This window comes from Streptomyces sp. PTY087I2 (genome assembly GCF_001687325.1).
Lineage (GTDB): Bacteria > Actinomycetota > Actinomycetes > Streptomycetales > Streptomycetaceae > Streptomyces.
In genome coordinates, this window is the sequence record NZ_LZRD01000009.1 from 170787 (window position 1) to 226626 (window position 55840).

Here is a 55840-nt window from a genome sequence, read left to right on the forward strand (position 1 = left end):
GGACAGTGCCGAAACCCCGCTCACCGACCGCGAGATGGAGGTGCTGCGTCTCACCGCCGAGGGCGACGAGGTCCCGGAGATCGCCTCCCGGCTGCACCTGTCCACCGGGACCGTGCGGAACTACCTGACCTCGGTCGTCACCAAGCTGAACGCCCGCAACCGCGTGGACGCGGTGCGCATCGCCCACGAATCCGGCTGGTTGGTCTGAGCCTCAGGAGCCGGTGCGCAGCAGATGACGCCCGGCGTCGCGAGGCTCCAGCTCCGGCTCTCCGGACAGCACCGCCCGGTGCAGCCGCTGAAGGCGCTGCGACGGCTCCACACCGAGCTCCTCGATGAGTGTCCGGCGCAGCTGCTGGAAAACCTCCAGCGCCCGCCACACGTCGCCCGACCGGTACAGCGCCGTCATGAGCTGGGCGGCCAGGTTCTCGTTCATCGGGTGGCGTGCGACCAGCATCCTCAGCTCGGCGAGGAGCGAGGCGTGCCGGCCGAGCAGCAGATCCGCCTCGATGCGCTGTTCGAGCACGCGGGTGCGTTGCTCGTCCAGGCCGAGTACCTCCACGCCGAGCACGAGTCCGACCGGCACGTCCACCAGAGCCGGTCCACGCCACAGCCCCAGCGCCCGCTCCAGCATCACGGACGCGGCGTGCGCGTCGCCCGTCTCCAGCGCGACCGAGCCGCGAGCCGCGAGCGACTGGAACTCACGCATGTCACTCTCCTCCGGGCGGACCGAGAGCCGGTAGCCGCCGAAGCAGGTGGTCAGGAGGTCCTTGGCGTCACCGGTCTGCTCGGATCCACCGCCCGCGGGCCCGGTGCGCAGCGCGGACGTCACCTTCCTGCGCAGGTGGAGGATGTACGTCTGCAACGTGGTGGCGGCGCTCTTGGGAATCGCGTCTCCCCAGATCTCCTCCATCAGCGTCGGTACGGTCACGACCCGCTCCGCTCTGATGGCCAGCAGCGCCAGCAGCTGGCGCGGCTTTCCCGCACTCGGCACGATCGACTGCCCGTTCAGCCGGACGGTGAGCGGCCCAAGAATCCCGATGTCCATGACACTCCCCCAGTGATTCGGCGTGTAAGGAACTGACCCGCGGTGTCTCCGTCGACCATGACACGCCTCCTCAACGGCACCTAGTGTCACGCTCATCGATCGAAATGTGACCAGCTCACTCGAGCAGGACACGAGGAGGGGCCGAGGTCGGTACGCCTGGGAATCCAAGCCTCCGGCAGCCTCGGCCCGCTGGAACGGGTCGTCCGCACCTGCCCCGTCGCATCGCCGAACCCATGGAACGTCTCGGCGCCAAGAGTCGTTTTTCAGGCGGGCTGCCCGATGAGCGCGGTGGTCCCGGACCCCGATTCCGTACGATCCGGAGCTGTTTCGCCACCTCCGGGGGTCGCGTCCCGGGGTCACCAGGCACACTCCATACGTAAACAGTCGAGCCACGAAGGACTCAGGCATGATCACGTTGACGAAGGAAGACGGCCCGGCGGACCTGGGCGGGGTGACCCACCTGTCCATCGGGGTGTCCTGGGACCCGACCGTCGGCAGCAGCGGCGGTCTGATGGGGAAGATCAAGCAGAAGGCCGGCACGGACCTCGACCTGATCGCCATCGCGCTCCAGGGCGGGGACCCGGTGCGGCTGGCCGGTCTTGACTCCCTGGACCCGATGGGCAACGGCTCGCTGGTGCACAGCGGCGACAATCAGACGGGGCACGGGGACGGTGACGACGAGACGGTGACCGTCGAGTTCGCCAGGATTCCTTCGAACATCACGTCGATCGTCTTCATCGCCGCCGCGTACAAGAAGCGCAGCGCGTTCAAGAACGCGCGCAACATCAGCTTCAAGGTGTACGACGCGACGGGCGGCAGCTCGCAGCAGGTCGCCGACATCTGGCCGAGCATGCTCACCCAGGACAACGGCGTCGCCGTGGCCAAGGCGATCCGCGAGGGCGCGGGCTGGAAGCTTCAGGTGATCAACGAGACCGGGAAGATCAAGCAGGGCGACGAGCAGGCCCTGATGCGCTTCGCCGTGAGCCGATAGTTGTCGGCGGGTACGCGCGAACGCGGCCGGGGAAACCGCTCAGGCGGTCTCCCCGGCCGCGTTCGTTCTGTCGGCCTGCCGGCCGGTCAGGGCCGGTCGTCGCGGCCCGGGGTGCCCCCCTCGCCGGACTCGGCCTCGGCCTGCTTGGCCTTGACCTCCGGGTCGAGGTCGGCGCGCGGGCTGCCGTCGACCGAGCTGAGCGGCGAGCGCTCGTCGCCCACCTCGGTGGCGACGGGCGGCTCGACCAGCCAGTCCGGGTTGGCCTGCTTGTCCCACCAGCGCCAGGCGGCATAGGCGCCGCCCGCCAGGACGCCCAGCACCAGGAACCCCTTCGCGGCCCGGCCGGCCTTGGCCCGCCGCCGGTGCTTACGGGCCAGCTTCTGGATCTCCTTGGCCGTCACCTGGGTACGCAGCGCCGCCAGGGCGGCCGCGCTGCGGGCCGACGCCTGCTCGGCGACCGGCAGGGCCACCGCCCGGGCCTGCTCGACGCGGGGCGCGGTGTAGTCGGCGGCGCTCCGGGCGGCCTTCCGGGTGGAGACCGCGGCGCGGTGCGCGGCCTCGTCGACCCGGGGCGGCACGTGCGTACGGGCCTGTTCGATGCGCGGTGCGAGATGGGACGCGTACTGGACGCGGGCCTGCCGGGCCGCCTTCGTCACCTTGGGCGCGAGCCGTACGCGCGCCTCGTGTGCGTAGTGGGCCGCCTGCTCCTTGGCCGTGTCGGCGTAGGGCGCCACCACTTCCGCGGCGTGCTGCGCGCTGTCCTTCGCCGAGTCGGTTGCGGCGCGCACGCTGTCGATGCGGGTCACGAGATCCTCCTCCTTGGTGGCGGGTAGGTACTCCGCCTGTCCGCCCAGTCCAGAATCATGCCTGTTGGGTCCATCCCCGGCATGCGGGACGGGCATCCGGGTCATGATCGCCATTTGCGGTCAAAACGGTCCATGTGAAGTGTGCCGACGACAATGCCATGGTTCGGCGGTGAACGCGCCGGTTCGCCCGGCATCCGGCCGTACGTTTCCCGGTCCGTGGGAGGATCTCCGGACGTCAGCGAAGGATTTGACGGCAGACGAGGGAAGAAGAGGAAGGCAGACCGTGGCCGAGCAGCTTTACGCCACCTTGAAGACCAATCGGGGCGACATCGAGATCCGGCTGCTGCCGTTCCACGCGCCCAAGACGGTGAAGAACTTTGTGGAACTGGCCACGGGGCAGCGTGAGTGGGTCAACCCGGAGACCGGCGAGACCACCACGGACCCGCTGTACGACGGCACCGTCTTCCACCGCGTCATCAGCGGTTTCATGATCCAGGGCGGCGATCCGCTGGGCAACGGCACGGGCGGCCCCGGCTACAAGTTCGCCGACGAGTTCCACCCGGAGCTGGCCTTCACCAAGCCGTATCTGCTGGCCATGGCGAACGCGGGGCCGGGCACGAACGGCTCGCAGTTCTTCCTGACGGTCTCGCCGACCGCCTGGCTGACCGGCAAGCACACGATCTTCGGCGAGGTGGCGGACGACGCGGGGCGCAAGGTCGTCGACGCCATCGCGGCCACGCAGACCAACCCGCGCACCGACCGTCCGCTCCAGGACGTGGTCATCGAGTCCGTGGTCGTCGAGACCCGCTGACGGACCGCGGACAACCCAAAGGCAATCCCTCCGGGAACCAACCGCCCCGCCCGTCCGTAGTCATACAGAGCGGACGAGCGGGGCGGCCCTGTCCGTGCCGCCGCCCGAGCGACGACGGACGAGGACCGAGAGGCAGGCCAGGACCGATGCACCAGCAGCCGCCGGGAGACCGTGCCGCCGCGGGAAGCGGTGTGCCGACGCCGACCTGCTACCGCCATCCCGACCGCGAGACCGGCATCAGCTGTACGCGCTGCGAGCGGCCGGTCTGCCCCGAGTGCATGGTCAGCGCCTCGGTCGGCTTCCAGTGCCCCGACTGCGTACGCCAGGGTTCGGGCACCGGGCACCACCCGGCGGCCAGCCGGCCGCGGACGCTGGCGGGCGGCACGGTGGCCGCCGATCCGCGCCTGGTCACCAAGATCCTGCTCGGTATCAATCTGGCCGTCTTCCTCCTGGTCACCGTCCGCCCCGGGCTGGTGGGCGATCTGACGCTGCTCGGCCGGGCGTGGGACCCGAGCCCGCCGCCGGGGTCCATCGAAGGGGTCGCCGAGGGGCAGTGGTACCGCCTGGTGACCTCGATGTTCCTGCACCAGGAAGTGGTGCACATCGGGTTCAACATGCTGGGGCTCTGGTGGCTCGGCGGACAGCTGGAGGCGGCGCTCGGCCGGTCCCGCTATCTCGCCCTCTATCTGCTGTCCGGGTTCGCCGGCAGCGCGCTGACCTATCTGATCGCCGCGCAGAACCAGCCCTCGCTGGGTGCCTCCGGCGCGGTTTACGGCCTCTTCGGCGCGACCGCCGTCCTGATGCGCCGCATGAACTACGACATGCGCCCGGTGCTCGTGCTGCTGGCGCTGAACCTGGTCTTCACCTTCACCTGGGGCGGTATCGCCTGGGAGGCGCACGTCGGCGGTCTGATCGCGGGCGTCGCCATCGCCGTCGGCATGGTCCACGCCCCGCGCGAGCGGCGTACGGCGGTGCAGACCGGCACCTGTGCGCTCGTCCTGCTGGTGTCCCTCGGGATCGTCGTCGCCCGGACGATCGCGCTCACCTGATCGCGCTCACCTGAGCGGAATGGTCGGCGAGGAGGGATCTCCACCCCCAGGCTGACCGAAGTTGTCCACAGTGTGCGCGGATTCTTGTGCATGGCAAGAGGAACATGTGTGCCCCTCGTCGCTGAGCTGGGTTTTTCCGCCCGGACAACGGGGTGCAGCCCCCCTCGACGAGGGAGGCTGCGGTCACACCGGCGTCAACTTGAGTGGAGGTTATCCACAGATCGTCTGACCTTTTCCCCCGACTGTGGATAACGCTGTGGGTAACTCAGGGCAAGGCTTGCGCGGGAGAAGCGGGAGATGCGGGAGAAGGGGTCCGCTACTTCCACTGGGTCGACACGGCGAAGCCGCCGGCGATGAAGCCGAAGCCGACCACGATGTTCCAGTTGCCCAGGGCGTCGACCGGCAGATCGCCTTCGGTCACGTAGAACACCACGATCCAGGCCAGCCCGATGAGGAACAGGGCCAGCATCACCGGAGCGACCCAGCTGCGGTTGGTCAGCTTGATGGCCGTTGTCTGCTTCGCCGGGGGCGGCGTGAAGTCGGCCTTCTTGCGGATACGTGACTTCGGCACGAGGGACTCTCCTGTCGATGCGCTGCGTGACCGCGCAGGGATCTGTGGCGGGCGCCGGGGGCGGGTGCCAGGGGCTGCCAGGGGGAAATGCTGCCTCCCCCGAGCGTCCGTTAGCGTAGTGCTTCCCTGGCGCCTGATGAGATAAGGGTACGTTGAGCAATTCTGCCGACTCCCCCGAAGGCCCGGCCCGGCGCACCTCCGTGTGGGCGGTCCGGGGGCTCACCGCTGCGGTTTTCGCCCTGGCCGGACTCATCTTCGTCACCAGCGCCAACACCGCCAAGGGCACCAATCTGCGCAGTGACTCCTCCCTGCTCAAGCTCTCCGACCTGATCAGGGAGCGCAGCGAGAAGAACGCCGAGCTGAACGACTCGGTCGCCTCCGTACGCTCGGAGATCGACGCCCTCGCCCAGCGCGACGACGGCTCCACCCGGGCCGAGGACGCCCGGCTGAAGGCCCTGGAGAAGGCGGCCGGCACGACGAAGATCACCGGCGACTCCGTCAGCGTGACCCTCGACGACGCGCCCCCCGACGCCACCGCCAACCCCGGCTACCCCGACCCCCAGCCCAACGACCTGGTCATCCACCAGCAGGACCTTCAGGCCGTGGTGAACGCGCTGTGGCAGGGCGGGGCGCGCGGAATCCAGGTGATGGACCAGCGGCTGATCTCCACCAGCGCGGTCCGCTGCGTCGGCAACACCCTGATCCTCCAGGGCCGCGTCTACTCCCCGCCGTACAAGGTCACCGCGGTCGGCGACCCCGGAAAGCTCAAGGCGGCGCTCAACAAGTCCACCGCGATCCAGAACTACCTGCTCTACGTGAAGGCGTACGGGCTGGGCTGGAAAGTCGACGAGGACGAGGCGGTGACTCTTCCCGGGTACTCGGGCACAGTGGACCTCCACTACGCACAGCCTGTGGAGTGAGCCCTGGCCCGAGCGCCAGCTGAGCCCCGGGGAGGCCGGTTCGGTGTCGGTGCGACTCGTCGTCAGAACCTTCAGCGAACTCTGCATCACCGTGGGCGCACTGATCGTCCTCTTCGTCGTCCACCTCCTGTTCTGGACGGGGGTGAGAGCGGCCGACGCGGCCGGGGGCGAGATCGACACCCTGCACAGCCAGTGGGCCCGCGAACCCGTGGCACCGGCCCCCTCTTCCGAGCCCTCCGCCCCGGTCCCGTACCGCGACGGAAAGCCCTTCGCGACGATGCACATCCCCCGCTTCGGCTCCGGCTGGGAGTGGCCCGTCCTGGAGAACACCGAGGTCAGGACCTTGCAGAAAGGCCTGGGGCACTACAGCGGAACCGCCCGCCCCGGCGCCACGGGCAACTTCGCGGTGGCCGGGCACCGGCGGACGTACGGCGACCCCTTCAAGGACTTCCCGAAGCTGCGTCCCGGGGACGCGGTCGTCGTCAACGACGGCACGACCTGGTTCACGTACCGCATCGTGAAGAAGCCCCACCGGACCGTGCCCACCGACACCGCCGTCGTCGACCCGGTGCCCCGCGGCTCCGGCTTCGAGGGCGCCGGCCGCTATCTGACCCTCACCACCTGCGAACCGGAATGGGGCAGCAGCCACCGGCTGATCGCCTGGGCCCACCTGGACGCGACGCGGCCCGTGGGCGAGGGGAAGCCGCCGGAGCTCGCCGACTGACCGCGCCCGGCCCCCGGTTGTCCACGATGCGTACGTTTTCCCCAGCGGACCCACGCTTCTGCCACGGCCCTCTAGTCTGGTGCGGGTACCGAATGGAGGGGTCAGCATGTACGGCTGGATCTGGCGGCATCTGCCGGGCAACGCATGGGTGCGGAGCATCATCGCGCTCGTGCTGATTCTGGCCGTCGTCTACGCGCTGTTCCAGTACGTGTTCCCGTGGGCGGAACCGCTGCTCCCGTTCGGCGATGTGACCGTCGACGGCGCGAGCGCCGGTGGAGCAGGAGTCAGCCAGTGAGCGCACGCATCCTCGTCGTGGACAACTACGACAGCTTCGTCTTCAACCTCGTCCAGTACCTGTACCAGCTCGGCGCCGAGTGCGAGGTGCTGCGCAACGACGAGGTGACCCCCGCCCACGCCCAGGACGGCTTCGACGGCGTCCTGCTCTCGCCGGGCCCCGGCACGCCCGAGCAGGCCGGGGTCTGCGTCGAGATGGTGCGGCACTGCGCGGACACCGGCGTTCCGGTCTTCGGCGTCTGCCTGGGGATGCAGTCGATGGCGGTGGCGTACGGCGGTGTCGTCGACCGGGCCCCCGAGCTGCTGCACGGCAAGACCTCCCCCGTGACCCACGAGGGCAAGGGCGTCTTCGCCGGGCTGCCGTCCCCCTTCACCGCGACGCGCTACCACTCGCTCGCCGCCGAACCCGGCGACCTGCCCCCCGAGCTGGAGGTCACCGCCCGCACGGAGGACGGCATCATCATGGGGCTGCGCCACCGCGACCGGGCGGTGGAAGGTGTGCAGTTCCACCCCGAGTCGGTGCTCACCGAACACGGCCACCTGATGCTCGCCAACTGGCTGGAGCAGTGCGGAGACCAGGGGGCCGTCGCGCGTTCGGCGGGGCTCGCGCCGGTGGTGGGCAAGGCCGCCGCGTGACCGAAGGCCGCCCCGGGCACGCCGCCGGACCGGAGGGCCCCGACGCGTACGGGGCGTACGGGATGGACGGCGCGTTCGTGGCGGCGGTGGACGGCCTCACGGATCCGCTCAACGATCCGCTGCCCGGCGGGCACGCGTCGCCGTGGTTCCGGTCGGAGACCCTGTCGGCGGCGCAGTCCGCGGAGCACGTCTCGGCGCAGTCCGCGGCGCAACCCGCGGCGCACTCTGCGTACGAGGACGGGTACGCGCCCCACCAAGGCCTGCACCACCAGGAACTCCACCAGGAGCTTCACCAAGCGCCTCCTCAAGGGCCTCAGCAGCCCCAGGGAGCCCCGAACGAGTGGTACGACCCCGCTGGGTACCAACGCGACTGGTACGGGCCTCAGGAGCCGTCTGCGGGACCGGCCGTGGCGCCCCCGGTTGCTCCGGTGGCTCCGGCCGAGGAGCCGGTCCCGGTCCCGGTTCCGGTCTCCTTCCCGGATGCACCGGACCCCCACGCCGAACCGCGTACCGAAGTCATCGCCCGCATCCCGGCGGAGCCGGAGCCCGAGCCGGAGGCGGAGCGTGACCCCGTCCCCGCGCCCGCCCCGGCTCCCGGCGGGCGGGCCGAGCGGCGGCGGGCGGCCAAGGGCCGGGGGCGCCGGCGCCCGGGGACGCCTCCGGAGCAGAGGACCGCCCCGGCCGCAGCGCCGATGTCCCGGGTGGAGGCCCGGCGCGCTGCGCGGGCGGCGAAGGACAGTCCGGCGGTCATCGCCAGCCGGGCGGTCGGCGAGGTGTTCATCACGCTGGGCGTCCTGATGCTGCTGTTCGTCACCTACCAGCTGTGGTGGACCAACGTCCGGGCCGACCAGATCGCCGGCAAGGAGACGAACCGGATCCAGGACTCATGGGCCAAGGGTGACCGCGAACCGGGGGCGTTCGCGCCCGGCGAGGGCTTCGCGATCATGCACATCCCGAAGCTGGACGTCGTCGCCCCGATCGCTGAGGGCGTCGACAAGAAGAAGGTCCTCGACCGGGGCATGATCGGCCACTATGGCGAGGGCAAACTCAAGACGGCGATGCCCTCCGACAAGCTGGGCAACTTCTCCGTGGCCGGTCACCGCAACACCCATGGCGAACCGTTCCGCTACATCAACAAGCTGAAGCCCGGCGACCCGATCGTGGTCGAGACCCGGGACGCGTACTACACGTACGAGATGGCCAGCATCCTTCCGCAGACCTCGCCGTCCAACATCTCGGTGATCGAGCCGATCCCGGTCGGTTCCGGGTTCGACAAGCCGGGCAGGTACCTCACGCTGACGACCTGTACGCCGGAATTCACGAGTACCTACCGGCTGATCGTCTGGGGCAAGATGGTCGACGAACGGCCACGCAGCGAGGGGAAGCCCGACGCGCTCGTCGGCTGAACATCCTCACGACAGGGACGGTGCGGTGGCAGCGAGGACCGAGCACGACGAGCGGACCGGCACGTCCGCGTCCCCGGACCCGGCCCCGGCACGGCGTCGCGGCCGCCACCCCGTGGCGACCGCCGTCAGCGTCTTCGGCGAACTGCTCATCACCGCGGGCCTGGTGCTCGCGCTGTTCGTCGTCTACTCCCTGTGGTGGACCAACGTGCTCGCCGACCGCGAGGCCGACCGGCAGGGCGACACCGTACGCAACAAGTGGGCGGACGCCGGGCCCGGTGCCCTGGACACCAAGGACGGCATCGGCTTCCTGCACGTACCCGCCATGAACAACGGCGAGGTGCTGGTCAAGAAGGGCACCGACCCCAAGACCCTCAACAACGGCATCGCGGGCTACTACACCGATCCCGTGAAGTCGGCCCTCCCCTGGGACGACGAGGGCAACTTCACGCTGGCCGCGCACCGCGACGGGCACGGCGCGAAGTTCCACAACATCCACAAGCTGAGGAACGGCGATCCGGTCGTCTTCGAGACCAAGGACACCTGGTACGTCTACAAGGTCTACAAGACGCTCCCCGAGACCTCGAAGTTCAACGTCGACGTCATCCAGCCGGTCCCGGAGGAGTCGGGCGTCAAGAAGCCCGGCCGCTACATCACGCTGACGACCTGCACCCCGGTCTACACCTCGAAGTACCGGTACATCGTGTGGGGCGAGCTGGAGCGTACGGAGAAGGTCGACAAGGACCGCACGAAGCCGGTGGAACTGCTGGGCTGAGCCCACGCCCGGGCCCCGCACACGGGAAGGGCCCCGGTCACCATCGTGGTGACCGGGGCCCTTCGCCGTACGCCGTGGGTGCGCGGCGGCTCAGCCGCCCGGGCCTCCGAAGAGGCCGCCCCCGCCTCCCTCGATGGTGATGAGGGTGACGGTACTGCCCTTGTCCGCCTCGGTGTTCGGCCCCGGGTTGCTGGTGATCACCCGGGCGTCCGGCTTGTCGACCGAACCCTGGGCCAGCTGGACCACGAAGCCGAGCCCTTCGAGCTGGCCCTTCGCGTCCTGGTACGACTTGCCCGCGATGTCACCGGGGATCTGGACCTTTTCCGGCTCGGCCGGCCCCTTGGAGACCTTCAGGACGATCTGCACGTCCTTGGCCTGGTTGCTCGGGCCCGCCGGGGTCTGTTCGATCACCTCTCCGGCCGGCTTGTCCGAGTCGACGTCGGCCCGCGAGACGTTGGTGAACCCGAGCTTGTTGAGCTGGGCGACGGCGTCGTCGTACTGCCGGGTGAGCACGTTGGGCATCGGTTCGGTCGTCTTCTTGGCCACGGTGATGGTGACCTCGGACTCCTCGTCGGCCTTCGCGCCGCCCTTGGGGTCCTGGTTGATCACCGTGCCCTCGGCCTTGTCGGACTCCGCCGTGGTGACGTTGACCGAGAAGCCCTTCTTCTCCAGCTCCTCGCGGGCGCCGTCCTCGGACTTCTCCAGGACGTTCGGGACCTCGACCTTCGGCGCTCCGGAGGAGACGACGACCGTGACGGTGCCGTCCTTGTCCATCATCGCGTCGGGCTTCGGGTCCTGGGAGCAGATCTGGCCCTTCTCCTGCTGCTCGCACGGCTCTTCGGCGCCCTTTTGCACGGTGACGCCGGTTCTGGACGCGAGCGTCTGCGCTTCCTCAAGGGTGGAGCCGACCAGGTTCGGGGCCTTGACCTGGTTGGCGCCGTCGTTGTCGGAGAAGATCACCCGGCCGATCAGGATCGCGCCGATGAGCACCAGAATGCCCGCGACGACCAGCAGGATCGTCGAGGTGTTGCTCTTCTTCTGCCGGCCCCGGCGGCCCTGGCGGTCGTCGTAGCCGTAGCCGCCGTCGTCCGGGTTGACCGGCGGCAGCATCGAGGTCTGCGCGTTGTTCGGGTCGGCCGGGCGCAGGGCGGTGGTGGGCTGGTCGGGGTTGTAGCCGTCGTAGCCCCCGTACCCCGCGGCGCCCATCGCCGCCGTGGCCGCGACCGGCTGGCCGTCGAGGCAGGCCTCGATGTCGGCGCGCATCTCGTCGGCGGACTGGTAACGGTAGTCCGGGTCCTTGGTGAGCGCCTTCAGCACGATCGCGTCCATCTCGGGCGTGATCTCGGGGTCGAAGTTGCTCGGCGGCTGCGGCTCCTCGCGGACGTGCTGATAGGCCACCGCGACGGGCGAGTCCCCGACGAACGGGGGCCGCACGGCGAGCAGCTCGTAGAGCAGACAGCCGGTGGAGTACAGGTCGGAGCGGGCGTCGACCTGCTCCCCCTTGGCCTGCTCCGGGGAGAGGTACTGGGCGGTGCCGATGACCGCGGCGGTCTGCGTCATCGTCATGCCGGAGTCGCCCATGGCGCGGGCGATGCCGAAGTCCATGACCTTGACCTGGCCGGTGCGCGTCAGCATGACGTTCGCCGGCTTGATGTCGCGGTGGACGATCTGGGCGCGGTGCGAGTACTCCAGGGCCTGGAGGATGCCGACCGTCATCTCCAGCGTGCGCTCGGGGAGCAGTCTGCGGCCGGAGTGCAGCAGTTCCCGCAGGGTCGACCCGTCGACGTACTCCATCACGATGTACGGGATGGAGACCCCGTCGACGTAGTCCTCGCCGGTGTCGTACACGGCGACGATCGCGGGGTGGTTGAGCGAGGCGGCCGACTGGGCCTCTCGGCGGAACCGGGCCTGGAACGACGGGTCACGGGCCAGATCGGCGCGGAGCGTCTTCACCGCTACGGTGCGGCCGAGCCGGGTGTCGTGGGCGAGGTAGACCTCGGCCATGCCACCACGGCCGAGCACCGAGCCCAGCTCGTACCGGCCGCCGAGGCGACGCGGCTCTTCCATAACTGTTCCAGCCCTCTCCGTCAGTCCCGACCGCACCCGTGTGTGGTCCGCGGCGGTGCGCTGTTCGCGCATACGCTACCGGGCACGGGTGACGTGATCAGCCCGCACCCGTCAGCCGATATCCGACCGGTATGCGATGTCCGGTATGACGGGCGGCGGCCGTGACAGGTCTCACTTCTTGCTGTCGATGACCGCCTTCATCACGTCGCGCGCGATGGGGGCGGCCAGGCCACCGCCGGAGATGTCGTCCCGGTTGGCGTTGCCGTCCTCGACCACGACGGCGACGGCGACCGGGGAACCGTTGTCGGTCTTCGCGTACGAGATGAACCAGGCGTACGGCTTCTCGCTGTTGTTCAGACCGTGCTGTGCGGTACCGGTCTTGCCGCCCACTGTGACGCCGGGGATCTGGGCGTTGGTTCCCGTGCCGTCCTTGACGACGGTCTCCATCATCTGCTGGAGCTTCTGCGCGTTCTCCCCGGAGACCGCGCGGCTGAGCTCCTTGGGCTCGTGCGTGTAGACGGGGTCGAGGTCGGGAGCCTGGCGCTGGGCGACCATGTACGGCTCCATCAGCTTCCCGTCGTTGGCGATGGCGGAGGCCACCATGGCCATCTGGAGCGGGGTGGCCCGGTTGGACGCCTGGCCGATGCCGGCCATCGCGTTCTGCGGCTTGTTGTCCTCGGGGTAGATGCTCGCGTCGGCGCGGACGGGCGTGAAGACTTCTTTGTTGAAACCGAACTTGTCCGTCTGCTCGATCATCTTCTGGTTGCCGAGGTCGTCGCTCATCTTCCCGAAGACGGTGTTGCACGACCAGCGCAGGGCCTCCCGCAGCGAGGCGTCCTCGCAGGGGATGTTGCCCTCGTTCTTGAGCTCCGTGGTGGACTGCGGAAGCGTCCAGGGAAGCGGCGATTCCGTCTTGGCGTCGATGTCGTCGTACAGCCCGTTCTCCAGGGCGGCGGCGGCGGTGACGACCTTGAAGGTGGAGCCCGGGGGGTAGGTCTCGCGCAATGCCCGGTTGAGCATCGGCTTGTCCTTGTCCTTCAGGAGCTTCTGCCGCGCCTCGGCGTCCTTGTTGGAGTTGCCCGCGAAGACCGAGGGGTCGTACGAGGGGGTGCTCGCCAGCGCCAGAATGGCGCCGCTCTTCGGGTCGAGCGCGACGACGGAGCCCTTCTTGTCGCCGAGCCCCTTGAAGGCGGCCCGCTGGGCGTCGCCGTTCAGGGTGGTGACGACGTTGCCGCCCTGCTTCTTCTCGCCGGTGAACATGGAGAGGGTGCGGTTGAAGAACAGCTGGTCGTCGTTGCCGGTGAGGATGCCGTCTTCCAGGCTCTCCAGCTGAGAGGAGTCGAAGGCCTGCGACGAATAGCCGGTCACGGGGGCCCAGAGGGGGCCGTCCTTCCAGACCCGCTTGTACTTGAAGTCGCTGCCGTCGGTCTCGACGGAGCCGGTGACCGCCTTGCCGTCCACGATGATGTCGCCGCGCTCGTGGGCGTACCGCTCGATGCGGATGCGGCGGTTCTCCTCGCGACCGGTGAGCTCGTCTGCGCGGACGTACTGGATCCAGTTGTCCCGCAGGAGGAGGGCGAACATCAGGAGGCCGCAGAAGATCGCGACCCGGCGCAGGGGCTTGTTCACGGACGGACCACCTGGGTCATCTCGGCGTCGGTCGAGGGTGCGGGCGCCGGTGCCGGGCGGCGTGCGGTGTCGCTGATCCGGATGAGGATGCCGATCAGGGCCCAGTTGGCGATGACCGACGAACCACCGGCCGCGAGGAACGGCATCGTCATACCGGTGAGCGGGATGAGGCCCATGACACCGCCGGCGACGACGAACACCTGGATCGCGAAGGCGCCGGAGAGGCCGATGGCCAGCAGCTTGCCGAAGGGGTCGCGTGCGGCGAGCGCGGTGCGCACGCCGCGTTCGACGATCAGCCCGTACAGCAGGAGGAACGCCATCACCCCGGCGAGCCCGAGCTCCTCGCCCACAGTGGCGAGGATGAAGTCGGTATTGGCCGCGAAGAGGATGAGGTCGGAGTTGCCCTGGCCGAGCCCGGTCCCGAGCGTGCCGCCGGAGCCGAAGGCCATCAGGACCTGGGCCATCTGCTCACTGGCGGCGTGGGTGCCCCAGCCCGCGAAGGGGTCGAGCCAGGCGGTCACACGGTCCTGCACATGCGGCTCGAACGAGGCCACGCCGACCGCGCCCACGGCCGACATGGTCAGGCCGAAGACGATCCAGCTGGTGCGTTCGGTCGCCACGTAGAGCATGACGACGAACATGCCGAAGAAGAGGAGCGAGGTGCCGAGGTCGGTCTCGAAGACGAGGATCAGGATCGACATCGCCCAGATGGCGAGGATCGGGCCGAGGTCACGGCCGCGGGGCAGGTACATGCCCATGAAGCGTCGGCTGGCCAGGGCCAGGGCGTCGCGCTTCACCATCAGATAGCCGGAGAAGAAGATCGCGATGATGATCTTCGCGAACTCACCGGGCTGGATGGAGCCGATACCGGGGATGGTGATCCAGATCTTCGCGCCGAACTGCGCGGGGAAGAACATCGGCAGGATCAGCAGAATCAGCGCCACCACCATGGAGATGTAGGTGTAGCGCTGGAGGATGCGGTGGTCCTTGAGCAGGAGCAGCACCCCAACGAACAGGGCGACGCCCATCGCCGAGAAGATCAGCTGCTTCGAGGCGGCGGGCGCGAAGCTGGGGAGCCGCGCCAGCCGCTCCGACTGGTCCAGCCGCCAGATCAGCGCCAGGCCCAGGCCGTTGAGCAGGGTGGCCAGGGGCAGGAGCAGCGGATCGGCGTACTTGGCGAACCTGCGCACCACGAGGTGGGCCACTCCGCCGAGCAGCGCGAGTCCCGCCCCGTAGCCGAGCATCCCCGCGGGCAGTTCGCCGTTGAGGGCGAGGCCCACGTTGGCGTAGGCGAACACCGAGATGGCGACGGCGAAGATGACGAGCGCCAGCTCGGTGTTGCGGCGGCTCGGTGCGTCGATCGCGCCGATGGTGGTCGTGTTGGTGACAACGCTCATGGTGCTGAAGGCCCCCTACGGCTTACTGCTTACCGCACTGCGGGACCAGCTTCTTCTCTTCCTCCGAGAGGCTGGGGCCGGGAGTGGGAGCGGTGGTCGGCTTGGTCCCCTTGGCGGAGGAGGTGGCGGAAGTCCTGGTGGCGGGGGTCCCGGCGGTGCCGCCGGCCTCGCCCTCGCCCGTACGGGCCCGGGTCTCGGCCTCGGCCGCGCGGCGCTGCGCGTCCTTCTTGCAGGCGGAGGCCTGCGCGGCCAGTTCGGCGATCTTCTCGCGGGCGTCGGTGATGTTGCCCTCGGCGATCGTCGACTCGACCTGCTTGCGCTGGTACGGCGGCAGGTACTTGAGCTCGATCTCGGGGTGGTTCTTCTCGACCTTCGAGAGCGAGACCCAGGCGAGGTCCTGGCTGATGCCCCGGAACAGCGCGACGTTCTCGTCCTTCACACCGACGTAGTACTGCGTCTGCGTCCAGCGGTAGCCGCCGTACAGACCGCCGCCGATCACGGCCAGCGCCAGCACGATGTAGACGGAACGCTTCAGCCATTTACGCCCGCCGCGCGGTTTGACGAAGTCGTCGTCCGTATAGGCGTCGTAGGAGCCGTCGGGCATGCCGCCGTAGCCGTTGTCGCCGCTGCCGGGCGGGCCGAAGCCGCCGGCGGGCGGGGGTACGGGGCGGCCGAGGCCCGCCGCGCGTCCGGCGGGCGTCTGCATGGCCCCGCCGTCGCCCAGCTGGGCCTGGTTCTCCGCGACCGCGCCGACGACGACCGGGGTGTCGTTGAGCTGCCCGGCCAGGGTGTCGTTGTTGTCGACGTCCAGGACGTCGGCGACGATGCAGGTGATGTTGTCGGGGCCGCCGCCGCGCAGGGCGAGCTGGATCAGCTCCTGGATGGTCTCCTGCGGGCCCTGGTAGCTGGCGAGGGTCTCTTCCATCGTCTGGTGCGAGACCACGCCGGAGAGGCCGTCCGAGCAGATCAGATAGCGGTCGCCGGCCCGGACCTCGCGGATGGAGAGGTCCGGCTCGACGTGGTCGCCGCTGCCCAGCGCCCGCATCAGCAGGGAGCGCTGCGGGTGGGTGGTGGCCTCTTCCTCGGTGATCCGGCCCTCGTCGACGAGGCGCTGCACCCAGGTGTGGTCCTGGGTGATCTGCGTCAGGACGCCGTCGCGCAGCAGATACGCGCGGGAGTCGCCGACGTGCACCAGGCCGAGGCGCTGGCCGGTCCAGAGCAGGGCGGTGAGCGTGGTGCCCATGCCCTCCAGCTGGGGGTCCTCCTCGACCATGACGCGCAGCTGGTCGTTGGCCTGCTGCACGGCGGAGCCGAGCGAGGTCAGGAGATCGGATCCCGGTACGTCGTCGTCGAGCGGGACGAGCGTGGAGATCACCTCGGAGCTGGCGACCTCACCGGCCGCCTGACCGCCCATGCCGTCGGCGATGGCGAGGAGCCGGGGACCGGCGTAGCCGGAGTCCTCGTTGCCCTCGCGGATCATGCCCTTGTGCGACCCGGCGGCGAAGCGCAGCGAAAGACTCATGCGCACCTGCCCCGTCGACTCCGCCTCGGGGTACAGCCTGTCTCGAGCCACACTGCCCACCCTCCGGTCGGGAACCGGGCAGCGTCCACCGTCGGGACCGCCGCGGCTCGCTCGCTCCGCTCGCTCATTGTCGTACTACTTCCGCAGCTCGATGACGGTCTTGCCGATACGGATCGGCGCGCCCAGCGGAACTGGTGTCGGGGTGGTGAGCCGGGTCCGTTCCAGATACGTGCCGTTGGTGGACCCGAGATCCTCGACGATCCACTGGCCGTCACGGTCCGGGTAGATCCTGGCATGCCTGCTGGACGCGTAGTCGTCGTCCAGCACGATCGTTGAATCGTGGGCCCGGCCCAGGGTGATGGTCTGGCCCTGGAGCGCGACCGTGGTGCCCGTGAGCGTGCCTTCGGACACGACCAGCTTTGTGGGCGCCCCGCGGCGCTGCCGGCCGGACTGCTGACGCTGCTGGGGCGGCGCCGCTGGTTGTTGTTGGCGGCCCTGCTGGGGGCGCGGGTCGGCGGCAGTGCGGCGTGAGCCGCGCTGCGTGACGCGCGTTCCGAACAGGTCGCTGCGGATGACCTGTACGGCCACGATGACGAACAGCCACAGAACAGCCAGGAAACCTAGCCGCATGACCGTCAGGGTCAGCTCTGACATTGCCCCCGCTTCACCCTTCGGCTTGCCGGTAAACGATGGTGGTGCTGCCCACGACGATCCGCGAGCCGTCGCGGAGCGTAGCGCGGGTGGTGTGCTGCCCGTCCACCACGATGCCGTTGGTGGACCCGAGATCCTGGATCGTCGAGGGCGTTCCGGTCCGGATCTCACAGTGCCGGCGCGATACGCCGGGGTCGTCGATCCGCACGTCGGCGTCGGTGGATCGTCCCATCACCAACGTCGGGCGGGAAATCTGATGGCGGGTGCCGTTGATCTCGATCCAGCGCCGCGTCCGGGCGTCCGGCAGGGGGCCGGGCGCCGCCGGCGGACGCCGGTCGTGCGTGGGGGCCGGGGGCCGTCCGGCGCCGGGCGGCGGGGCCGCGGGCATCGGCGGAGCGGCGCTCGGGGGGTAGCCGTAGCCACCGGGAGCCTGCGGGGCGCCGGGGCGTCCGGCCGGGGGCTGGTGGGCGTGGCCCGAGGGGTCCTGCTGTGACGTACTCGACGCCAGCGTGCGGCTGCGGACCCGGTAGAGGCCGGTGTCGAGGTCGTCGGCCTTCTCCAGGTGGACCTTGATCGGGCCCATGAACGTGTAGCGCTGCTGCTTGGCGTAGTCGCGCACCAGGCCGGAGAGCTCGTCGCCCAGCTGGCCCGAATACGGGCTGAGCCGCTCGTAGTCGGGGGTGGAGAGCTCGACGATGAAGTCGTTGGGGACGACGGTCCGGTCACGGTTCCAGATCGTCGCGTTGTTGTCGCACTCGCGCTGGAGGGCGCCGGCGATCTCGACGGGCTGCACCTCGGACTTGAAGACCTTGGCGAAGGTGCCGTTGACCAGCCCCTCGAGGCGCTGCTCGAAACGCTTCATGACCCCCATGGGGCACCTCCTCCGTTGTCATCGTCCCTGTACTGCTTACTGATCGTATCCACGCGTCGCGAAATCGGCTGGTTCCCCTTGTCCGGCCTGTGGATGAGTGTCACCCCTCACACGGATCGTAGAGGTGGCCTCCTCACAGTGTCCCGCACCCGGGACGCACTCAGGAGGAGTGGGGGGCGAAGGTTCGGGGTTCCCGCTTCCCCTCCCGGAGCCGGCGAAACAACGGATGTGAATCCACCCTGTCCAGCGTGCTAATCTTCCGTTTGTCGCCAGGCGCTCACCCCCGAGGTGAGAGTCTGAAAACACCACTCATGCGCGAGTGGCGGAACGGCAGACGCGCTGGCTTCAGGTGCCAGTGTCCTTAGGGACGTGGGGGTTCAAATCCCCCCTCGCGCACAACGGCAGATGCTTGCAGCTGCTGAAGGTGAATCGGGAGAACCCCCGCTTCGGAGAGATCCGGAGCGGGGGTTCTTCGTTGTTCGGTTTTCTTGACCGTCTCGTCGGTGTCGTTTCCGTGTTTTCGTCGGAGGGGCGGGGTACGGACAGCGGGTACGGACCGGCGATGGTCCACCGGGTGCGGGCCGGTGTGGGCACGGTTTCCGGACAGACCGATGGCCGGTGCAACGGCGCACTTGCATACGCTGGCCGCAGAGGTTGGATCGACGGCGGCTCGGCGGTGAAGGGCTGAGCGCACAGAACGTCCCGGAGGCAGGAAATGGCGAAGCAGGCTCGCGCGGTCCAGACGTGGCGGTCGATCGTGGACGCCGCGGCGAGTGTCTTCGACGACTACGGCTACGAGCGTGCCGCCATCTCGGAGATTCTCCGCCGCGCCAAGGTCACCAAGGGGGCCCTGTACTTCCACTTCGCCTCCAAGGAGGCCATCGCCCAGGCGATCATGGACGAGCAGACCTCCACGGTCGAGTTCGAACAGGAGGGCTCGCCTCTCCAGTCCCTGGTGGACGGGGGCCAGCAGTTCGCCTTCGCCCTGCGCCACAACGCGATGGCCCGGGCCGGGACCAGGCTCTCCATCGAGGGCGTCTTCCTCGGCGGACCGCATCCTTGGGGCGACTGGATCGACGCGACGGCCCGGATGCTGGAGCTGGGGCAGGAGCGCGGCGAGGTGTTCCCGCAGATCGACCCGATGGTGTCGGCCAAAATCATCGTCGCCTCGTTCACCGGTATCCAGCTGGTCTCGGAGGCCGACTCCGGGCGGGCCGATCTGCGCGAGCAGGTCGCGGAGATGTGGCGCCACATCCTGCCGTCGATCGCGCACCCCGGTGTCATCGCCCACATCAAGCCCGAGGGCCGGGTGGATCTGGCGGCCCAGGCGCGTGAGAAGGCGGAGCGGGAGGAGCAGGAGGCCAGGATCGCCGCGGAGGCCAAGGAAGCCGGCTCCGATCCCGCGACGGACACGGGCTCCCGGTCGGGCGGGGCGGGCCTGCGGGGCGGTGGATCCGGTCGCGGTACGCGGGCGGGGCAGGCCGGCGACGAGGGCGACGAGGAGCCCGCAGGCGCGGGGGTGGCGGCGGCCGGAGGGGCTGTCTGACCGCGACCGGGCGTGCCGCGTTTCTCGTGCATCCCGTGTATCCCGTGCTTCCGGTCTTTCTCGGGGCATGTTTCACGTGAAACGTCCGATTGATCGCGTTGATCGTCATGCGGCAGGGCCGCGGAGCTTGTGGAAGCTCCGCGGCCCTGTCTGCGTTCCGGGATCCGGGGTCTGGGGTCCGGAGTTTGAGGCGTCCGGCCTTTCTCAGGCTGCGAGTCTCAGGCGGCGAGGGCCTTCGCCTTCTGCCGGGCGTCCTCCAGCGCCTGGGCGCGGGAGGCCTCGGCGAGCGGGATCAGTTCGGCCATCGACGGCTGCGAGTGGGCGAGGGTCAGCTCCGGAACGATGAAGTCCACCTCGGTGGAGAACATGCCCGCGAACACCTTCTCCAAGTAATTCTGGACAAATTCGAAGCTCTCGCGCGGGGTGCCCGGAGCGTAGGAACCGCCGCGGCTGGCGACGACGGTCACCGGGGTCCCGGCGACGGGGGAGTCCGGCCCCGCGTTGTGCCCGACGATGATCACCTGGTCCAGCCATGCCTTGAGGGTGGACGGGATCGTGAAGTTGTACATCGGCGCACCGATCAGGACGGCGTCCGCCGCGGCCAGTTCATCGGCCAGCTCGCGGCGCAGCGGGTCCTCGGCGCCCGCGGCCGTGGCGTCGGCGTCCAGGTGGGGCAGCGGATCGGCGGCGAGGTCACGGTGGACGACGGTCCCGTCCGGGTGCTGCTCGCGCCAGGCCTCGACGAACGCCGCGGTGATGTCGCGGGAGGCGGAGCCCTGGGGGAAGACGGCGGAGTCGAGGTGCAGAAGCGTGGCCATGGGGATCTCCACAGAGAGGGGAAGGGGGGGAGAGGGGCGCGGGCGGGTCGACGGGACCTCGCCGGGCGTCCGGGGTGGCTATTACGTACGTAACTACTAATAGCATAGCTACTTATTTTTAGTAAGCTCCCGACGTCGGCGCAGTACGCTGGAGGTATGGCGGATCACAGCGAAGAGGCCTGTCGGCGGGTCGATGTGGGGATCAGTCGGGTCTTCGAGTTGTTCGGCAAGCGCTGGACCGGCCCGATCGTCTCGGTGCTGCTCCAGCGACCGGTGCACTTCGCCGAGTTGCGCAGGGCGATTCCCGGGATCAGCGAGCGCATGCTCTCGGACCGGCTGACCGAACTCGGCGCGGCGGGCCTGGTGATCCGCGAGGTCGACGAGGGGCCACCGCTGCGCGTCGCGTACCGGCTCACCGAGGCCGGCAGGGCCATGGAGCCCGCGCTCAAGGAGCTGGGGCAGTGGGCGGACACCTACCTCAGGCCGGAGTCCGGCGGCGGCTGCTGATACAGGTCGCGGGTGCAGGCCGCAGATAGCAGATACAGGTCGCTGATACACGCCGCCGAATCGGCGGTACCGTCGTGCTCGGCCGCTGCCGGGCAGGGCCGCTGGCCGGACGGAACGAGCCGGGCAGCCGAAGAGCGTGTACGAGGGTGGGGGAGGCGACGCTCCATGGGCGTAACCGGGACGACGATGCCTGAACAGCGTGCCGAGGAGCCGGATCCGCGTATCCCGGTCGTGCCGGGGTTCGCCCGGCGCGGGGTCGCGAGTTCACCGAAGGCGGCGGGCAAGGCGCTCCGCGATCGGGTGCCGCGGTCTTCGCACGCCTCGCTGGTCCTGCCGCCGGGACGGCCGGACGCGGTGCGGGCCGTCGAGGAGTCCAACCGGGGCCGCGTGCCGGGTCTGACGCCGATACGGGTGGGCCGGATGGCGGCCACGCCGTTCGCCTTCCTGCGGGGCGCGGCCGGACTGATGGCCCACGACCTGATGGGCAGCCCGGTCACCGGGGTCGGCGCCCAGCTCTGCGGCGACGCGCACGCGGCCAACTTCGGCCTCTACGGCGACGCCCGGGGCAGCCTGGTCATCGATCTCAACGACTTCGACGAGACCGTCTTCGGGCCGTGGGAGTGGGACCTCAAGCGGCTCGCCACCTCCCTGGTGCTCGCGGGCCGGGCCGCCGGGGCCGACGAGGACACCTGCCGCCGGGGCGCGTACGACGCCGTCGGCGCCTACCGCCGCACGATGCGGCTGCTGGCCCGGCTGCCCGCCCTCGACGCCTGGAACGCGATCGCGGACGAGGAGCTGGTCTCGCACACGGACGCCCGCGACCTGGTCGGCACCCTGGAGCGGGTCTCGGAGAAGGCCCGCAACAACACCAGCGCCCGGTTCGCCGCCCGGTCCACCGAGGAGTGCCCCGACGGCGGCCGGCGCTTCGTCGACGCCCGGCCCGTGCTGCGCCGGGTGCCGGACGTCGAGGCCGCGGTCGTGGCCGCCGGTCTCGGCGGCTATCTCTCGACCGTCTCCGAGGACCGGCTGCCGCTGCTGGCCCGGTACACGATCCACGACGTGGCGTTCCGGGTGGTCGGCACCGGCAGCGTGGGGACCCGGTCGTACGTGGTGCTGCTCCTCGACCACCGGGGAGAGCCGCTGGTCCTCCAGGTGAAGGAGGCGCGCCCCTCGGTGCTCGCCCCCTATCTGCCCGCGGTCGGGTTCGACGTACCGGAGGTGGCGCACGAGGGCCGCCGGGTGGTGCTCGGACAGAAGCGGATGCAGGTCGTCAGCGACATCCTGCTCGGCTGGGCGGATGTCGACGGCCGGCAGTTCCAGGTCCGGCAGTTCCGGAACCGCAAGGGCAGCGTGGACCCCGCCGCGCTCGCCGCCGACCAGGTCGACGACTACGGGCGGATGACCGGCGCGCTCCTCGCCCGGGCGCACGCCCACAGCGCCGACCCCCGCCTCCTCGCGGGCTACTGCGGCAAGAACGACGAGCTCGACGAGGCGGTGGCCGCCTTCGCGGTGACGTACGCCGACCGTACGGAAGCGGATCACGCCGAGCTGCTGCGGGGGATCAAGGCGGGCCGGCTGGCCGCCGAGTTCGGCATCTGACCGGTCCGGTTCCGGCGCGCGTGAAGCGGTGGGTCCGGTTCGGGCCCACCGCGTGTGCCGCGCCGCCGGGCTGTGGCCATACGCTGGACGGGTGACCCACGAAGCCGCCGGGGTGCCGACCACCCGGAACGATGAAGACCGGCAGGACGACGTCCCGCAGGGCAACGACGATGTCCAGGACGTCCAGGACGTCCAGCAGGACGAGGCCGGGCCGGACGCCGCCGGTGCCGAGAACGCCGAGGCGCGTCCCGAGGCCCGGCTGGCGCGGGCGGTGCAGGTCGCCGAGCAGGCGTTGATCGAGTTCGAGATCGCGGTGGAGACTTTCCGGGTGGAGGTCGAGAACTTCTCCCGGCTGCACCACCAAAAGCTCGGCCCGATGTACGCGCGGCTCGACGAGCTGGACGCGCTCATCGCGGAGGCGCGGGCGGCGAAGACCGGGGACCCGGAAGACGAGCGCAAGGCGCGCGAGGCGCGGGCGGTCGTCATGCCGATGCCCGGGGTCGACGAGCTGTTCCACGACTGGATGGACACCGACGGGCTCTCCCCCGAAGCCGCGGCCATGCTCACCGAGCAGCCGGTCCGGCCGCCGAAGCGGGTCAGGCCGAGCGAGGAGGCCCGCAGGCTCTACCGGGAGCTGGCCCGCAAGGCGCACCCGGACCTCGCCCAGGACGAGACGGAGCGGCAGCGCCGGGACGAGTTCATCGCCCGGGTCAACGCCGCGTACGGCCGCGGCGACGTCGAGCTGCTCAAGGAGCTCGTGGCGGAGTGGGAGGCCGGTCCGGTGCAGCCGCCCGCCCCGCTGAGCGAGAGCGAGGAGCTCTACGCCCGGCTGGAGTGGCTCAGCCGGCGCAAGGAACTGCTGACGGTGCTCGCCAAGGAGCTGGAGGACGGCGCGATCGGCTCGATGCTGCGGATGGCCCCCGACGACCCGGACCAGCTGCTGGAGGACATCGCGGAGCAGCTGCTGGGCGAGGTGTCCCGGCGCGAGGCCGAGCTCGCGGAGATGACGCAGTAGGCGCAGTGAGCGTAGTGGCCGCATTGGTCAGGGCGCGGCGGGCCGGGTGCAGTAGCGTTCCTGGTGACTCTTCCGCGAGTGGACGACGCTTCCGCGTATGTACGAGAGAAGGCATGACCCATGAATTTCGCCCCGCTGCCCTCGGTGGACGCCGCGGCGGTGCCGTCGGATGGCTTCGTCCTGGACGTCCGTGAGAACGACGAGTGGGCGGCCGGTCACGTCGAGGGCGCGCTGCACATTCCGATGAGCGATTTCGTGGGCCGGTTCGGCGAGCTGACCGAGGCGGCCGAGGACGGCCGGCGCGTGCATGTGATGTGCCGGGTGGGCGGCCGGTCGGCCCAGGTCACCCAGTACCTGGTCCAGCAGGGCATCGACGCGGTGAACATCGACGGCGGCATGCAGGCCTGGGACGGCGCCGGCCGTCCCATGGTCACGGACAACGGGACGCCCGCCTTCGTTCTCTGAGCCGGTCCTCGGGTCTCAGGCGCCGGGCCGGCCGGTGACGGCTGGGCGGGAGCCGAGGCCGGGTCCCGGGTCCGGTCGGGCCGGCCGGTGTCAGCCGAGCGGGTGGGCGGCCAGCAGGTCTCCCAGCGCCTCTTCGTGGGCCGCCGCCGGGCCGAGCGAGAGCTCGATCTGCTTCGCCCAGGCGTGGTAGCGGTGCAACGGGTAGTCGGTGTCCGCGCCGAAGCCGCCGTGCAGATGCTGGGCGGTCTGCACGACGCGGCGCACGCCGTCGGAGGCCCAGATCTTCGCCACGGCGACATCACCCGCCGCCGGGAGCGGCCCCCCGGCGTCGGTGGAGATCCGCCAGGCGGCCTGCCAGAGGGTCGCCTCCATCGCCCGTAGATCGATGTACCGGTCGGCGGCCTGGACCGCCACCGCCTGGAACGTCGCGACCGGAAACCCGAACTGCTCGCGCTTGCCGGTGTATTCGGCGGTCATCGCGAGCACCCGCTCGCCCAGCCCGAGCGCCAGCGCGCACGTCCCCGTGGTGAGCAGGGACCGCAGCCAGTCCCAGCAGCCCGCCGCGTCGATCAGCTCGCGCGCTTCCACGCGCACGGCGTCGAGCCGGACCTCGGCCAGGCGTTCACCGCTGGTGGAGACCTGGTCCGCCAAGGTGATGCCGTCGCGGGTACGGGGCACGAGGGCGAGGACCGGGCGGCCCCCTGCGGTGTGTGCGGGGACGGCGATCCGGTCGGCCACCTGGGCCCAGGGAACCGCGGACTGGACCCCGTCGAGCACCCAGCCGGAGCCCCCGGCCGGGCCGCCGGTCTGCCTGCCGGTCTCCTCGTCGGCGCCGCTGTTCCCGCCGCTCCCGCTCCCGTCCCCGTCCCCGTCCCCGTCCCCGTACGGCCGTGCCGTGACGGCGAGTTCGGCCGGGTCGTGGCCGCTGCGTCCGTTGGCGCCGACGGTCAGGATCAGTTCGCCCCGGCCGGCCCGGGGCAGCAGCTCCGCCGCGAGGGCGCGATCCCCGTACCGCTCGATGGCCATCGCCACCGCACAGCTCTCCAGCAGCGGGACCCTGGCCAGCACCTTCGCCGACTCCCGCAGGACCAGGCAGAGCGCGATCGGGTCCAGGCCCGCGCCGCCGTGGTCCGGTGACAGCGTGAGCCCGAGCAGGTCCGTGCGCGCCAGCTCGTGCCACAGCTGCCGGTCGATGTCCTCCGCCACCGCGCCCGGGGTCAGGGCGGGGCTGGGCGCGCGGTCGGGTGCGACATCCGAGAAGACGGCCCTGGCCGCCTCGACGGCCGCCCGCTGTTCCTCGGTGAAGGTGAAGTCCACTGTCCCAGCCTCCCGTTGACCGTCGACAACCACTGATGAGCTGACGGGTCGTCAAGATAGAACAGGTTCTATGGGATGGGAAGGGAACGGTGCGGCGGCCCGCCCGGGCCTCAGCGGTCGAAGTCCAGCTCCACCTCCGGGGTGAGCGGATGCGACTGGCAGGCCAGCACGAAGCCCGCCTCCGTCTCCTCCGGTTCCAGGGCGAAGTTGCGGTCCATCCGGACCTCGCCCGATACGAGGAACGCCCGGCAGGTCCCGCAGACCCCGCCCTTGCAGGCGTACGGCGCGTCCGAGCGGCTTCGCAGCACCGTCTCCAGCAGGGATTCCGCGTTCTCCACGGGCCAGCTGCCCGAGCGGCCGTGGAGGGTGGCCGTCAGCACGGAGTCGGACGGGGCGGCGACCTTGACCACCGTCGCGTCGGCGGGGCCCTCGTCGACGTGGAAGATCTCCTGATGGACCCGGGACCGGTCGACGCCGAGTGCTTTCAGGGCCTTCTCCGTGCCCCGGACGAGGCCGAGCGGCCCGCACAGGAACCAGCCGCCCACCTCCGCGACCGGGAGCACGGCGGGCAGCAGACCGGTGAGCCGTTCGGTGTCGAGCCGCCCGGAGGGGAGCCCGGCCGACTGCTCCTCCCGGGAGAGCGCGGTGACCAGCTGGAAGCGGTCCGGATAACGGTCCTTGAGGTCGGCCACCTCGTCGAGGAACATCGTCGAGGCCGCCGTGCGGTCGCTGCGGATCAGACAGAACCGGGCCGTCGGCTCCCGGTCGAGCAGAGTGGCCGCCATCGACAGCACCGGCGTGATGCCGCTGCCGCCGACCACCGCCGCGAACAGGCCCGGGCGCGGCTTCAGGACGAAGCGGCCCATCGGAGGCATGGCCTCCACCTGGTCCCCGACGGCCAGTTCCTTCAGGGCGTACGTGGAGAACGCCCCGCCCTCGACCATGCGGATGCCCACCCGCAGCACCGGTTCGCCGGGCTGTTCGGTGGCCGGTGCGCAGATCGAGTACGAACGGCGGACCTCCTGGCCGTCCACCGTGTAGCGCACGTTCAGATGCTGGCCGGGGGTGTGGCGGAAGGTCTCGCGCAGCTCGGCCGGCACGGCGAGCGTCACGGCCACCGCGTCGTCCGTGATCCGTTCGATCGCGCTGACCCGGAGCGGATGGAACATCTACAACTCCTTGAAATGGTCGAACGGTTCACGGCAGGCGACGCAGCGGCGCAGGGCCTTGCACGCCGTGGAGGAGAACCGGCTGAGCAGCTCCGTGTCCGTGGAGCCGCAGTGCGGGCAGCGCACCGAGAGCGTCAGCGGCACGGGCCCGCCGTCGGTGCTGTGGGCGCGCGGCGGCGCTATGCCGAACTCCGCGAGCTTGCGGCGCCCTTCGGCGCTGATGTCGTCCGTCGACCAGGCCGGCGCCAGGACCGTCACCACGGAGACTTCCGGCACGCCGTGGTCGTGGAGCACCCGCTCGATGTCGGCGGACATCGCCTCGATCGCCGGGCAGCCGGTGTACGTCGGGGTGAGCCGCACGGTCACCCGGCCCGGGCCCTCCACCTGGACGCCCCGCAGGACACCCAGCTCCGCCAGGGTCAGCACCGGGAGTTCGGGGTCGGGCACGGAGCCGGCCAGCTCGCGCAGCTCCGCCTCCAGCAGCGTGTCGGTCACCATGACGCCCCCGGGTGACTGCGGTGCAGATGCTGCATCTCGGCGAGCATGCGGCCGAACGGCTCGGTGTGCAGGCCCTGCCGGCCCGCGCCCGCCGCCCAGCCCCCGGACCGCGGGCCCGCGGGGAGCGTCAGCGTGGCGCGCTCGACGACGTCGGTGACGACGGCGAGCCAACTGCTCTCCAGCGCCTGCCAGTCGACACCGGATTCCGGGGAGTCGAGCCCTTCGACCGGCTGGAACATCTCACCGGTGAACCGCCACAGCGCGTCCAGGCCGCTCTGCATCCGGCCGTGGCTCTCCTCGGTGCCGTCCCCGAGCCGCAGGACCCACTGCTCGGCGTGGTCCCGGTGGTAGGCCACCTCCTTCACGGCCTTGGCCGCCAGACCGGCGAACTCGCCGTCCCCGGCCGCCAGTCGCTCGTACAGCAGGTGCTGATACACCGAGAAGTAGAGCTGCCGGGCGATGGTGTGGGCGAAGTCGCCGTTCGGCTGCTCGACCAGCTGGAGGTTGCGGAAGGCGCGCTCCTCGCGGAGGTAGGCCAGCTCGTCCTCGTCGCCGACGAGCGAGAGCAGCACCCGCGCCTGCCCCAGCAGGTCCAGGGCGATGTTGGCGAGCGCCACCTCCTCCTCCAGGACGGGGGCGTGTCCGGCCCACTCCCCCAGCCGGTGCGAGAGCACCAGCGCGTCGTCGCCGAGGGCGAGTGCGGCGCTCACAGGTGCTTCACCCCGTCCGGGATCTCGTAGAACGTCGGGTGACGGTAGGGCTTGTCGCCGGCCGGCTCGAAGAAGGAGTCCTTCTCGTCGGGGGAGGAGGCGGTGATCGCGGTGGACGGGATCACCCAGATCGAGACGCCCTCGGAGCGGCGGGTGTAGAGGTCACGGGCGTTGCGCAGGGCCATCTCGGCGTCCGGCGCGTGCAGGCTGCCCGCGTGGGTGTGGGACAGTCCGCGCCGCGAGCGGACGAACACCTCCCACAGAGGCCAGTCGGTCGAGCTGCTCATGCCGTCTCCTCCACATGCTGCGCGGACGCGCTGGTCTGTGCCGATGCCGATGCCGATGCCGATGCCGGGGCGGGGGCCGGTGTGCGGGGCGATGTCTGTGCCGGGGCGTGCTTGGCGGCGTACGCGGCGGCCGCGTCCCGGACCCAGGCGCCTTCCTCGTGGGCCCTGCGCCGCTGGGTGATCCGCTGTTCGTTGCAGGGGCCGTTGCCCTTCAGGACCTCCTGGAACTCCGACCAGTCGATCGCGCCGAAGTCATGGCTGCCCAGCTCCTCGTTCCACCGGATGTCGGGGTCCGGGAGCTCCAGGCCCAGCGCTTCGGCCTGGGGCACGCAGATGTCGACGAAGCGCCGGCGCAGCTCGTCGTTGGAGTGCCGCTTGATCTTCCAGGCCATGGACTGCTCGGAGTGCGACGAGGCGTCGTCGGGCGGGCCGAACATCATCAAGGAGGGCCACCACCAGCGGTTCACCGCGTCCTGGGCCATGGCGTGCTGGGCCTCGGTGCCCTGGCTGAGGGCGAGCAGCAGCTCGTACCCCTGGCGCTGGTGGAAGGACTCCTCCTTGCAGATACGGACCATCGCGCGGGCGTAGGGGCCGTAGGAGCAGCGGCAGAGCGGCACCTGGTTGGTGATCGCCGCGCCGTCCACCAGCCAGCCGATCGCGCCGACGTCGGCCCAGGTCAGCGTGGGGTAGTTGAAGATCGACGAATAGCGCTGGCGGCCCGCGTGGAGCTTGTCGAGCAGCTCCTCGCGGCTGGTGCCCAGGGTTTCGGCGGCGCTGTAGAGATACAGGCCGTGGCCCGCCTCGTCCTGCACCTTGGCCATGAGGATCGCCTTGCGGCGCAGCGAGGGCGCCCGGGTGATCCAGTTGGCCTCGGGCTGCATGCCGATGATCTCCGAGTGGGCGTGCTGGGCCATCTGGCGGATCAGTGTGGCCCGGTAGGCATCCGGCATCCAGTCGCGCGGCTCGATCCGCTCGTCCGCCGCCACGGCCGCGTCGAACGCCGCGAGGTGGTCCGCGTCCGCCGGGTCCATCGCACCCGCCGCGCCCGTCGAACCGGCTCCACCCGCCGCATTCGCCGTGCCGAGCGTCTTCTGCGTCGTCTGGTCCGCAGTCACTGCCGCCATCCCGGGCTCCCTACCGACCGATCGTTCGGTTCCTTGACTTCAATGGTGAGTCGGAGGCCCGTAGGGTGTCAACCCTGTGGATAACTGAGTGGTGATCGACGGTGAGCGGGGCGGGATGGATTCGGACCACGACAGGAGCTCTGCGGGCGGGGGGAAGGACGCCTGGCCGCAGGCGTTGAACCGGCCGGCGGAAGCGCGGGACACCCCCGAAGCCACACCGCCGAACCACCCGGTCACCACGCCCCCGGTCACCACGCCTCCGGCCTCCTCGCGGCCGGTCGCGGAGCCCCCGGTCACCGGCCGGGGCATAGCCGGGCTCTCGCTTCCGTACCAGGTGGTCGCGGCCCTGGCGCTGTCCCTGATCGGGCTGCTCGCCTGCACGCAGGTGGCCATGGTGTTCCTGCACGTCGCCCCGTCCAACACGCTGACCAAGGAGCACGGGAAGACGATCGACCGCTGGATCTACCCGGAGTTCGAGCAGAACTGGAAGCTCTTCGCCCCCAACCCGCTCCAGCAGAACGTCGCCGTCCATGTGCGGGCCGAAGTGGTCGACGCCGACGGCCGCCGCACCACCCGGTGGATGAACCTGACCCACGAGGACGCCAAGGGAATACGCGGCAACCTCTTCCCCAGCCATGTGGACCAGAACGAGCTCCGCCGGGGCTGGGACTTCTACATCAACTCCCACGACAGCGAGAACCGCCCCAACGGCCTGCGCGGGGATCTCTCCGAGCGTTACGTGCGGCGCATCGCGATGCTGCGGCTGAGCGAGCGCGACTACGGCGGCACGATCGAACGCATCCAGCTCCGCTCCGCCACCAGCTCCATCGCCCCGCCCCCGTGGAGCACCGAGAAGATCAGCACCAAGCCCGTCTACCGCGTACTCCCCTGGTGGACCGTGACCCCCGACGATCTTCCCGAGCGTGCGGCGGAAAAGGCCCGGGACGCGGCGCGTGCGGAGGCGAACCAGTGACCATCCCCCCGCCCGCGACCCCGCAGAACCCGGCAGCGCAGGAACCGACCTCGCAGAACCCGGCAGTGCAGGACCCGACCCAGCAGCCGACCGGCCCGCAGCCGACCGGCCCGCAGCCGGCCGGGCCCCGGCGCCCGGGTTCCGGTGGTTCCGCTGGCTCCGGTGGCTCCGGTGGCTCCGGTGGCGGTCTGGCCCATGGTCTTCAGCGGGTCACCGCCTCGGCCCTCGGCCCGTACCAGAGCGCCGTCGTCCGGATCGGTTTCGCCGCCACCTACCTCTTCTTCCTGCTGCGCGAGCTGCCGCACCGCCATGAGCTGTACGGCCCGGACAGCCCGTGGCACTGGGACCTGGCCCGCCAGCTCACGGACGGCAACGAGGCCTTCTCCGTCCTGATGTGGACCGACAGCACGGTCTGGTTCGAGGCGGTCTACGTCCTCACGCTGCTGTCCGCGGCGGCGCTGATGGTCGGCTGGCGGACCCGGACCATGTCCGTCCTCTTCATGGTCGGCGTGCTCTCGGTGCAGAACCGCAGCATCTTCATGGGCGACGGCGGCGACAACGTCGTCCACCTCATGGCGATCTACCTCGTGCTGACGCGCTGCGCCCAGGTCTGGTCGCTGGACGCCCGGCGTGCGGCGCGCAACGCGCAGCGTGCCGCCGAGGGACTGCCGCCCCTGCGGGACATCGCGGGCCCGGTGCTCTGGGCGCTCCTCGGCCCCGTCCTCGTGACGGCCACCCTGATGGGCGGGCTCGGCGGCACCTGGTGGCTGCCGACTCTGCTGTGGATCCTCTGGCTCTCCGCCGCCGCCTGGTGGGCCGTGAACCGCTACGCGCCGCGGAGCGAGCCCCGCACCCTGCTCGATGTGCTGGCCAACCTCACGCACAACGCCACGCTCGCCGTGATCATGGCCGAGGTCTGCCTGATCTACGCGACCGCCGGCTGGTACAAGATCCAGGGCTCGCGCTGGCAGGACGGCACCGCGCTCTACTACCCGCTCAACCTCGACTACTTCACCCCGTGGCCCGCTCTGTCGGACATCCTGGGCGCCAGCGGGCTGATGGTGATGGTGCTGACGTACGGCACGGTCATCGTCCAGGTCGCCTTCCCGTTCACGCTGTTCAACCGGCGGGTCAAGAACGTCCTGCTGGTCGTGATGATCTGCGAGCACGCGGGGATCGCCCTGCTGCTCGGGCTGCCCTTCTTCTCCATGGCGATGATCGCGGCCGACGCGGTGTTCCTGCCGACGGCCTTCCTCGTGTGGCTGGGCGCCCGCGTCGCGACGGGCCGTCGGCGGCTGCTCTCCCGGGGCCATACGCTCGTCGGGTGAGCAGTGAGACCGGCAGAACCCAAGAACCCCCCGCGGAACCCCTCCAGTACGACGACGGCTACGGCCAGCCGATCGGTGTCGGGCCGCACCCGCTGCCCTGGCCCGAGGACGAGCGGTACGACCCCGAGCTGCTGGCCGGGGGCGACCGGCGCAACGTCGGTGACGCGTACCGCTACTGGACGCGGGAGGCGATCGTCGCCGATCTCGACCTGCGGCGGCACGACTTCCATGTGGCCGTGGAGAACTGGACCCACGACTTCAACATCGGCTCGGTGGTCCGGACCGCCAACGCCTTCCTGGCCAAGGAGATCCACATCGTGGGCCGGCGGCGCTGGAACCGGCGCGGCGCCATGGTCACCGACCGCTACCAGCATGTGCGCCACCACCCCGACACGGCGGCTCTGACCGCCTGGGCGGCGGCCGAGGGGCTGCCGATCATCGGGATCGACAACCTCCCCGGCGCCGTACCGCTGGAGCGCACCGAGCTGCCGCGCCGCTGCGTCCTGCTGTTCGGGCAGGAGGGGCCGGGCCTCACCGAGGAGGCGCGCGAGCACGCCACGACGGTGTGCTCGATCGCGCAGTTCGGCTCGACCCGGTCCATCAACGCCGGAGCCGCCGCGGCCATCGCGATGCACGCGTGGATCCAGCGCTACGCCGACGTCCCGGACCCGCGGGAGACCCGCTAGTCACGCCTGGCGGCGCACCTCCACCACCCGGAAGCGGTTGGCGACGAAGGCCGCGTCGCACAGGGCCGCGTTGGCCGCCGGGTTGCCGCCGGAGCCGTGGAAGTCGGAGAAGGCGGCGGTCTGGTTGACGTACACCCCGCCGGTCAGGTTCAGCGAGAGCTGGGCCGACTCGTCCAGGCAGACGTCCTCGATCGCGCGCTCCACCTCGGGGGAGGTGGTGTACGCGCCGACCGTCATGGCGCCCTTCTCCCGGATCGTGCGGCGCAGGAGATCCAGGGCGGCGGACGTCGACTCGACGGCGACGGCGAAGGACACCGGCCCGAAGCACTCCGAGAGGTAGGCGGCGCCGTCGTCGGGCTTGGTGCCGTCGAGCTTCACGACCACCGGCGTACGGACGACCGCGTCGGGGAATTCGTCGTTGGCGACCGTCCGCGAGGCCAGCGCGACCTCGCCCAGCTCGCCCGCCGCCTCCACCCGGGCCCTGACATCCGGGTTGACCAGCGCGCCGAGCAGGGCGGACGCGCGGGCGTCGTCGCCGAGCAGTCCGGTGACGGCGGCCGAGAGGTCGGCGACCACGTCGTCGTAGGACTTGGCGCCGGCGTCGGTGGCGATGCCGTCCCGGGGGATCAGCAGATTCTGCGGGGTGGTGCACATCTGGCCGCTGTACAGCGAGAGGGAGAACGCCAGGTTGGCCAGCATGCCCCGGTAGTCGTCGGTGGAGTCGACGACGATCGTGTTGACGCCGGCCTTCTCCGTGTAGACCTGGGCCTGGCGGGCGTTCTCCTCCAGCCAGTCGCCGAAGGCGGTCGAGCCGGTGTAGTCGATGATCCGGATCTCGGGGCGGACCGCCAGGGTCTTGGCGATGCCCTCGCCGGGGCGTTCGGCGGCCAGCGCGACCAGATTCGGGTCGAAGCCCGCCTCGCTCAGCACCTCGCGGGCGATGGACACCGTGAGCGCCAAGGGCAGCACCGCGCGCGGGTGGGGCTTGACCAGCACCGGGTTTCCCGTGGCGAGCGAGGCGAAGAGGCCGGGGTAGCCGTTCCACGTGGGGAACGTGTTGCAGCCGATGACCAGCGCGATGCCGCGGCCGGACGTGATGAACGACTTGTGCAGCTTCAGCGGGTCGCGCTTGCCCTGCGGCTTCGACCAGTCGGCCGTGTCGGGGGTGCGGACCTGCTCGCGGTAGGCGTACGCCACGGCCTCCAGGCCGCGGTCCTGGGCGTGCGGGCCGCCCGCCTGGAACGCCATCATGAAGGCCTGGCCGCTCGTGTGCATCACGGCGTGGGCCAGCTCATGGGTGCGGGCGCTGATCCGCGACAGGATCTCCAGACAGACCAGGGCCCGGACCTCCGGTCCCGCCGCCCGCCAGGCGGCCGTGCCGGCCTTCATCGCCGGCAGCAGGACGTCCGGGTCGGCGTGCGGATACTCGATGCCGAGCTCCGGACCGTACGGCGAGGTCTCGCCGGCGACCCAGCCGTCGGTGCCCGGCTGCCCCAGGTCCAGCCGGGTGCCCAGCAGCGCGTCGAAGGCGGCCTTGCCTTCGGCCGCGCCGAGGCTGCCCGGGGCGCCGCCCTCGCCGTACGCCTTCGGGTGCTCGGGGTGCGGCGACCAGTACGCGCGGGTACTGATCACGTCGAGGGCCTGGTCGAGCGTGGGCCGGTGGGTCTCGGACAGCTGCTGGGGGGTGAGCGCGGAGGCCATGGCGGACCAACTCCTCATCGAGCCGGGCGGGGACGTACGGACGGAGTTAGAGTAACCGAACGATCGGTCGGGACAAGGGGTCCTCCGGGAACCTGTGGACAACTTCGATGGTCCCCGCCTGTGCGGGGCTGATCCCTCATGGGGGAGGATCGCGGACATGACCACGGCCAAGCGGGACGCGTACACACCGGAGACCCTGCTCACCGTCGCCGTCCGCGTCTTCAACGAGCGCGGCTACGACGGCACGTCCATGGAGCACCTCTCCCGGGCGGCGGGTATCTCGAAATCCTCCATCTACCACCATGTGGCGGGCAAGGAGGAGCTGCTGCGCCGGGCCGTGAGCCGGGCGCTCGACGGGCTCTTCGCGATCCTCGACGAGCCGGGGGCGCAGCGCGGGCGCGCGGTGGAGCGGGTCGAGTACGTCACGCGCCGGACCGTCGACGTGCTGATGGCGGAGGTCCCCTACGTCACCCTGCTGCTGCGGGTGCGCGGCAACACGAAGACGGAGCGCTGGGCGCTGGAGCGGCGCCGCGAGTTCGACCAGCGGGTGGCGGAGCTGCTGAAGGCCGCGGTGGCCGAGGGCGACCTGCGGGCGGACGTGGACATACGGCTGGCGACCCGCCTGCTGTTCGGCATGGTGAACTCGCTGGTCGAGTGGTACCGGCCGCAGCCGGGCGGCTTCCCCGGCGAGGAGCAGCTCGCGGACACGGTCGTCCAGCTGGCCTTCGAGGGCATGCGGGCGAACACCGCCCGCTGAGCCCGCCGCACCACCGGGTCCCCGCGCACGCTGCGGTCAGGCTTTCGCGTACGCCATGGTCAGGCGAGTTCGGCCGGCCGGTCCGGGCGCGGCCCGAGGTCCGTCTCCTCGAACACCAGCAGCGTGCGCGTCGAGAGCACCTCGGGGATGGACTGGATCCGGGTGAGGACCAGCTCGCGCAGCGCCCGGTTGTCGGGCGTGTGCACCAGAAGCAGTACGTCGAAGTCGCCGCTGACCAGGGCGATGTGCGTGGCCCCTGGCAGGGCCTGAAGCTGCTCGCGCACGGTGCGCCAGGAGTTCTGCACGATCTTGAGCGTGATGTACGCGGACGCCCCCTGTCCGGCCCGCTCGTGGTCGACCCGGGCGCCGAAGCCACGGATCACGCCGTCCTCGACGAGCCGGTTGATCCGGGCGTACGCGTTGGCCCGCGAGACATGGACCCGCTCGGCCACGGACCGTATCGAGGCGCGGCCGTCCGTCTGGAGGATCCGCAGGATGTCGCGGTCGATGGCGTCCAGCGGCCGCGCGGGCGGAACCGGGGCCGGCTCCGGCGCGGGGCCCGCGGCGGCGGCCGACGGCGTCGCGGCGGCCGACGGCGTGGCGGCGGGCGGGGGCGGGCCCGGCTCCTCGCCCCTGTCGGCCATTTGTTCAGCTGCCATCGGCCCGCGCCTCCCTGTCGTGGACGACCTGTACCCATCCCAAGCTGTGGAGAACCGTTTGTCCACAGGCTGCCGGTGCCTGTAGCCAAAATGCGCTTGCGACCGAACAATCGGTAGGTGAGGCACACCACACCCGTGCCTCGCCCAGCCCCCGATGTCCCGCTCCCGATCGACACCATCGACACCCATCGACGCCGCCGATCGACTCGACACCGCCGATCGACACCCTCGATCTCCCTCGATGCCAGGAGGTGCTTCTCATGACGGTCCAAGAGCTGCCCGGCGCGGCCGCCTACCGGCCCACGCCGCCCCCGGCCTGGAAGCCGATCACCGACCCCGCCCCGCTGCTCCCGGACCCGGAGCCCTACCGGGTGCTCGGTACGGACGCGGTCGCCGACGTCGATCCCGAACTGCTGCTCCGGCTCCACGCGGAGCTGGTGCGCGGGCGCCGCTACAACGCCCAGGCCACCGCGCTGACGAAGCAGGGCCGCCTGGCGGTCTACCCGTCGAGCACCGGCCAGGAGGCGTGCGAGATCGCCGCCGCCCTGGTGCTGGAGGAGCGCGACTGGCTCTTCCCCAGCTACCGCGACACGCTCGCGGCCGTCGCGCGCGGCCTGGACCCGGTCGAGGCGCTGACCCTGCTGCGCGGCGACCGGCACACCGGTTACGACCCGCGCGAGCACCGCATCGCCCCGTTGTGCACCCCGCTCGCCACCCAGCTCCCGCACGCCGTGGGGCTGGCGCACGCCGCCCGGCTCAAGGGCGACGACGTGGTGGCGCTCGCCATGGTCGGCGACGGCGGCACCAGCGAGGGCGACTTCCACGAGGCGCTGAACTTCGCGGCCGTCTGGAAGGCCCCGGTCGTCTTCTTCGTCCAGAACAACGGCTTCGCGATCTCCGTTCCGCTGGCCAAGCAGACCGCCGCGCCCTCCCTCGCCCACAAGGCCGTCGGATACGGGATGCCGGGCCGCCTGGTCGACGGCAACGACGCGGCGGCGGTGCACCAGGTGCTGAGCGAGGCCGTGGCGCGCGCCCGGCGCGGCGAGGGCCCGACGCTGGTCGAGGCGGTCACCTACCGCATGGAGGCCCACACCAACGCCGACGACGCCACCCGCTACCGGGTCGACAGCGAGGTCGAGGCGTGGAAGGCGCACGACCCGGTGCGGCTGCTGGAGCGTGAGCTGACGGAGCGCGGGCTGCTGGACGACGCGGGCATCGAGCAGGCGAAGGAGGCCGCCGAACGGATGGCCGCCGCCCTGCGCGACCGGATGAACGCGGATCCGGAGCTGGCCCCGATGGACCTCTTCACCCATGTGTACGCCGAGCAGACGAGTCAGCTCCGGGAGCAGGCGGCCGCCCTGCGCGCCGAGCTGGACGCCGAGCAGGACCACGACGAGCACGGCCCGGAGGCAGGACGATGACCACCGCGGCAGTGACGGCCGACGGCCGCCCCGTGAAGGCGAAACCGGCCACGATGGCGCAGGCCCTCGGGCGCGCGCTCCGCGACGCGATGGCCGAGGACCCCGCCGTCCATGTGCTCGGTGAGGACGTGGGCACGCTCGGCGGGGTCTTCCGGATCACCGACGGGCTGGCGAAGGAGTTCGGCGACGACCGCTGCACCGACACCCCGCTGGCCGAGGCGGGCATCCTCGGCGCGGCCGTCGGCATGGCGATGTACGGGCTGCGGCCCGTGGTGGAGATGCAGTTCGACGCGTTCGCCTACCCGGCGTTCGAGCAGCTGCTGAGCCATGTCGCCAAGATGCGCAACCGCACCGGCGGAGCCATGCCGCTCCCGATCACCGTGCGGGTGCCGTACGGCGGGGGGATCGGCGGGGTCGAGCACCACAGCGACTCCTCCGAGGCGTACTACATGGCCACCCCCGGCCTGCACGTCGTCACGCCGGCCACGGTCGACGACGCCTACGGGCTGCTGCGGGAGTCGATCGCCTCGGACGACCCGGTGGTCTTCCTGGAGCCGAAGCGGCTCTACTGGTCCAAGGCCGACTGGTCGCCCGAGGCCCCCGCCGCGGTCGAGCCGATCGGCAAGGCCGTGGTGCGCCGGCCCGGGCGCAGCGCCACCCTGATCACGTACGGCCCCTCCCTGCCGGTCTGCATGGAGGCCGCCGAAGCGGCCCTCGCCGAGGGCTGGGACCTCGAAGTGGTGGACCTGCGGTCGCTGGTGCCGTTCGACGACGAGACGGTGGCCGCGTCGGTGCGCCGCACCGGGCGGGCGGTCGTCGTGCACGAGTCCTCCGGATTCGGCGGGCCCGGCGGCGAGATCGCGGCCCGGATCACCGAGCGCTGCTTCCACCACCTGGAGGCTCCGGTGCTGCGGGTGGCCGGGTTCGACATCCCGTATCCGCCGCCCATGCTGGAGCGGCACCATCTGCCGGGAGTGGACCGGGTGCTCGACGCGGTGGCCCGGTTGCAGTGGGAGGCGGACAGCTGATGGCCCAGGTGCTCGAATTCAAGCTGCCGGACCTCGGTGAGGGACTGACCGAGGCCGAGATCGTCCGCTGGCTGGTGGAGGTCGGCGATGTCGTCGCCATCGACCAGCCCGTCGTCGAGGTCGAGACGGCCAAGGCGATGGTGGAGGTGCCCTGTCCCTACGGGGGCGTGGTGACCGCGCGGTTCGGCGAGGAGGGCACGGAACTTCCCGTCGGCGCACCGCTGCTGACGGTCGCCGTCGGTGCCCCGGAGGGGGCTTCCGGCTCCGCCGCCTCGCCTTCCTCTCCTTCCTCCTCTTCCCCTTCCTCCTCCGGCAAGGGGTCCGGCTCCGGCGCGGAGTCCTCGGGCGGCTCGGGGAACGTGCTCGTGGGGTACGGGACCGGCGCGCCGGCCGCACGCCGTCGGCGCATCCGCCCGGACCGGCTCGACCGGTCGGTGGCCGAGGTCCCGGTCTCCGTCGCGCCGGTGGCCGAGGTCCTGGTCGCCGAAGCCCCGGTGCATGAGGGGCCCGTGCCGGTGGTCTCTCCGCTGGTACGCCGGCTGGCCCGGCAGCACGACATCGATCTGCGGCGGCTGGCGGGTTCGGGCCCCGACGGGCTGATCCTGCGCGCCGATGTCGACCGGGCGATCCGGACGGCGGAGGAGACCGTGGCGGCGTCGGCCCGGGCAGCCCAGGTCCAGGCGCCGGTGGCGGCCGTGGCCGCAGCTCCGAACGGTGTGGCCGCCGCTCCGGACGCCGAACGGATTCCGCTGCGCGGGGTGCGCGGAGCGGTCGCCGACAAGCTGTCGCGCAGCCGGACCGAGATCCCCGACGCCACCTGCTGGGTCGACGCCGACGCCACCGAGCTGATGGCGGTCAGGGCCGCGATGAACGCCGCCACGGGCCCGTCCGCCGGGCCGAAGGTGTCGGTCCTGGCGCTGCTGGCGAGGATCTGCACGGCGGCGCTGGCCCGGTTCCCCGAGCTCAACTCCACCGTGGACACGGAGGCCCGGGAGATCGTCCGGCTGTCCGGCGTGCATCTCGGGTTCGCCGCCCAGACCGAGCGGGGCCTCGTCGTCCCGGTCGTCCGGGACGCGCACACCCGTAACGCCGAGTCGATCGGGGCCGAGATCGCCCGGCTGACCGAGCTGGCGCGCACGGGGAAGCTCAGCCCGGCGCAGCTGACCGGGGGCACGTTCACGCTGAACAACTACGGGGTGTTCGGGGTCGACGGTTCGACGCCGATCATCAACCACCCGGAGGCGGCGATGCTCGGGGTGGGCCGGATCATGCCCAAGCCCTGGGTGCACCAGGGCGAACTGGCCGTACGTCAGGTCGTCCAGCTGTCCCTCACCTTCGACCACCGGGTGTGCGACGGCGGAACGGCGGGCGGCTTCCTCCGGTACGTGGCGGACTGCGTGGAGCAGCCGGCGGTGCTGCTGCGCACGCTGTAGTCGCGGAGTCGCGCTTACGCCTTCGGGGGCTTTCCCCGACACGCCGCCCCCGTCGCGGTGTCCGGTCTTCCGGCCACCCCGGCGGGGGCGTCGCTCCGGGGCGCCGCCCATACTCGACGTATGACCGCCTATGACGTGATCGTCCTTGCCGGAGGGGCCGCGAAGCGGCTCGGCGGCGCCGACAAGCCAGGAGTCCGGGTGGGCGGCCGGGCGCTGCTCGACCGGGTCCTCGCGGCATGCGGCGGCGCGGCTCGTACCGTCGTGGTGGGCGACCGTCGCCCGACCGCCCGGCCGGTCGTCTGGACCCGGGAAGTACCGCAGGGCGGCGGTCCGTTGGCGGCGCTGGGCGCGGGGCTGCGGCTGACGACGGCGGAGTACGTTCTCGTGCTCTCCGCCGACCTTCCGTTTCTCGGCCCGCGCACGGTCGACGCGCTGCTCGCCGCCACCGGAGAGCCCGGCCGCGAAGGCGCCCTGTGCACCGACCCCGACGGGCGCGACCAGCCGCTCGTGGCCGCGTACCGGGCCGAGCCGCTCCGCCGGGAGCTGGCCCTGATCGCCACCGAGCACGGGGGCCTCGCCGGGCTTCCGCTCCGGCTTCTGACGGCCGAGCTGGACCTCGCCCGGATCGACGCGGGGCCTGACGCCGCGTTCGACTGCGACACTTGGGACGACATCGCCGCCGCCCGAGCCCGGATCAGGGAGCATGGGGCCGTGCTGGACGAATGGATCACCTCGGTCAAGAACGAACTGGGAATCGAACTCGACGTCGATACCGGTGTCCTGCTCGACCTCGCCCGTGACGCCGCGCACGGAGTCGCCCGGCCCGCCGCTCCGCTCACGACCTTCCTGGTCGGGTACGCGGCAGCCAGGGCGAGCGCCGGTGCGGGCCCCGACGAGGCCGCCGCGGCGGTCGCAGAGGCCTCGCGCAAGGCCACCGCCCTCGCCCTGCGCTGGGAAGCGGAGGCGGCGGGGCAGGGCGGCGATGCGGCGGGCGGGGCGGAGCCCGACGCGGGCCGCGAGGGGACCGGGACACCGTGACCGGCTCCGACGGGCCGCACGGTGAGCCCGGCAGCGACTTCCGCCCCGCTGGGTCCGGCGGCGATCTCGCCCGCGAGGAGGAGGAACGGGCCGTCGAGCAGGCCCTCGCCCTGGTCGGCGGATCCGACCGGTCCGGCGGGCCGGGAGGGCACCCGAGCCGCAGCCGGGACCTCGGGGACCCCTGGGACTCCCGGGACCTCCGGGATTCCCGTGGCCACCAGGACCCTCAGGGCCCCCGGGACCCTCGTGACCTCCGGGACCCTCGTGACCTCCGGGGACTCCAGGCCTCCCGTGACCCCCAAGACCTCCGGGGACCCCGGGCCTCTCATGACCCCCAGGACCCCCGGGGACCCCAGGCTTCTCAGGCTTCCCGGAACGAGGACCTGAACGCCGACCGCAGCAGCACCCCGCACGCCGACCGCAGCAGCGACAGCCCCCCGCGCACCGCCCCGGGCAGCGACAGCCCCCCGTACGCCGACCGCGACAACGCCCCGCGCGACACCCGCACCGCCGCCACCGCCACCACCTCCCCGACACCCCCCAACGAGCAGCCGCCGCCCCCCTCCTGGACCCATGCGCGGGCCGTCGCCGACAGGGCCGGGCGGGCCCGGCCGCCCGCGACGATCCGGTTGCCGCTCGACCGTGCGCTCGGGCAGGTGCTGGCCGAGGCGCTCGGGGCGCTCACCGATCTGCCGTCCTTCGACACCTCGGCCATGGACGGCTGGGCGGTCGCCGGGCCCGGCCCCTGGGTGTTCGAGGCCGGGGCCGGGCTTCTCGCCGGACGCGGGCCGGCCGCCGCGCTGCCCGACGGCACCGCCGTACGGATCGCCACCGGCGCCCGCGTACCGCCCGACACCACCGCCGTCATCCGCAGCGAGCACGCGTACGCCGACGAGGCCAGGGGGCTGCTGCACGCCCGGCGGTCCGTGGTCACCGGGCAGGACATCCGGCCCCGGGGCCAGGAATGCCGCTCGGGCGAGCAGCTCGTCCCGGCCGGGACGGTCGTGACCCCGGCGGTGCTCGGCCTCGCCGCGGCCGCCGGGTACGACGCGCTCCCCGTCGTACCCCGTCCGCGCGTCGACATCCTCGTCCTCGGCGACGAACTGCTCACCGCCGGTCTGCCGCACGACGGGCTGATCCGGGACGCCCTCGGGCCCATGCTCGGCCCCTGGCTGCGGGCCCTCGGCGCCGAGGTCTCCGGCCCCCGCCGGCTCGGGGACGACGCCGGGGCGCTGCGCGATGCCCTCGCCTCCTCCGACGCCGACCTGATCGTCACCACCGGGGGTACCGCCGCCGGTCCGGTCGACCATGTGCACCCGGTCCTCGACGCCCTCGGGGCCGAACTGCTGGTGGACGGGGTCGCGGTCCGCCCCGGCCACCCCATGCTGCTGGCCCGGCTGTCGCCGGACGGGCCGTATGTCGTCGGGCTGCCCGGCAATCCGCTCGCGGCCGTATCGGGTCTGCTGACGCTCGCGGAGCCGCTGCTCGCGGGTATCGCGGGCCGCCCCGCCCAGGACCCGTACCGCGCCCTCGTCCATGCCGAGGTGCCCGGCCATCCGCACGACACCCGCCTCGTCCCCGTGGTCCACCGCCCGGGCCGGGCGGGCGCCCGGGACCATGTCGCGCCGCTGCGCTACAACGGTCCCGCGATGCTGCGGGGGATCGCCGCGGCGGACGGGCTGGCTGTGGTGGAGCCGGGCGGGGTACGGTCCGGCACCGAGGTGGAGATTCTGGATCTCCCATGGGCCCCGGCGACGCCGTGGACGGAGGGGTGTTTCACGTGAAACTGCCCGGCCAGGATGCGATGGCCAGGAGGGCGGACGAACTGGTCGTGCCGACGCGGGTGATGCTCCCCCGCCGGGTGGCCGTCGGTCCGGCCCGCCAGGTCGGCAAGCGCCTGCTGATGGCGCTGCTCGTGCTGGCCGCGACCGTGCTGATCGTCTGGCTCGACCGCAGTGGCTACAGCGACAGCGCCGACGGCAAGGTCGATCTGCTGGACGCGGTCTACTACGCGACGGTCACCCTCTCCACCACCGGGTACGGGGACATCACTCCCTCCAGTGACGGAGCACGGTTGATCAATGTGGTGCTCGTGACACCGCTGCGCGTGCTCTTCCTGATCATCCTGGTCGGGACCACTCTCGAAGTCCTCACGGAACGGACCCGGGAGGACTTCCGGCTGAAGCGTTGGAGAGCCAACTTGCGTGACCACACCGTCGTCGTCGGCTTCGGCACGAAGGGCCGTTCGGCGATTCTGACCCTCTGTGCCACCGGCTTGTCGAAGGACCAAATCGTCGTTGTCGACCCGGCCTCCAAGGTGATCGAGGCCGCCAACGCCGAGGGCTTCACCGGTGTGCTCGGTGACGCCACGCGCAGCGATGTGCTGCTGCGGGCCGAGCTCCAGAAGGCGCGTCAGGTCATCATCGCGACCCAGCGCGACGACACCGCCGTACTGGTGGCCCTGACCGCGCGCCAGCTGAACCGCGGGGCGAAGATCGTGGCGGCGGTCCGTGAGGAGGAGAACGCGCCCCTGCTCCGGCAGTCCGGCGCGGACGCGGTGATCACCAGCGCCAGCGCCGCCGGACGGCTGCTCGGCCTCTCCGTCCTCAGCCCGAGCGCGGGCACCGTGATGGAGGACCTGATCCAGCAGGGCAGCGGCCTCGATCTCGTCGAACGGCCGGTCATAAAGGCCGAGGTGGGCAAGAGCGTGCGGGAGACCGACGACCTGGTCGTCAGTGTGCTGCGCGGACACCGGCTGCTCGGTTACGACGATCCGGCGGCCAGCCCGCTTCAGTTGACGGACCGGGTCATCACCATCGTGCGGGCGAGCCCCAGTTCGGCCGCCGCGCCGAAGCACCCGATGCCTCCGCACCAGCGACCCTGATCGACGAGGCGCCCGCTCGGGCGCGCGCCGCGGGAGTAGCCTCGCGGCCATGCATGCGATCACGATTCCCGAACCCGGTGGCCCCGAGGCGCTCGTGTGGGCCGAGGTGCCCGATCCCGTACCCGGCGACGGCGAGGTCCTCGTCGAGGTCGTCGCCGGCGCTGTGAACCGGGCCGACGTGCTCCAGCGGCAGGGCTTCTACGATCCGCCGCCCGGCGCGTCCCCCTACCCCGGCCTGGAGTGCGCGGGCCGGATCGCCGCGCTCGGTCCCGGGGTGACCGGGTGGGCGGTCGGCGACGAGGTGTGCGCGCTGCTGTCGGGCGGCGGTTACGCGGAGAAGGTCGCCGTTCCGGCCGGCCAGCTCCTTCCCGTACCGGAGGGCGTCGACCTGGTGGAGGCCGCGGCGCTGCCCGAGGTCACCGCGACGGTGTGGTCCAACGTCTTCATGGTGTCCCACCTGCGCCCCGGTGAGACCTTCCTGGTGCACGGCGGCTCCAGCGGCATCGGCACGATGGCGATCCAGCTGGCGAAGGCGGTCGGGGCCCGGGTCGCGGTCACGGCGGGCAGCCCGGAGAAGCTCGCCCGGTGCGCCGAGCTGGGGGCGGACATCCTCATCAACTACCGCGAGCAGGACTTCGTCGAGGAGATCCGGGAGAACACCGCAGGGGCGGGGGCCGACGTCATCCTGGACATCGTCGGTGCCAAGTACCTGGAGCGGAACGTCCAGGCGCTCGCCGTCAACGGCCGCCTCGCGATCATCGGTCTCCAGGGCGGCGCCAAGGGCGAGCTGAACCTCGGCGCCCTGCTGACCAAACGGGCCGCCGTCACCGCGACCTCGCTGCGGGGCCGCCCGCTCCAGGAGAAGGCCGCCATCGTCGCCGCCGTACGCGAGCACGTGTGGCCGCTGATCGGCGGCGGGGTGGTCAAGCCCGTGGTGGACCGGGCGCTGCCGATGGCGGACGCCGCCGAGGCGCACCGGGTGCTGGAGTCCAGCGCGCACATCGGCAAGGTGCTGCTGGTGGCGCCGTCGGCCGGCTGATCAGGACCGTTCCCGGTCCGGGCCGGGCCCGGACCGGGAACGGACAAGGGTCTACAGATACGGGCCCGAGCGGATCGGGCCGTGCGGGTCCGCGCCGCCTTCCTCGTCCTCGTGGGCCATACCGGGCGGCAGGGCGCGGCGCATCTGCTCCAGCTGGGCGCGGGCCGCCATCTGCTGGGCGAACAGCGCCGTCTGGATGCCGTGGAAGAGGCCCTCCAGCCAGCCCACCAGCTGGGCCTGGGCGATCCGCAGTTCGGCCTCGGAGGGCACCGACTCCTCGGTGAACGGCAGGGAGAGCCGCTCCAGCTCCTCGACCAGCTCGGGCGCAAGGCCGTCCTCCAGCTCCTTCACGGAGCTGGCGTGGATCTCCTTGAGCCGGACCCGGCTCGCCTCGTCGAGAGGAGCCGCCCTGACCTCCTCCAGAAGCTGCTTGATCATGCTGCCGATGCGCATGACCTTCGCGGGCTGTTCCACCATTTCCGTCACCGGGACCTCGCGCGACTCGTCGTCACTGGCACCGCCGCCGATAGCCATTCCGTCCTGGCCCACGACAAGGACCTGCGGGTGCTCCTGCGACCGGTCATTCCTCGGCATTTCCATGCCGCCATTGTCTCGCACACATGCCGTACACCACGGTGGTGCCCCCGAAAACGGAAGATCCACCGTCTTCGGGGGCACCCGAACCCTTCCGGGAAGCCCGGATGTGCCGTTCAGCCCGCGCGCCGGGCCAGGGTCAGCCGGGAACTGGTGAGACCGGCGGCCAGCAGTCCGGCGAGCACCGGGACGACCAGGGCCAGCAGCCCGATGGTCTCCCACGGCATCACGATCGGCGTGTACGCCGACTCCATCGGATCGTCGCGCATGTCCGCCAGCGCCGCCCGCAGGTCGGTCAGGCGCAGGGCGACCGCGGGTACGAGCCCCGCCGCCGTGCCCAGCAGCACTCCGGTCAGGGCGACGACCAGGCACTGGAAGCCGGACAGCGAACGCCGTACGCCCGGGGGCGCGCCCACCGCGCTGAGGGTGGTGAGGTCGGCCTCCGCGTCGGCCTTGGACAGCCCCGTCGTGATGGCCGCCGCGCCCAGGGTGACCACACCGGCGAAGAGGGCGAGGATCAGCAGGATCGTGTCATCCTGGGTCCGGTAGATCTCGTTCGAGTGCATCAGGTACGCGCGGTTCCCGGCCCGGTCGAGCGCCGCGTGGGCCGCCTGGGTCTCGGCGTCCGTGGCGTCGCGGTGGAGCGCGTAGAAGCTGCCGTGGTCCTCGACGTGCAGCCCGAGCCGCTCGGCGGCCTTCTCCGGCATGACCATCCGGATGCCGGGGGTCGCCGCGAAGCGGTCCGGCGCGACGTACACCTTCAGCCGGTCCGTGGTGGTGCGGGCCTTGCCGGGGTGCTGGGCCCGGTTCTTCTTGTCCCGGTCGTTGTAGGTGTGGGTGGCCTTGAGGGTGACCTCGCCGTTCTTCGCGTACGCCGGGTTCAGCAGGACGGGGACGCCCTCGGCCAGGGCCTTCGCGGCCGCCGGGTCGTCGAGCTCCACGTAGGTGGCGAGGACGTCCGGGCCCCCGATGACGATCTTGTGGTCACCGGTGCCGAACGCGACCATCGTGTAGTTCTCGTCCATGCAGGCCGGGGAGTTCACCATCCGCTTGTGCTCGTCGGCGGAGAGCCGCAGGGCGAGTTCCTTGGCGCCCTCGCCCTTGAGCGGGCAGTTGTGGCCCTTGCCGGTGGGCTTGACGAGTTCGAGGGTGCCGCAGCCGTTCTCCTCCTCGTAGTAGACCGAGCAGTCGCTGCCGGCCCAGACCCGCCCGAAGTCGGCGGGCCTGCCGCTGACCGGGTAGTTCTGCTCGACGGCGGCCCGGGAGCGGGGGAGATCGGCGTTCGCGCCGGTGTCGGACGCCGACAGCGCGACGGTGCCCGGCGTCATGTTGGGCACGAAGCGGTACTCCTGCTCGGCGGCGTAGCTGCTGGTGTACGTGGCGATGGCGACGCTGCCCGCGACGGCCGCCATCACGGCGGCGACGGCGGGTGCCGTACGGCCACGGTTGCGGGCCGCGTCGCGCAGGGCGATCCGCGGCGTCAGCGGGAGCCGTCGGCCGAGCCGGCCGAGGAAGCCGACGATCACCGGGATGCAGCCGAGCACGCCCAGTTCGGCCAGGACGGACCCGCCGGCGACGAAGCCGGTGTCGCCGGCCACCGCGCCCCAGACCGCGATGCCGATGCCCGCAGTGAGTGTGATGACGCCGATCACGGGCAGCACGCGGGAGCTGCGGCGGGTGCCGCGCCGGCCGGTGAGCGACTCCAGGACCGACTGGCGGCCCGCGACGATCGCCGGGGCGAGCGCGGCGAGGACGCCGGTGACCAGGCCGAGCGCGGCGATGGCGAGGATCTCCCAGGGCCGTACGGTGAGTTCGCCGAAGCGGTTGCCCGTGTAGTCCTCGATCATCGGGCGGAACAGGGCGGTCAGGCCGAACCCGGCGCCGACCCCGGCCACCGCGCCGACCCCGCCGAGCACCGCGCCGCCCGCGAGCACCACGGCCCTGACCTGGCCCCGGCTGCCGCCGCACGAGCCGACCAGACCCAGCTGGCGGCGCGAACGCCGCGCGCCCACGGCGAACGCCGGACCGGCCAGCAGCACGATCTCCAGGACGGCCATGGCGGCCACCGTGAGGACCGCCGCGGTGGTCTCCTTCTCGGTGGAGAACCCGCTGCTCATCCCGGCCATCGGAACTTCGGAGTCCGGCGGCGGGTTCAGGGCGACCTGGCGGGACGTGACCACCACGCCCCTCTCGTTGGCCGCGAGGATGTCCTGCCAGGTCACGCCCGCCCCGGCCGGCCCCTTCACCAGCCACTTCAGGTCGCTCGGCTGGGGCGGCAGGATGCTCTTGTCGCGGGCGGCGGCCTTCTGCCACGGGGCGATGACCGAGCCGGGGAGCGCGTAGAGCGCGTCCGCCCGCAGGTCGGCGGGGAGTTCGACCGTGCCGGTGAGGGTGTAGGTCTGCTCGGGGCCGCGCACGGTGACGCGGTCGCCGATGGACAGCCCGGCCGACTTGACGAAGTCCGAGGTCGCGGCGATCTCGGACTTCGTACGCGGGTAGGCGCCGTCGGTCAGCTCGATCCGGCCGCGCAGCATCGGGTCGGAGACGCGCAGTTCGCTGATCTCGGCGTCGGCGATGCCGTGCCGGGTGGTCACCGACGCGGGCGCGCTCCGCTCGGTGAGGTACCGCGAGCCCTTCGGGAAGGTGGCCGGTACGTCGACCGGCGTCGCCTGCTCCTCGGGGGTCGGGTCGGGGGCGCCCTCGGGAGTGCTCCAGTTGATGCCGTCGGGCATCTGCTGAAGCTTCACCGGGCCGATGCTCGTGGCCGTGAACCGGGCGTCGGCCGACCCCAGTTCCGCCGTCAGCTCCTCGGCCTTGGTGGGCAGGGCACTGCGGTAGGTGAGGTCGGCGGCGGTCACACCGAGGACCGGCAGGGCGATCATCGCGACGACCAGGGCGCTGCGGCCCTTGGCCCGTGCCGCGTCGCGCCGGGCTATGCGGAAGGCCGCGCGCCAACCGGGGAGAGGGTTCACGCGGTGGCCTCGGTGGTTCCGGCGGCGAGCAGGGAGTCGGCTCCCGCGGTCGCCGTCTGGTCGACGATCGAGCCGTCCCGGAGGAACACGACCCGGTCGGCCCAGGCCGCGTACCGGGGCTCATGGGTCACCATGACGCCGGCCGCGCCCTGGTCGCAGCGGGTGCGCAGCAGGGCGAGGACGGCCTCGCCGGTCTCGGAGTCGAGCGCTCCGGTCGGCTCGTCGGCGAGCACGAGGCGCCGGTCGCCGACGAGGGCGCGGGCGATGGCGACGCGCTGCTGCTGGCCGCCGGACATCTCGTCGGGGAAGCGGTCGGCGATCGCTTCGAGCTTCATCTCGGCCAGGGCGGCGAGGGCTTCCTTGCGGGCCTTGCGCACCGAGACGCCGTCGAGTTCGCGGGGCAGCGCGATGTTCTCGGCGGCGGTCAGGGCGGGGATGAGGTTGTAGTCCTGGAAGACGTAGCCGACGCTGCGGCGGCGCAGGGCGGCCATGCCCTTGGGGCCGAGGGCCGCGATGTCCTGGCCCTCGATGACGACCTGGCCGCTCGTGGCGGTGTCGAGCCCGCCGGCCAGGGTCAGCAGGGTGGACTTGCCGGAGCCGGAGGGGCCCATCACGGCGACCAGTTCGCCCGGGTGCACCGAGAGGTTGATCCCGCGCAGGGCGTGCACCTCGGCGACGCCGGAGCCATGGGTACGGGTCAGCGCCCGCAGTTCGAGTACGGGGCTGCCGCCGGGCGTCCCGGAGGACGACGGGGGCGGCTGGGTTGCGGACGCGGGCATGGCGGGTGGTTCCCCCTAGGAACAAGCTGGTGACGAGCGAGATATGGAGCTGGGCCGGGAGACGCCGGCGTCAGCGCTGGGAGCGGGTCCGGCCGGCGAGCGAACGGGCCGGACCGCGGGTGGCCGCCGGGCCGGGCTCGGCGGAGGGCTCGGTGGCGGCGGCCTCGGCGAGGCGGACGAGCCGGGACTCGCAGTGGTCGAGCCAGCGGGCCTCGGCCTCCGCCTGGAAGATCAGCTGCTCCACGACGAGGAGCCAGGCGACCTCGTCCCGGTTGGCGGGGACGTCGGCCAGGGCCTGGGCCTTGAGCCGGGTGTAGTCCTGCATCGCCTTGAGCGTGTGGTGGCGCTGGGACTGGATGACGTCCCGGATGTCGACGCCCGGGGCCCCCACGGCCATGGCGAGCTTGATGGCCAGCTCGTCGCGGGGCGGACTGGTGCGGTCGACGGGGGTCTCGAACCAGCTGCGCAGTTCGGCGCGTCCCTCGTCGGTGATCGCGTAGAGGTCGTGCCCGGCGTCGTCCGAGCCGTCCTGGACGATCAGGCCGTCGCGCTCCAGACGGCTGAGCGTCGTGTAGACCTGGCCGACGTTCAGGGGCCAGGTGGAGCCGGTGCGCGACTCGAACTCGGTGCGGAGCTGGGACCCGTAACGAGGGCCCCGCTCCAGCAGGGCCAGCAGGCCGTGGCGAATGGACATACTGAGTATGTATACCGAGTATGTTCGTCCTGGCAAGTCTCGTCGGAGCCGGATCCGGGGGGTGTGACGCTCAGTTCGGGCGGCGCATACGGAATGCGAGGAAGCCGAGTCCCAGGCCGATCAGAGCGATGCCCGTACCGAGCGAGACCTCCTGCACCCGCCGTACGGCCGCGGCGTCCAGCGCCTGCCCGGACCGCTGCCCCGGATCGCGGAACGCGTCGGACGGCGGGGTGGAAGCGGGCAGGTCAACGGGGTCCGCGAGGGCTTCCTCGGCCTCCTCCGGCGGCTCCTCCTCGACGGGATCCTCGGCCCGCGCCAGCTCCATCGGCGACAGCGACCGCCCGGGACGCGCCTTGCCTGCCCCGGCCTCGCGCCCGGCCAGGGGGGCGGTCGACCCGGAGACGTCGGGCGAAGCGGAAGGCGAGGAGGACGCATCCGACGCCTCGGCCTCGGCCCCGGAACCGGCTCCGTCGGGGGTCTGCGCGCCGGCCTCGCTCGCTGCCGGGGAGGCCGGGCCCGGCCAGGTCCCCGACGCTCCGGAAGCCGGGACACCGGTGGGCAGGGGCAGCGGGACGGGCAGCGCGGAAGGGAGCCCCGAGGGCGACGTGGAGCCCGACGCGGAGCCCGCCGGAACGGACGGCGGGGAGGCCGGAGAGGACGGGGCGGCGGATGCGGTGGCGGCGGGGCTCGACGTCTCCGGGGCCGTGGCGGTGACGGACGGCGGACCGTCGGGCGCCGATGAACCGTGCGCGGATCCGGCCGACGGCCCCAGCGCCGCTCCGGCCGCTGCCAGCAGACAGACCGCACACCTCGACGACCATGCGGCCGGAAGTCCTGGAGCCATGAGATCAGCGTCACACGGGCCCCCGTATCCGGCATCCCGGACGCGGTAACCGGAAGTCAGGGGCCTGTTAACGGTCCACGTACCGGTCCATGACGAAGATCCGGCGAGATCCGTGAACCGTAACGATCACCTTCGGACACCGACGTTTCAGGAGGGCTTGCCGGTGTTCAGGACGGCTTGCCCGTGGTTCAGGACGGCTTGCCGGTGGTTCAGGACGGCTTGCCGGTGGAGACCTTCAGCTCGAAGTGGGCGCCGCGCTCAGGGACCGCCGTGCCGGAGGACGGGAACTGGCCGACGACCTGGCCGTCGGCGTAGGTGTTGCCCGGCTCCTCGATCTCCTTGATCGTCCACCCCGCGGCGGCCGCGCACGCCTTCGCCGAGAGGATGTCCTTGTAGACGAAGTTCGGTGCCTGGACCTTCTTCGGGTCGTTGGAGTCCTCGGAGGCGTTCGAGCACGCCGTGTCCTTCATCGTCCGGTTGCGCTCCGGCGGACGGTAGCCCTCCACCTGTTCCGTGCCCGAGTCGCCGCCCTTGCCCGCGTCGTCGTTCTTGTCGCCGCCCTGGAGGGCGATCGCGGTGATCAGGCCGCCGACGGCCAGCAGGGCCACGACGATCGAGCCGACGATGACCGGCATGTTCCGCTTCGAGCCGCCGCCACCGGTGGTGCCGACGGCCGTCGCGTGCTGCGGGCTGATCGAGTACGGCGGCGGGGTCTGGTGCGACAGCTGGCCCGGGGTCGGGTAGCCCTGGACCTGGCCGGACTGCGGGTAGCCGTAGCTCGGCGTGGGCGCCGGGGTCGGCTGGCCGTACGGACCCGGCTGCTGGTGCGGATGCGGCTGGTACGGCGTCTGGACGCTCTGGGGCGCCGGGGTGCTCTGGTCGACCGGCGGGAACACCGCCGAGCCGACGCCGGAGCCGCTGTTGGCCGGCCCGCCGCCGGACACGATCATCGGGGCGCCGGTCTGGCCGCCGGAGGCGTTCAGCACGCGGGCGATCTCGTCGCGCATCGCGGCGGCGCTGGGGAAGCGCTCGTTCGGGTTCTTCTTGAGCGCGCGGGCGACGAGGGCGTCCATCGCCGGGGTGACCGACCGGTTGATGCTGGAGGGCGCGACCGGCTCCTCCTGCACATGCGCGTACGCGATGGCCAGCGGCGAGTCCGCGTCGAACGGGATCCGGCCGGTGAGCAGCTGGAAGAGCATGATGCCCACCGAGTACAGGTCGGACCGGGCGTCGACGCCGCGGCCGAGGGCCTGCTCGGGGGAGAGGTACTGCGGGGTTCCGACGACCATGCCGGTCTGGGTCATCGAGGTGACGCCGGACTGCATGGCGCGGGCGATGCCGAAGTCCATGACCTTGACGACGCCGCGCTTGGTCATCATCACGTTGCCCGGCTTGATGTCCCGGTGGACCAGGCCCATCTCGTGGCTGGTCTCCAGGGCGGCGAGCACGTCAGCCGTCACCTTGAGGGCCTTGTCGGCGGGCATCGCGCCGTGATCGCGGATGTCGGCGGCCAGCACCGAGCCGAGCGGCTGCCCCTCGACGTACTCCATGACGATGTACGGCATCAGCGCACCGCCGAGCTCGTCCTCGCCGGTGTCGAAGACGGAGACGATGTTGGTGTGCTGGAGCTTGGCGACGGCCTGCGCCTCGCGCCGGAAGCGCTCGCGGAAGGACTGCTCGCGGCCGAGCTCGGTGTGCAGGGTCTTGATGGCGACCTGGCGGTCCAGGGCGGAGTCGTAGGCCAGATATACGGAAGCCATCCCGCCCTCGCCGAGCAGGTCGCGCAGCTGGTAGCGGCCGCCCGCGACCGCCCCGCCCGCATAGCGGCCCTGTGCGCCGTCCTGGCTCATGACTTGCATCCCCCTCGGCGGCGCGCGGTCGCACGCGGTGTTTCTGTCCGACGTGTTTCTGTCTGACGTGATTGCGTGCGGCGCGGTTCCCGTACAACGCGATTACGCGCCAAGTCTGCCGTAGGGGTCCGACACGTCAAGCCGGGTGCCCGTTCCGTGACCCTACGCACAAGAAGCGTCTCGGAAGCGTTACAGGAAACGCATCAAATGCATCGGGAGGACGCGCCGGGCGGTCCGATGATCCTGCCGGAGCGGAACCGGGGTGTCCGGCGGAGGCTGTAGCGTGACGTGGCAATGCAGCAAGTGCAGCAAGGCACCGTGAGAACCCGCGGACGCGCGGACAGATACGACGGCGAGGACTGATGGCACCCGATTCCGAAGCAAACGGCGGCGGAGTCTCGGATGGCACCGACTCCTGGGGCGTCGGCGGCGTCGTCGGTGACGGCCGTTACCGGATGACCCACCGGCTCGGCCGGGGCGGCATGGCAGAGGTCTACGCGGCGGAGGACGTCCGGCTCGGACGCACGGTCGCGGTGAAGCTGCTCCGCTCCGATCTGGCCGAGGACCCGGTCTCCAAGGCCCGCTTCACCCGCGAGGCACAGTCCGTCGCGGGCCTCAACCACCATGCGATCGTCGCCGTGTACGACTCCGGCGAGGACGTCGTGGGCGGCCAGACCGTCCCGTACATCGTGATGGAACTGGTCGAGGGCCGCACGATCCGCGATCTGCTCCTGACCGCCGAGGCCCCGCCGCCCGAGCAGGCGCTGATCATCGTCTCGGGGGTGCTGGAGGCCCTCGCGTACTCGCACCAGCACGGCATCGTGCACCGCGACATCAAGCCCGCCAACGTGATCATCACGGATTCCGGCGCGGTCAAGGTGATGGACTTCGGCATCGCCCGCGCGCTGCACGGCGCGCAGTCGACGATGACCCAGACCGGCATGGTCATGGGCACGCCGCAGTACCTCTCCCCCGAGCAGGCCCTCGGCAAGGCCGTCGACCACCGGTCCGACCTGTACGCCACCGGCTGCCTGCTCTACGAGCTGCTGGCGCTGCGGCCCCCGTTCACCGGTGAGACCCCGCTCTCGGTGGTCTACCAGCACGTCCAGGACCTCCCGGTGCCGCCGTCCGAGGTCTCGGACGTGGTGCCGCCGGAGCTGGACGGGATGGTGATGCGCTCGCTGGCGAAGGACCCGGACGACCGGTTCCAGAGCGCCGAGGAGATGCGCGGACTCGTCCAGTACAGCCTCCAGATGCTCCAGGTGCAGGGCGGTCACACGGGCACCTGGAACACCGGCCCGGTCACGCTGCACGAGGGCGGCCAGACCCCGCCGCACGGAATGACCGGCTCCACCCGCGCGATGGGCACGGGGCACCCGATGCACGGGGACACCTCGCAGGGCCCGATCCTGCCCCCGTACAACCCGGACGACGGCGGTTACGACGGCGGCGGGCAGCGGCGCTCCGGCGGGCGCGGCAAGATGTGGCTCTTCGTGCTGCTCGCGCTGATCGCGATCGGCGCGGGCGTCGCCTTCGCCCTCAACGCGGCGCAGGGCGACGACGACAAGAAGAAGCCGGTCACCCCGTCCACCTCGGTCAGCCAGTCCGAGGAGGAGCCGTCGGACGAGCCGTCCGAGGAGGAGAGCGAGGAGCCGGAGCAGCCGGACACCTCCAACGGCGGTCAGACGCAGCCCAACCCGCCGCCGTACACCCCTCCTCCGACCCAGAGCCAGCCCTCGTTCACCCCGGACCCGACCCCGACCGACACGGACGCCGGTACGTCGGACGGCAGCACCAACGAGGGCGGCAGCGGGGAGCCCACGGGCGAGCCCACGGACCCGACGACCGACCCGGGTACCTCGGCCGGAACCGACGACGGTGGGGCCGGCGGGGACGACGGCGGTACGGGGACGACGCCCGGCGACACGTCGCTGGGCGCCACGGCGGGGTAAGGCACCCACCGGAGCCGGCCGGCGCAGGCCGGTTCGCGCCTCGAAGGCCGTTCACTCCGTGAAGGCCGCTCACTCCGTGAAGGCCGCGCACACCGCCTCGTACTCGCGCGTCCACCACACCGCCAGGGCCGACACCGCGGGAAACTGCGGGTCGGCCCTGCGGTCGTCCAGGCGGTAGCGCCAGCGCAGTATCCAGAAGTCGTTGAGCCGCTCCCACCACACCCGGTGCACCGCGGCCGCCAGCTCCCCGGCCCCCGCTCCGGCGGCCCGCCGGTACGCACGGGCGTACGCGCGTACCTTCGCGAGGTCCAGCTCCCCGGCCGGCCGGACGAAGAAGATCGCCGCCGCCCGTACCGCCTCCTCGGCGCGCGGCTGTACGTCCAGCCGGTCCCAGTCCACGATCGCGACCGGGTCGGCGCCCCGGTAGAGCAGGTTCAGCGGGTGGAAGTCCCCGTGCACCCAGCCGGTGGCGGGCCCCTCGGGTGTGGGCGGGCGGCGGTGGGCGTGCTGTTCGAGCAGGGCGCGGCGCTCCACGAGCCGGTGCACGGCGAGTTCGTCGAAGGCGTCGCGCGGGGTGTCCCGGCCGTCCTCTCCGCGCGCGGCGGCCAGCAGGTCGTCGATCAGCGCGAAGGTGTCGGCGGCGTCGGGGCTGTGGTGTCCCGGCCGGGCGGGCGGGCTCGCGCGGGGCGGGCCGTCGCGCGGGGCCATCACCTGCTCCAGGCCGGTGTGCACGGTGCCGAGGAGCGTGCCGAGCCGGCGCGACTGGGCGAGGGTCAGCTGGGCGCCGACCCGGTGGAGGCCGTCGACCCAGGGGTGCAGGGCGTAGCAGCGTTCGCCGATCATGGTGACGGTGTCGCCCCGGGTGTCCGTCAGCGGCGGCACGACGGGGACGCCGAGCGACTGGAGGCGCTGGGTGGCGCGGTGCTGGCGCACGATCGCGGCGCGTTCGCCGCTGGTGTCGTCCAGGTGCCTCTTGTCGAGATGGTGCTTGAGGAAGTAGGAACCGCTCGTCGTGGAGACGCGGTATCCGTGGTTCAGCAGGCCCTTGGTGATCGGCTCGCAGGCGAGCGGCTCGCCCACGCCCGGATATCGGCGCAGCACCTTGCCGACCGGGGGCACAGGTGGACGAGTGACATATGAGCGCGGCACTTACCAGATGTTAGATCACTCTGCGTGGCCGATTTGCGGACTTGCGGTGACGCCCACCGGTGCGCTAGAGGGGCCTGGAGGGGCACGTCTCAGAAGTCCAGCGTGTGTTCCGTGACGAAGTGCGGATCGACCCGGAGGTACGCCGGCGCGTAGGGCTCCCCGTTGACGCTGACGGGGGCCGCGCCGAACAGTTCCTCCTGCTCGGGGCGGAGGTGCACGATCTCGGCGGGCCCGGTGAACTGCACCGACCACAGGTTGCCGCCGTCGCCCGAGGCCGCGTCGTTGTAGTTGTCCGCCCCGTACGCGACGACGCTCCCGTTGCACGCCTCGTGATGGCCGAAACCCCGGTGCATCCGCAGCAGGATGCGGCCGTCGCTCACGATGTGCCGGGCCACCGCCAGGAACGGCAGGGCCCGCATGCTGGTCGCGAGACGGCCGTAGCGGACCCGGCGGAGCAGATCGAGCGGCTCGGCCGGCCCGGTCCGCTCGATCGTGCCGACCGCGCGGCGTTCGCGGGGGGAGCCGTGGGAGTCGAAGGACATGGCTTCCACTGTCCCCCGGGCGTAGGGGCCGCGTAAGAGTCGCCTGCCCCGGGTGGCGCGGGACCAAAGTCCCGCCGCCCGGCGGCAGCGGGCTCAGCGGCGCTCGGCCTGGAGCCGTGCGACGTACGCGGCGGCCTGCGAGCGGCGCTCCATGCCCAGCTTGGACAGCAGGCTGGAGACATAGTTCTTGATGGTCTTCTCGGCGAGGTGCAACCGCTCCCCGATGACCCGGTTGGTCAGCCCCTCCCCGATCAGGTCCAGGATCTTGCGCTCCTGCTCGGTGAGGTTCGCGAGCCGGTC

General features: G+C 71.5%; 54 protein-coding genes and 1 tRNA gene (2 of these 55 only partly in view). 28 read left to right on the forward strand and 27 right to left on the reverse strand.

The window, feature by feature from the left end; genetic code table 11:
* Window positions 1-208, forward strand: partial view of a LuxR C-terminal-related transcriptional regulator gene (locus tag A3Q37_RS12085; RefSeq protein WP_079137759.1) — the 3' end only. 401 nt of this gene lie to the left of the window's left edge; only the last 208 of its 609 coding nucleotides appear in the window; its start codon lies beyond the left edge, outside the window; it ends in the stop codon at window positions 206-208.
* 3 nt (window positions 209-211) lie between these two features.
* Here A3Q37_RS12085 and A3Q37_RS12090 read toward each other — a convergent pair whose 3' ends face one another.
* On the reverse strand, window positions 212-1045 hold the full coding sequence (locus A3Q37_RS12090; RefSeq protein ID WP_065482244.1) for an AfsR/SARP family transcriptional regulator: 834 nt from the start codon (window positions 1043-1045) through the stop codon (window positions 212-214).
* Window positions 1046-1451: 406 nt separating this feature from the next.
* Here A3Q37_RS12090 and A3Q37_RS12095 point away from each other — a divergent pair, with 406 nt between their 5' ends.
* Window positions 1452-2036 (forward strand): TerD family protein, encoded by a 585-nt coding sequence (locus A3Q37_RS12095; protein ID WP_065482252.1) that lies wholly within the window; start codon window positions 1452-1454, stop codon window positions 2034-2036.
* 86 nt (window positions 2037-2122) lie between these two features.
* Here A3Q37_RS12095 and A3Q37_RS12100 read toward each other — a convergent pair whose 3' ends face one another.
* Window positions 2123-2842, reverse strand: coding sequence for a DUF5324 family protein (locus tag A3Q37_RS12100; protein WP_065482257.1), 720 nt, complete (start codon window positions 2840-2842; stop codon window positions 2123-2125).
* A 283-nt stretch (window positions 2843-3125) separates the two neighbouring features.
* On the opposite strand from A3Q37_RS12100, the gene A3Q37_RS12105 reads away from it, so the two are divergent.
* Both A3Q37_RS12105 and A3Q37_RS12110 read left to right on the forward strand, forming a co-directional pair.
* Window positions 3126-3653, forward strand: a complete 528-nt coding sequence (locus A3Q37_RS12105; protein ID WP_065482265.1) for a peptidylprolyl isomerase — start codon at window positions 3126-3128, stop codon at window positions 3651-3653.
* A gap of 146 nt (window positions 3654-3799) precedes the next feature.
* Window positions 3800-4702: a rhomboid family intramembrane serine protease gene (locus tag A3Q37_RS12110; protein WP_065482273.1), complete on the forward strand. Its 903-nt coding sequence runs from the start codon at window positions 3800-3802 to the stop codon at window positions 4700-4702.
* Between the two features lie 316 nt (window positions 4703-5018).
* On the opposite strand, the gene crgA is transcribed toward A3Q37_RS12110, so the two are convergent.
* Window positions 5019-5273 (reverse strand): cell division protein CrgA, encoded by a 255-nt coding sequence (crgA, locus tag A3Q37_RS12115; RefSeq protein WP_065482284.1) that lies wholly within the window; start codon window positions 5271-5273, stop codon window positions 5019-5021.
* Window positions 5274-5425: 152 nt separating this feature from the next.
* Here crgA and A3Q37_RS12120 point away from each other — a divergent pair, with 152 nt between their 5' ends.
* The 6 genes from A3Q37_RS12120 (at window position 5426) to A3Q37_RS12145 (ending at window position 10025) form a co-directional block, all read left to right on the forward strand.
* A complete protein-coding gene (locus A3Q37_RS12120) occupies window positions 5426-6193 on the forward strand; it encodes a DUF881 domain-containing protein (protein WP_176711403.1) in 768 nt (255 codons plus the stop codon).
* A gap of 43 nt (window positions 6194-6236) precedes the next feature.
* Window positions 6237-6917 carry a class E sortase gene (locus A3Q37_RS12125; protein ID WP_065482292.1) on the forward strand — a complete coding sequence of 227 codons (681 nt, stop codon included), beginning with the start codon at window positions 6237-6239 and terminating at the stop codon, window positions 6915-6917.
* A gap of 106 nt (window positions 6918-7023) precedes the next feature.
* Window positions 7024-7212 carry a hypothetical protein gene (locus tag A3Q37_RS12130; protein ID WP_065482295.1) on the forward strand — a complete coding sequence of 63 codons (189 nt, stop codon included), beginning with the start codon at window positions 7024-7026 and terminating at the stop codon, window positions 7210-7212.
* Window positions 7209-7847: an aminodeoxychorismate/anthranilate synthase component II gene (locus A3Q37_RS12135; protein WP_065482298.1), complete on the forward strand. Its 639-nt coding sequence runs from the start codon at window positions 7209-7211 to the stop codon at window positions 7845-7847. The genes A3Q37_RS12130 and A3Q37_RS12135 overlap by 4 nt, the downstream gene beginning before the upstream one ends.
* The gene (locus A3Q37_RS12140; protein ID WP_065482301.1) at window positions 7844-9253 is read left to right on the forward strand and encodes a class E sortase; all 1410 of its coding nucleotides are present in this window, start codon (window positions 7844-7846) and stop codon (window positions 9251-9253) included. The genes A3Q37_RS12135 and A3Q37_RS12140 overlap by 4 nt, the downstream gene beginning before the upstream one ends.
* A gap of 25 nt (window positions 9254-9278) precedes the next feature.
* Window positions 9279-10025, forward strand: a complete 747-nt coding sequence (locus A3Q37_RS12145) for a class E sortase (protein WP_065482307.1) — start codon at window positions 9279-9281, stop codon at window positions 10023-10025.
* Window positions 10026-10115: 90 nt separating this feature from the next.
* Here A3Q37_RS12145 and pknB read toward each other — a convergent pair whose 3' ends face one another.
* From pknB to A3Q37_RS12175, 6 genes are all read right to left on the reverse strand, one after another.
* A complete protein-coding gene (gene pknB / locus A3Q37_RS12150) occupies window positions 10116-12092 on the reverse strand; it encodes a Stk1 family PASTA domain-containing Ser/Thr kinase (RefSeq protein WP_065482310.1) in 1977 nt (658 codons plus the stop codon).
* Window positions 12093-12263: 171 nt separating this feature from the next.
* On the reverse strand, window positions 12264-13721 hold the full coding sequence (locus A3Q37_RS12155) for a penicillin-binding protein 2 (protein ID WP_065482313.1): 1458 nt from the start codon (window positions 13719-13721) through the stop codon (window positions 12264-12266).
* Entirely contained in the window at window positions 13718-15118 is a 1401-nt protein-coding gene (locus A3Q37_RS12160) for an FtsW/RodA/SpoVE family cell cycle protein (protein ID WP_065482321.1), read from the reverse strand. The genes A3Q37_RS12155 and A3Q37_RS12160 overlap by 4 nt, the downstream gene beginning before the upstream one ends.
* Window positions 15119-15140: 22 nt before the next feature.
* A complete protein-coding gene (locus A3Q37_RS12165; RefSeq protein WP_065482323.1) occupies window positions 15141-16640 on the reverse strand; it encodes a PP2C family serine/threonine-protein phosphatase in 1500 nt (499 codons plus the stop codon).
* A 135-nt stretch (window positions 16641-16775) separates the two neighbouring features.
* Window positions 16776-17294, reverse strand: a complete 519-nt coding sequence (locus A3Q37_RS12170; protein WP_065482325.1) for an FHA domain-containing protein — start codon at window positions 17292-17294, stop codon at window positions 16776-16778.
* Window positions 17295-17304: 10 nt separating this feature from the next.
* On the reverse strand, window positions 17305-18162 hold the full coding sequence (locus A3Q37_RS12175; protein WP_065482328.1) for a DUF3662 and FHA domain-containing protein: 858 nt from the start codon (window positions 18160-18162) through the stop codon (window positions 17305-17307).
* Between the two features lie 313 nt (window positions 18163-18475).
* On the opposite strand from A3Q37_RS12175, the gene A3Q37_RS12180 reads away from it, so the two are divergent.
* Together A3Q37_RS12180 and A3Q37_RS12185 are read left to right on the forward strand one after the other, a co-directional pair.
* Window positions 18476-18558 (forward strand) — tRNA-Leu (locus A3Q37_RS12180).
* Window positions 18559-18877: 319 nt separating this feature from the next.
* Window positions 18878-19708 (forward strand): ScbR family autoregulator-binding transcription factor, encoded by an 831-nt coding sequence (locus A3Q37_RS12185; RefSeq protein WP_065482331.1) that lies wholly within the window; start codon window positions 18878-18880, stop codon window positions 19706-19708.
* Between the two features lie 218 nt (window positions 19709-19926).
* On the opposite strand, the gene A3Q37_RS12190 is transcribed toward A3Q37_RS12185, so the two are convergent.
* Window positions 19927-20526 (reverse strand): FMN-dependent NADH-azoreductase, encoded by a 600-nt coding sequence (locus A3Q37_RS12190; protein WP_065482334.1) that lies wholly within the window; start codon window positions 20524-20526, stop codon window positions 19927-19929.
* 156 nt (window positions 20527-20682) lie between these two features.
* Here A3Q37_RS12190 and A3Q37_RS12195 point away from each other — a divergent pair, with 156 nt between their 5' ends.
* From A3Q37_RS12195 to A3Q37_RS12210, 4 genes are all read left to right on the forward strand, one after another.
* The gene (locus A3Q37_RS12195) at window positions 20683-21033 is read left to right on the forward strand and encodes a helix-turn-helix domain-containing protein (RefSeq protein ID WP_065482337.1); all 351 of its coding nucleotides are present in this window, start codon (window positions 20683-20685) and stop codon (window positions 21031-21033) included.
* Window positions 21034-21219: 186 nt separating this feature from the next.
* Window positions 21220-22632: a DUF2252 domain-containing protein gene (locus A3Q37_RS12200; protein ID WP_369691447.1), complete on the forward strand. Its 1413-nt coding sequence runs from the start codon at window positions 21220-21222 to the stop codon at window positions 22630-22632.
* 91 nt (window positions 22633-22723) lie between these two features.
* Window positions 22724-23647, forward strand: coding sequence for a hypothetical protein (locus A3Q37_RS12205; protein ID WP_065482340.1), 924 nt, complete (start codon window positions 22724-22726; stop codon window positions 23645-23647).
* 120 nt (window positions 23648-23767) lie between these two features.
* Window positions 23768-24112 (forward strand): rhodanese-like domain-containing protein, encoded by a 345-nt coding sequence (locus A3Q37_RS12210; RefSeq protein ID WP_010071374.1) that lies wholly within the window; start codon window positions 23768-23770, stop codon window positions 24110-24112.
* Between the two features lie 90 nt (window positions 24113-24202).
* On the opposite strand, the gene A3Q37_RS12215 is transcribed toward A3Q37_RS12210, so the two are convergent.
* From A3Q37_RS12215 to paaA, 6 genes are all read right to left on the reverse strand, one after another.
* Complete coding sequence (locus tag A3Q37_RS12215) at window positions 24203-25429, reverse strand: acyl-CoA dehydrogenase family protein (RefSeq protein ID WP_065482342.1); 1227 nt, start codon at window positions 25427-25429, stop codon at window positions 24203-24205.
* A gap of 110 nt (window positions 25430-25539) precedes the next feature.
* Window positions 25540-26598: a 2Fe-2S iron-sulfur cluster-binding protein gene (locus tag A3Q37_RS12220; RefSeq protein ID WP_065482345.1), complete on the reverse strand. Its 1059-nt coding sequence runs from the start codon at window positions 26596-26598 to the stop codon at window positions 25540-25542.
* Window positions 26599-27096, reverse strand: a complete 498-nt coding sequence (paaD, locus tag A3Q37_RS12225; RefSeq protein WP_065482348.1) for a 1,2-phenylacetyl-CoA epoxidase subunit PaaD — start codon at window positions 27094-27096, stop codon at window positions 26599-26601.
* Complete coding sequence (gene paaC, locus A3Q37_RS12230) at window positions 27090-27806, reverse strand: 1,2-phenylacetyl-CoA epoxidase subunit PaaC (RefSeq protein ID WP_065482351.1); 717 nt, start codon at window positions 27804-27806, stop codon at window positions 27090-27092. Before paaC ends, paaD begins: the two co-directional genes overlap by 7 nt.
* Window positions 27803-28093, reverse strand: coding sequence for a 1,2-phenylacetyl-CoA epoxidase subunit PaaB (paaB, locus tag A3Q37_RS12235; protein WP_010071371.1), 291 nt, complete (start codon window positions 28091-28093; stop codon window positions 27803-27805). The genes paaC and paaB overlap by 4 nt, the downstream gene beginning before the upstream one ends.
* Window positions 28090-29217, reverse strand: coding sequence for a 1,2-phenylacetyl-CoA epoxidase subunit PaaA (gene paaA / locus A3Q37_RS12240; RefSeq protein WP_065482360.1), 1128 nt, complete (start codon window positions 29215-29217; stop codon window positions 28090-28092). Before paaA ends, paaB begins: the two co-directional genes overlap by 4 nt.
* Window positions 29218-29305: 88 nt before the next feature.
* On the opposite strand from paaA, the gene A3Q37_RS12245 reads away from it, so the two are divergent.
* From A3Q37_RS12245 to A3Q37_RS12255, 3 genes are read left to right on the forward strand one after another with little or no spacing between them, the layout of a single operon-like run.
* The gene (locus tag A3Q37_RS12245; RefSeq protein WP_065482363.1) at window positions 29306-30190 is read left to right on the forward strand and encodes a DUF5819 family protein; all 885 of its coding nucleotides are present in this window, start codon (window positions 29306-29308) and stop codon (window positions 30188-30190) included.
* On the forward strand, window positions 30187-31518 hold the full coding sequence (locus A3Q37_RS12250) for an HTTM domain-containing protein (RefSeq protein WP_079137761.1): 1332 nt from the start codon (window positions 30187-30189) through the stop codon (window positions 31516-31518). The genes A3Q37_RS12245 and A3Q37_RS12250 overlap by 4 nt, the downstream gene beginning before the upstream one ends.
* Window positions 31515-32204, forward strand: coding sequence for a TrmH family RNA methyltransferase (locus A3Q37_RS12255; RefSeq protein WP_065482366.1), 690 nt, complete (start codon window positions 31515-31517; stop codon window positions 32202-32204). The genes A3Q37_RS12250 and A3Q37_RS12255 overlap by 4 nt, the downstream gene beginning before the upstream one ends.
* Here the strand turns inward: A3Q37_RS12255 and paaN are convergent, their stop codons facing one another.
* Window positions 32205-33905 carry a phenylacetic acid degradation protein PaaN gene (gene paaN, locus A3Q37_RS12260; RefSeq protein WP_065482369.1) on the reverse strand — a complete coding sequence of 567 codons (1701 nt, stop codon included), beginning with the start codon at window positions 33903-33905 and terminating at the stop codon, window positions 32205-32207.
* Between the two features lie 157 nt (window positions 33906-34062).
* On the opposite strand from paaN, the gene A3Q37_RS12265 reads away from it, so the two are divergent.
* Window positions 34063-34662, forward strand: a complete 600-nt coding sequence (locus tag A3Q37_RS12265) for a TetR/AcrR family transcriptional regulator (protein WP_065482372.1) — start codon at window positions 34063-34065, stop codon at window positions 34660-34662.
* Between the two features lie 59 nt (window positions 34663-34721).
* On the opposite strand, the gene A3Q37_RS12270 is transcribed toward A3Q37_RS12265, so the two are convergent.
* A complete protein-coding gene (locus A3Q37_RS12270; RefSeq protein WP_079137762.1) occupies window positions 34722-35306 on the reverse strand; it encodes an Lrp/AsnC family transcriptional regulator in 585 nt (194 codons plus the stop codon).
* Between the two features lie 275 nt (window positions 35307-35581).
* Here A3Q37_RS12270 and pdhA point away from each other — a divergent pair, with 275 nt between their 5' ends.
* From pdhA to A3Q37_RS12305, 7 genes are all read left to right on the forward strand, one after another.
* Window positions 35582-36742 carry a pyruvate dehydrogenase (acetyl-transferring) E1 component subunit alpha gene (pdhA, locus tag A3Q37_RS12275; RefSeq protein ID WP_065482375.1) on the forward strand — a complete coding sequence of 387 codons (1161 nt, stop codon included), beginning with the start codon at window positions 35582-35584 and terminating at the stop codon, window positions 36740-36742.
* Window positions 36739-37770 (forward strand): alpha-ketoacid dehydrogenase subunit beta, encoded by a 1032-nt coding sequence (locus A3Q37_RS12280; protein WP_065482378.1) that lies wholly within the window; start codon window positions 36739-36741, stop codon window positions 37768-37770. Before pdhA ends, A3Q37_RS12280 begins: the two co-directional genes overlap by 4 nt.
* Window positions 37770-39203, forward strand: coding sequence for a dihydrolipoamide acetyltransferase family protein (locus tag A3Q37_RS12285; protein ID WP_065482582.1), 1434 nt, complete (start codon window positions 37770-37772; stop codon window positions 39201-39203). Before A3Q37_RS12280 ends, A3Q37_RS12285 begins: the two co-directional genes overlap by 1 nt.
* Window positions 39204-39323: 120 nt before the next feature.
* Window positions 39324-40241 (forward strand): NTP transferase domain-containing protein, encoded by a 918-nt coding sequence (locus A3Q37_RS12290; RefSeq protein WP_065482381.1) that lies wholly within the window; start codon window positions 39324-39326, stop codon window positions 40239-40241.
* On the forward strand, window positions 40238-42025 hold the full coding sequence (locus A3Q37_RS35600) for a molybdopterin molybdotransferase MoeA (protein ID WP_079137763.1): 1788 nt from the start codon (window positions 40238-40240) through the stop codon (window positions 42023-42025). The genes A3Q37_RS12290 and A3Q37_RS35600 overlap by 4 nt, the downstream gene beginning before the upstream one ends.
* The gene (locus A3Q37_RS12300) at window positions 41983-43125 is read left to right on the forward strand and encodes a TrkA family potassium uptake protein (RefSeq protein ID WP_065482384.1); all 1143 of its coding nucleotides are present in this window, start codon (window positions 41983-41985) and stop codon (window positions 43123-43125) included. The genes A3Q37_RS35600 and A3Q37_RS12300 overlap by 43 nt, the downstream gene beginning before the upstream one ends.
* A 49-nt stretch (window positions 43126-43174) precedes the next feature.
* The gene (locus tag A3Q37_RS12305; RefSeq protein ID WP_065482387.1) at window positions 43175-44164 is read left to right on the forward strand and encodes an NAD(P)H-quinone oxidoreductase; all 990 of its coding nucleotides are present in this window, start codon (window positions 43175-43177) and stop codon (window positions 44162-44164) included.
* Between the two features lie 51 nt (window positions 44165-44215).
* Here the strand turns inward: A3Q37_RS12305 and A3Q37_RS12310 are convergent, their stop codons facing one another.
* The 6 genes from A3Q37_RS12310 to A3Q37_RS12335 all read right to left on the reverse strand — a co-directional run bounded on the left by A3Q37_RS12310 (window position 44216) and on the right by A3Q37_RS12335 (window position 51897).
* On the reverse strand, window positions 44216-44764 hold the full coding sequence (locus A3Q37_RS12310) for a bacterial proteasome activator family protein (RefSeq protein ID WP_006125928.1): 549 nt from the start codon (window positions 44762-44764) through the stop codon (window positions 44216-44218).
* 110 nt (window positions 44765-44874) lie between these two features.
* Complete coding sequence (locus A3Q37_RS12315; RefSeq protein ID WP_065482390.1) at window positions 44875-47730, reverse strand: FtsX-like permease family protein; 2856 nt, start codon at window positions 47728-47730, stop codon at window positions 44875-44877.
* On the reverse strand, window positions 47727-48509 hold the full coding sequence (locus A3Q37_RS12320) for an ABC transporter ATP-binding protein (RefSeq protein WP_065482396.1): 783 nt from the start codon (window positions 48507-48509) through the stop codon (window positions 47727-47729). Before A3Q37_RS12320 ends, A3Q37_RS12315 begins: the two co-directional genes overlap by 4 nt.
* A 70-nt stretch (window positions 48510-48579) precedes the next feature.
* Entirely contained in the window at window positions 48580-49203 is a 624-nt protein-coding gene (locus tag A3Q37_RS12325) for a PadR family transcriptional regulator (RefSeq protein WP_065482399.1), read from the reverse strand.
* Window positions 49204-49273: 70 nt separating this feature from the next.
* Window positions 49274-50047: a hypothetical protein gene (locus A3Q37_RS12330; RefSeq protein WP_065482405.1), complete on the reverse strand. Its 774-nt coding sequence runs from the start codon at window positions 50045-50047 to the stop codon at window positions 49274-49276.
* 209 nt (window positions 50048-50256) lie between these two features.
* Window positions 50257-51897: a protein kinase domain-containing protein gene (locus A3Q37_RS12335; protein WP_065482408.1), complete on the reverse strand. Its 1641-nt coding sequence runs from the start codon at window positions 51895-51897 to the stop codon at window positions 50257-50259.
* Between the two features lie 362 nt (window positions 51898-52259).
* On the opposite strand from A3Q37_RS12335, the gene A3Q37_RS12340 reads away from it, so the two are divergent.
* Complete coding sequence (locus tag A3Q37_RS12340; RefSeq protein WP_065482414.1) at window positions 52260-53849, forward strand: protein kinase domain-containing protein; 1590 nt, start codon at window positions 52260-52262, stop codon at window positions 53847-53849.
* Between the two features lie 69 nt (window positions 53850-53918).
* Here A3Q37_RS12340 and A3Q37_RS12345 read toward each other — a convergent pair whose 3' ends face one another.
* The 3 genes from A3Q37_RS12345 to A3Q37_RS12355 all read right to left on the reverse strand — a co-directional run.
* Window positions 53919-54950: a phosphotransferase gene (locus A3Q37_RS12345; RefSeq protein WP_065482588.1), complete on the reverse strand. Its 1032-nt coding sequence runs from the start codon at window positions 54948-54950 to the stop codon at window positions 53919-53921.
* A gap of 137 nt (window positions 54951-55087) precedes the next feature.
* On the reverse strand, window positions 55088-55540 hold the full coding sequence (locus A3Q37_RS12350; protein WP_065482417.1) for a pyridoxamine 5'-phosphate oxidase family protein: 453 nt from the start codon (window positions 55538-55540) through the stop codon (window positions 55088-55090).
* A gap of 93 nt (window positions 55541-55633) precedes the next feature.
* Window positions 55634-55840: the final stretch of a response regulator transcription factor gene (locus tag A3Q37_RS12355; protein WP_065482420.1), read on the reverse strand. Its footprint extends 453 nt past the window's final position; only the last 207 of its 660 coding nucleotides appear in the window; its start codon lies beyond the right edge, outside the window — the gene reads right to left on this strand; its stop codon occupies window positions 55634-55636.

Bases quoted from the DNA above. Each gene is read 5' to 3' on its own strand.
- A3Q37_RS12110 (WP_065482273.1), top strand. From the start codon at position 3,800: ATGCACCAGCAGCCGCCGGGAGACCGTGCCGCCGCGGGAAGCGGTGTG.
- A3Q37_RS12190 (WP_065482334.1), bottom strand. From the start codon at position 20,526: ATGGCCACGCTTCTGCACCTCGACTCCGCCGTCTTCCCCCAGGGCTCC.
- A3Q37_RS12185 (WP_065482331.1), top strand. From the start codon at position 18,878: ATGGCGAAGCAGGCTCGCGCGGTCCAGACGTGGCGGTCGATCGTGGAC.
- A3Q37_RS12325 (WP_065482399.1), bottom strand. From the start codon at position 49,203: ATGTCCATTCGCCACGGCCTGCTGGCCCTGCTGGAGCGGGGCCCTCGT.
- A3Q37_RS12285 (WP_065482582.1), top strand. From the start codon at position 37,770: ATGGCCCAGGTGCTCGAATTCAAGCTGCCGGACCTCGGTGAGGGACTG.
- A3Q37_RS12130 (WP_065482295.1), top strand. From the start codon at position 7,024: ATGTACGGCTGGATCTGGCGGCATCTGCCGGGCAACGCATGGGTGCGG.
- A3Q37_RS12270 (WP_079137762.1), bottom strand. From the start codon at position 35,306: ATGGCCGACAGGGGCGAGGAGCCGGGCCCGCCCCCGCCCGCCGCCACG.
- A3Q37_RS12310 (WP_006125928.1), bottom strand. From the start codon at position 44,764: ATGGAAATGCCGAGGAATGACCGGTCGCAGGAGCACCCGCAGGTCCTT.
- A3Q37_RS12165 (WP_065482323.1), bottom strand. From the start codon at position 16,640: ATGAGTCTTTCGCTGCGCTTCGCCGCCGGGTCGCACAAGGGCATGATC.
- A3Q37_RS12305 (WP_065482387.1), top strand. From the start codon at position 43,175: ATGCATGCGATCACGATTCCCGAACCCGGTGGCCCCGAGGCGCTCGTG.
- A3Q37_RS12350 (WP_065482417.1), bottom strand. From the start codon at position 55,540: ATGTCCTTCGACTCCCACGGCTCCCCCCGCGAACGCCGCGCGGTCGGC.
- A3Q37_RS12290 (WP_065482381.1), top strand. From the start codon at position 39,324: ATGACCGCCTATGACGTGATCGTCCTTGCCGGAGGGGCCGCGAAGCGG.
- A3Q37_RS12175 (WP_065482328.1), bottom strand. From the start codon at position 18,162: ATGGGGGTCATGAAGCGTTTCGAGCAGCGCCTCGAGGGGCTGGTCAAC.
- A3Q37_RS12340 (WP_065482414.1), top strand. From the start codon at position 52,260: ATGGCACCCGATTCCGAAGCAAACGGCGGCGGAGTCTCGGATGGCACC.
- A3Q37_RS12335 (WP_065482408.1), bottom strand. From the start codon at position 51,897: ATGAGCCAGGACGGCGCACAGGGCCGCTATGCGGGCGGGGCGGTCGCG.
- A3Q37_RS12320 (WP_065482396.1), bottom strand. From the start codon at position 48,509: ATGCCCGCGTCCGCAACCCAGCCGCCCCCGTCGTCCTCCGGGACGCCC.
- pdhA (WP_065482375.1), top strand. From the start codon at position 35,582: ATGACGGTCCAAGAGCTGCCCGGCGCGGCCGCCTACCGGCCCACGCCG.
- paaB (WP_010071371.1), bottom strand. From the start codon at position 28,093: ATGAGCAGCTCGACCGACTGGCCTCTGTGGGAGGTGTTCGTCCGCTCG.
- A3Q37_RS12170 (WP_065482325.1), bottom strand. From the start codon at position 17,294: ATGTCAGAGCTGACCCTGACGGTCATGCGGCTAGGTTTCCTGGCTGTT.
- A3Q37_RS12095 (WP_065482252.1), top strand. From the start codon at position 1,452: ATGATCACGTTGACGAAGGAAGACGGCCCGGCGGACCTGGGCGGGGTG.
- paaD (WP_065482348.1), bottom strand. From the start codon at position 27,096: ATGGTGACCGACACGCTGCTGGAGGCGGAGCTGCGCGAGCTGGCCGGC.
- A3Q37_RS12265 (WP_065482372.1), top strand. From the start codon at position 34,063: ATGACCACGGCCAAGCGGGACGCGTACACACCGGAGACCCTGCTCACC.
- A3Q37_RS12220 (WP_065482345.1), bottom strand. From the start codon at position 26,598: ATGTTCCATCCGCTCCGGGTCAGCGCGATCGAACGGATCACGGACGAC.
- A3Q37_RS12280 (WP_065482378.1), top strand. From the start codon at position 36,739: ATGACCACCGCGGCAGTGACGGCCGACGGCCGCCCCGTGAAGGCGAAA.
- A3Q37_RS12195 (WP_065482337.1), top strand. From the start codon at position 20,683: ATGGCGGATCACAGCGAAGAGGCCTGTCGGCGGGTCGATGTGGGGATC.
- A3Q37_RS12160 (WP_065482321.1), bottom strand. From the start codon at position 15,118: ATGAGCGTTGTCACCAACACGACCACCATCGGCGCGATCGACGCACCG.
- paaA (WP_065482360.1), bottom strand. From the start codon at position 29,217: ATGGCGGCAGTGACTGCGGACCAGACGACGCAGAAGACGCTCGGCACG.
- A3Q37_RS12330 (WP_065482405.1), bottom strand. From the start codon at position 50,047: ATGGCTCCAGGACTTCCGGCCGCATGGTCGTCGAGGTGTGCGGTCTGT.
- paaN (WP_065482369.1), bottom strand. From the start codon at position 33,905: ATGGCCTCCGCGCTCACCCCCCAGCAGCTGTCCGAGACCCACCGGCCC.
- pknB (WP_065482310.1), bottom strand. From the start codon at position 12,092: ATGGAAGAGCCGCGTCGCCTCGGCGGCCGGTACGAGCTGGGCTCGGTG.
- A3Q37_RS12300 (WP_065482384.1), top strand. From the start codon at position 41,983: ATGGGCCCCGGCGACGCCGTGGACGGAGGGGTGTTTCACGTGAAACTG.
- A3Q37_RS12090 (WP_065482244.1), bottom strand. From the start codon at position 1,045: ATGGACATCGGGATTCTTGGGCCGCTCACCGTCCGGCTGAACGGGCAG.
- A3Q37_RS12210 (WP_010071374.1), top strand. From the start codon at position 23,768: ATGAATTTCGCCCCGCTGCCCTCGGTGGACGCCGCGGCGGTGCCGTCG.
- A3Q37_RS12200 (WP_369691447.1), top strand. From the start codon at position 21,220: ATGCCTGAACAGCGTGCCGAGGAGCCGGATCCGCGTATCCCGGTCGTG.